Source organism: Rhodococcus sp. NPDC006774, from assembly GCF_040636045.1.
Classification (GTDB): Bacteria; Actinomycetota; Actinomycetes; order Mycobacteriales; family Mycobacteriaceae; genus Rhodococcoides.
Genome location: NZ_JBEYIW010000010.1, coordinates 56,684 through 114,354, shown reverse-complemented (window position 1 = coordinate 114,354; position 57,671 = coordinate 56,684). Strand labels below are relative to the sequence as shown.

Annotated in this window: 50 protein-coding genes and 1 pseudogene (1 of these 51 cut by a window edge); 24 read left to right on the top strand and 27 right to left on the bottom strand. The window is 62.4% G+C overall.

Annotated elements, in window-relative coordinates:
• The first annotated feature begins 54 nt into the window (after positions 1-54).
• The 3 genes and pseudogenes from ABZ677_RS16815 to ABZ677_RS16805 all read left to right on the top strand — a co-directional run bounded on the left by ABZ677_RS16815 (position 55) and on the right by ABZ677_RS16805 (position 1,163).
• Positions 55-288, top strand: coding sequence for a hypothetical protein (locus ABZ677_RS16815; RefSeq protein ID WP_358371239.1), 234 nt, complete (start codon positions 55-57; stop codon positions 286-288).
• A gap of 303 nt (positions 289-591) precedes the next feature.
• Positions 592-881 (top strand): annotated as a pseudogene (locus ABZ677_RS16810) (PH domain-containing protein); the annotation flags it as partial.
• 30 nt (positions 882-911) lie between these two features.
• On the top strand, positions 912-1,163 hold the full coding sequence (locus ABZ677_RS16805) for a DUF2510 domain-containing protein (protein ID WP_358371236.1): 252 nt from the start codon (positions 912-914) through the stop codon (positions 1,161-1,163).
• A 129-nt stretch (positions 1,164-1,292) separates the two neighbouring features.
• On the opposite strand, the gene ABZ677_RS16800 is transcribed toward ABZ677_RS16805, so the two are convergent.
• Positions 1,293-2,846, bottom strand: coding sequence for a hypothetical protein (locus ABZ677_RS16800; RefSeq protein WP_358371233.1), 1,554 nt, complete (start codon positions 2,844-2,846; stop codon positions 1,293-1,295).
• 134 nt (positions 2,847-2,980) lie between these two features.
• On the opposite strand from ABZ677_RS16800, the gene ABZ677_RS16795 reads away from it, so the two are divergent.
• From ABZ677_RS16795 to ABZ677_RS16775, 5 genes are all read left to right on the top strand, one after another.
• On the top strand, positions 2,981-3,826 hold the full coding sequence (locus ABZ677_RS16795) for a DUF4190 domain-containing protein (RefSeq protein WP_358371230.1): 846 nt from the start codon (positions 2,981-2,983) through the stop codon (positions 3,824-3,826).
• A gap of 124 nt (positions 3,827-3,950) precedes the next feature.
• Positions 3,951-6,164 carry a PQQ-binding-like beta-propeller repeat protein gene (locus tag ABZ677_RS16790; RefSeq protein ID WP_358371227.1) on the top strand — a complete coding sequence of 738 codons (2,214 nt, stop codon included), beginning with the start codon at positions 3,951-3,953 and terminating at the stop codon, positions 6,162-6,164.
• 259 nt (positions 6,165-6,423) lie between these two features.
• Positions 6,424-8,931: a hypothetical protein gene (locus tag ABZ677_RS16785; protein WP_358371224.1), complete on the top strand. Its 2,508-nt coding sequence runs from the start codon at positions 6,424-6,426 to the stop codon at positions 8,929-8,931.
• 254 nt (positions 8,932-9,185) lie between these two features.
• Positions 9,186-9,890, top strand: coding sequence for a DUF4190 domain-containing protein (locus tag ABZ677_RS16780; protein WP_358371509.1), 705 nt, complete (start codon positions 9,186-9,188; stop codon positions 9,888-9,890).
• Positions 9,891-9,999: 109 nt separating this feature from the next.
• Complete coding sequence (locus tag ABZ677_RS16775) at positions 10,000-10,716, top strand: RDD family protein (protein ID WP_358371221.1); 717 nt, start codon at positions 10,000-10,002, stop codon at positions 10,714-10,716.
• A gap of 334 nt (positions 10,717-11,050) precedes the next feature.
• Here the strand turns inward: ABZ677_RS16775 and ABZ677_RS16770 are convergent, their stop codons facing one another.
• Positions 11,051-11,470 (bottom strand): hypothetical protein, encoded by a 420-nt coding sequence (locus ABZ677_RS16770; protein WP_358371219.1) that lies wholly within the window; start codon positions 11,468-11,470, stop codon positions 11,051-11,053.
• Here ABZ677_RS16770 and ABZ677_RS16765 point away from each other — a divergent pair.
• The 4 genes from ABZ677_RS16765 to ABZ677_RS16750 all read left to right on the top strand — a co-directional run bounded on the left by ABZ677_RS16765 (position 11,448) and on the right by ABZ677_RS16750 (position 15,988).
• Positions 11,448-12,233 (top strand): SGNH/GDSL hydrolase family protein, encoded by a 786-nt coding sequence (locus ABZ677_RS16765; RefSeq protein ID WP_358371216.1) that lies wholly within the window; start codon positions 11,448-11,450, stop codon positions 12,231-12,233. The genes ABZ677_RS16770 and ABZ677_RS16765 overlap by 23 nt on opposite strands.
• A gap of 35 nt (positions 12,234-12,268) precedes the next feature.
• Positions 12,269-13,516 carry an acyltransferase gene (locus ABZ677_RS16760; protein ID WP_358371213.1) on the top strand — a complete coding sequence of 416 codons (1,248 nt, stop codon included), beginning with the start codon at positions 12,269-12,271 and terminating at the stop codon, positions 13,514-13,516.
• 173 nt (positions 13,517-13,689) lie between these two features.
• The gene (locus ABZ677_RS16755; protein ID WP_358371210.1) at positions 13,690-14,721 is read left to right on the top strand and encodes a YncE family protein; all 1,032 of its coding nucleotides are present in this window, start codon (positions 13,690-13,692) and stop codon (positions 14,719-14,721) included.
• Positions 14,722-14,815: 94 nt separating this feature from the next.
• Entirely contained in the window at positions 14,816-15,988 is a 1,173-nt protein-coding gene (locus ABZ677_RS16750; RefSeq protein WP_358371207.1) for a serine hydrolase domain-containing protein, read from the top strand.
• A gap of 68 nt (positions 15,989-16,056) precedes the next feature.
• On the opposite strand, the gene ABZ677_RS16745 is transcribed toward ABZ677_RS16750, so the two are convergent.
• From ABZ677_RS16745 to ABZ677_RS16720, 6 genes are all read right to left on the bottom strand, one after another.
• Entirely contained in the window at positions 16,057-17,121 is a 1,065-nt protein-coding gene (locus tag ABZ677_RS16745) for a hypothetical protein (RefSeq protein ID WP_358371204.1), read from the bottom strand.
• Between the two features lie 282 nt (positions 17,122-17,403).
• On the bottom strand, positions 17,404-18,924 hold the full coding sequence (locus tag ABZ677_RS16740; protein WP_358371201.1) for a DUF6777 domain-containing protein: 1,521 nt from the start codon (positions 18,922-18,924) through the stop codon (positions 17,404-17,406).
• A 60-nt stretch (positions 18,925-18,984) separates the two neighbouring features.
• On the bottom strand, positions 18,985-19,782 hold the full coding sequence (locus ABZ677_RS16735; RefSeq protein ID WP_358371198.1) for a hypothetical protein: 798 nt from the start codon (positions 19,780-19,782) through the stop codon (positions 18,985-18,987).
• A gap of 237 nt (positions 19,783-20,019) precedes the next feature.
• The gene (locus tag ABZ677_RS16730) at positions 20,020-20,289 is read right to left on the bottom strand and encodes a WXG100 family type VII secretion target (RefSeq protein ID WP_121873540.1); all 270 of its coding nucleotides are present in this window, start codon (positions 20,287-20,289) and stop codon (positions 20,020-20,022) included.
• Between the two features lie 35 nt (positions 20,290-20,324).
• Positions 20,325-24,770: an FtsK/SpoIIIE domain-containing protein gene (locus tag ABZ677_RS16725; RefSeq protein ID WP_358371195.1), complete on the bottom strand. Its 4,446-nt coding sequence runs from the start codon at positions 24,768-24,770 to the stop codon at positions 20,325-20,327.
• 1 nt (position 24,771) lies between these two features.
• Entirely contained in the window at positions 24,772-25,509 is a 738-nt protein-coding gene (locus tag ABZ677_RS16720) for an RDD family protein (protein ID WP_358371193.1), read from the bottom strand.
• A 243-nt stretch (positions 25,510-25,752) separates the two neighbouring features.
• Between ABZ677_RS16720 and ABZ677_RS16715 the strand changes: the two genes are divergently transcribed.
• The 5 genes from ABZ677_RS16715 (at position 25,753) to ABZ677_RS16695 (ending at position 30,865) form a co-directional block, all read left to right on the top strand.
• Positions 25,753-26,241, top strand: coding sequence for a hypothetical protein (locus ABZ677_RS16715; protein ID WP_358371190.1), 489 nt, complete (start codon positions 25,753-25,755; stop codon positions 26,239-26,241).
• A 301-nt stretch (positions 26,242-26,542) separates the two neighbouring features.
• Positions 26,543-26,926, top strand: coding sequence for a serine/threonine protein kinase (locus ABZ677_RS16710; RefSeq protein ID WP_358371187.1), 384 nt, complete (start codon positions 26,543-26,545; stop codon positions 26,924-26,926).
• An 815-nt stretch (positions 26,927-27,741) separates the two neighbouring features.
• Entirely contained in the window at positions 27,742-28,662 is a 921-nt protein-coding gene (locus tag ABZ677_RS16705; RefSeq protein WP_358371184.1) for a hypothetical protein, read from the top strand.
• Positions 28,659-29,102: a hypothetical protein gene (locus ABZ677_RS16700; protein ID WP_358371181.1), complete on the top strand. Its 444-nt coding sequence runs from the start codon at positions 28,659-28,661 to the stop codon at positions 29,100-29,102. The genes ABZ677_RS16705 and ABZ677_RS16700 overlap by 4 nt, the downstream gene beginning before the upstream one ends.
• Positions 29,069-30,865, top strand: a complete 1,797-nt coding sequence (locus tag ABZ677_RS16695) for an alpha/beta hydrolase (protein ID WP_358371178.1) — start codon at positions 29,069-29,071, stop codon at positions 30,863-30,865. Before ABZ677_RS16700 ends, ABZ677_RS16695 begins: the two co-directional genes overlap by 34 nt.
• 49 nt (positions 30,866-30,914) lie before the next feature.
• On the opposite strand, the gene ABZ677_RS16690 is transcribed toward ABZ677_RS16695, so the two are convergent.
• On the bottom strand, positions 30,915-32,105 hold the full coding sequence (locus tag ABZ677_RS16690) for an MFS transporter (protein ID WP_358371175.1): 1,191 nt from the start codon (positions 32,103-32,105) through the stop codon (positions 30,915-30,917).
• A gap of 123 nt (positions 32,106-32,228) precedes the next feature.
• Between ABZ677_RS16690 and ABZ677_RS16685 the strand changes: the two genes are divergently transcribed.
• Together ABZ677_RS16685 and ABZ677_RS16680 are read left to right on the top strand one after the other, a co-directional pair.
• Positions 32,229-32,846 (top strand): TetR/AcrR family transcriptional regulator, encoded by a 618-nt coding sequence (locus tag ABZ677_RS16685; RefSeq protein WP_358371172.1) that lies wholly within the window; start codon positions 32,229-32,231, stop codon positions 32,844-32,846.
• A 106-nt stretch (positions 32,847-32,952) separates the two neighbouring features.
• On the top strand, positions 32,953-33,240 hold the full coding sequence (locus tag ABZ677_RS16680; protein ID WP_358371169.1) for a hypothetical protein: 288 nt from the start codon (positions 32,953-32,955) through the stop codon (positions 33,238-33,240).
• An 8-nt stretch (positions 33,241-33,248) separates the two neighbouring features.
• On the opposite strand, the gene ABZ677_RS16675 is transcribed toward ABZ677_RS16680, so the two are convergent.
• The 9 genes from ABZ677_RS16675 to ABZ677_RS16635 are packed head-to-tail and all read right to left on the bottom strand — an operon-like array spanning position 33,249 to position 42,577.
• Entirely contained in the window at positions 33,249-34,577 is a 1,329-nt protein-coding gene (locus ABZ677_RS16675; RefSeq protein WP_358371166.1) for an aminotransferase class III-fold pyridoxal phosphate-dependent enzyme, read from the bottom strand.
• A 1-nt stretch (position 34,578) separates the two neighbouring features.
• Positions 34,579-35,523 carry a choline kinase family protein gene (locus ABZ677_RS16670; RefSeq protein WP_094741599.1) on the bottom strand — a complete coding sequence of 315 codons (945 nt, stop codon included), beginning with the start codon at positions 35,521-35,523 and terminating at the stop codon, positions 34,579-34,581.
• 7 nt (positions 35,524-35,530) lie between these two features.
• Complete coding sequence (locus tag ABZ677_RS16665) at positions 35,531-36,466, bottom strand: phosphotransferase (RefSeq protein WP_358371163.1); 936 nt, start codon at positions 36,464-36,466, stop codon at positions 35,531-35,533.
• A complete protein-coding gene (locus tag ABZ677_RS16660) occupies positions 36,463-37,872 on the bottom strand; it encodes an amidase (protein WP_358371160.1) in 1,410 nt (469 codons plus the stop codon). The genes ABZ677_RS16665 and ABZ677_RS16660 overlap by 4 nt, the downstream gene beginning before the upstream one ends.
• A 10-nt stretch (positions 37,873-37,882) precedes the next feature.
• Positions 37,883-38,683, bottom strand: a complete 801-nt coding sequence (locus ABZ677_RS16655) for an SDR family NAD(P)-dependent oxidoreductase (protein WP_358371158.1) — start codon at positions 38,681-38,683, stop codon at positions 37,883-37,885.
• A 13-nt stretch (positions 38,684-38,696) separates the two neighbouring features.
• Positions 38,697-39,965, bottom strand: coding sequence for a M20 family metallo-hydrolase (locus ABZ677_RS16650; RefSeq protein WP_358371155.1), 1,269 nt, complete (start codon positions 39,963-39,965; stop codon positions 38,697-38,699).
• Positions 39,965-41,527, bottom strand: coding sequence for a sodium:solute symporter family protein (locus ABZ677_RS16645; RefSeq protein WP_358371153.1), 1,563 nt, complete (start codon positions 41,525-41,527; stop codon positions 39,965-39,967). The genes ABZ677_RS16650 and ABZ677_RS16645 overlap by 1 nt, the downstream gene beginning before the upstream one ends.
• Before the next feature lies 1 nt (position 41,528).
• Positions 41,529-41,807: a hypothetical protein gene (locus tag ABZ677_RS16640; protein ID WP_094619741.1), complete on the bottom strand. Its 279-nt coding sequence runs from the start codon at positions 41,805-41,807 to the stop codon at positions 41,529-41,531.
• A 5-nt stretch (positions 41,808-41,812) separates the two neighbouring features.
• Positions 41,813-42,577, bottom strand: a complete 765-nt coding sequence (locus tag ABZ677_RS16635) for an inositol monophosphatase family protein (protein ID WP_170945960.1) — start codon at positions 42,575-42,577, stop codon at positions 41,813-41,815.
• Positions 42,578-42,822: 245 nt separating this feature from the next.
• On the opposite strand from ABZ677_RS16635, the gene ABZ677_RS16630 reads away from it, so the two are divergent.
• Both ABZ677_RS16630 and ABZ677_RS16625 read left to right on the top strand, forming a co-directional pair.
• Entirely contained in the window at positions 42,823-43,581 is a 759-nt protein-coding gene (locus ABZ677_RS16630) for a GntR family transcriptional regulator (protein ID WP_358371506.1), read from the top strand.
• A gap of 252 nt (positions 43,582-43,833) precedes the next feature.
• On the top strand, positions 43,834-44,553 hold the full coding sequence (locus tag ABZ677_RS16625) for a hypothetical protein (RefSeq protein WP_358371149.1): 720 nt from the start codon (positions 43,834-43,836) through the stop codon (positions 44,551-44,553).
• A gap of 16 nt (positions 44,554-44,569) precedes the next feature.
• On the opposite strand, the gene ABZ677_RS16620 is transcribed toward ABZ677_RS16625, so the two are convergent.
• The 7 genes from ABZ677_RS16620 to ABZ677_RS16590 form a co-directional block, all read right to left on the bottom strand.
• Positions 44,570-46,516, bottom strand: a complete 1,947-nt coding sequence (locus ABZ677_RS16620) for a primary-amine oxidase (protein ID WP_358371146.1) — start codon at positions 46,514-46,516, stop codon at positions 44,570-44,572.
• Positions 46,513-46,890, bottom strand: a complete 378-nt coding sequence (locus tag ABZ677_RS16615; protein WP_358371143.1) for a hypothetical protein — start codon at positions 46,888-46,890, stop codon at positions 46,513-46,515. Before ABZ677_RS16615 ends, ABZ677_RS16620 begins: the two co-directional genes overlap by 4 nt.
• A gap of 100 nt (positions 46,891-46,990) precedes the next feature.
• Positions 46,991-48,616 carry a long-chain fatty acid--CoA ligase gene (locus tag ABZ677_RS16610; protein ID WP_358371140.1) on the bottom strand — a complete coding sequence of 542 codons (1,626 nt, stop codon included), beginning with the start codon at positions 48,614-48,616 and terminating at the stop codon, positions 46,991-46,993.
• 68 nt (positions 48,617-48,684) lie between these two features.
• Positions 48,685-49,764, bottom strand: coding sequence for an alpha/beta hydrolase (locus ABZ677_RS16605; protein ID WP_358371137.1), 1,080 nt, complete (start codon positions 49,762-49,764; stop codon positions 48,685-48,687).
• A 71-nt stretch (positions 49,765-49,835) separates the two neighbouring features.
• Positions 49,836-50,720: a tagatose-bisphosphate aldolase gene (locus ABZ677_RS16600; protein WP_094634861.1), complete on the bottom strand. Its 885-nt coding sequence runs from the start codon at positions 50,718-50,720 to the stop codon at positions 49,836-49,838.
• Between the two features lie 71 nt (positions 50,721-50,791).
• Complete coding sequence (locus ABZ677_RS16595; protein WP_358371134.1) at positions 50,792-52,147, bottom strand: FGGY family carbohydrate kinase; 1,356 nt, start codon at positions 52,145-52,147, stop codon at positions 50,792-50,794.
• 10 nt (positions 52,148-52,157) lie between these two features.
• On the bottom strand, positions 52,158-53,162 hold the full coding sequence (locus tag ABZ677_RS16590) for a LacI family DNA-binding transcriptional regulator (RefSeq protein ID WP_358371131.1): 1,005 nt from the start codon (positions 53,160-53,162) through the stop codon (positions 52,158-52,160).
• Positions 53,163-53,237: 75 nt separating this feature from the next.
• On the opposite strand from ABZ677_RS16590, the gene ABZ677_RS16585 reads away from it, so the two are divergent.
• Positions 53,238-53,819: an AAA family ATPase gene (locus ABZ677_RS16585; RefSeq protein WP_358371128.1), complete on the top strand. Its 582-nt coding sequence runs from the start codon at positions 53,238-53,240 to the stop codon at positions 53,817-53,819.
• Here ABZ677_RS16585 and ABZ677_RS16580 read toward each other — a convergent pair.
• Entirely contained in the window at positions 53,804-54,811 is a 1,008-nt protein-coding gene (locus tag ABZ677_RS16580) for a LacI family DNA-binding transcriptional regulator (RefSeq protein ID WP_358371124.1), read from the bottom strand. The two genes, ABZ677_RS16585 and ABZ677_RS16580, sit on opposite strands and share 16 nt — an antisense overlap.
• Before the next feature lie 31 nt (positions 54,812-54,842).
• Positions 54,843-55,568: an SDR family oxidoreductase gene (locus ABZ677_RS16575; protein ID WP_358371121.1), complete on the bottom strand. Its 726-nt coding sequence runs from the start codon at positions 55,566-55,568 to the stop codon at positions 54,843-54,845.
• A 408-nt stretch (positions 55,569-55,976) separates the two neighbouring features.
• Between ABZ677_RS16575 and ABZ677_RS16570 the strand changes: the two genes are divergently transcribed.
• Together ABZ677_RS16570 and ABZ677_RS16565 are read left to right on the top strand one after the other, a co-directional pair.
• Entirely contained in the window at positions 55,977-56,756 is a 780-nt protein-coding gene (locus ABZ677_RS16570; protein ID WP_037190962.1) for an ATP-binding cassette domain-containing protein, read from the top strand.
• Positions 56,753-57,671, top strand: partial view of an ABC transporter permease gene (locus tag ABZ677_RS16565; protein ID WP_080730678.1) — the 5' portion only. Its footprint extends 179 nt past the window's final position; only the first 919 of its 1,098 coding nucleotides appear in the window; the start codon lies at positions 56,753-56,755; its stop codon lies beyond the right edge, outside the window. The genes ABZ677_RS16570 and ABZ677_RS16565 overlap by 4 nt, the downstream gene beginning before the upstream one ends.

Sequence of the window (57,671 nt, the reverse complement as noted above, 5' to 3'; positions counted from 1 at the left end):
GATCTATCGGGTAACTGGAGCGGGCGCTTCTTCGTGGATGGCGAGACTTACGATGTGAGCGCCGTGATCAGTGAGTCGAATCCGCTGCGCGGCGAAGCGACCTATGAGGGTTGCAGTGTCACGTGGACTGAGAAAGATCGGGACGAATCGACGGTTCGAGTAGCGGAGAAGAGTATCACTCCCGGCACAGAATGCACCGGGGATCTTTTTCTGACCGTCTCCGATAGTTCAGTACGCGGTGCGTTTCCTTCCGACGGTGTCGGAACCTTCGTCCTGTATCGCGACTGACTTAGGAATTCGAGTTATGATCAAAGGTATGAGTCTGCCGTGCTGGACATTTGGAAATCGAGGATGGGGCGGCGCATTGAGGAATGCGTGCGAACCGCAGTGGCGTCACGATTCGTGCTGCTCGTATGGTTGCATTCAAACTATTCGGGCGTTGGCTACGGCGATCATACTTTCAGGTTCTCATGATTCGATGTTGAGTTAGGGGTTTGGTGCTTGTATCTTTTTCGATAATTCAGACGCTGAATTCGTTGTCCAAATTGCTATTTCGGTAGATCGTCAGCCGTCGTACGGCCGGCTATTAGCGGAGGTCAGATTCACGCGGCATATCAGCTGGTTCGGAATGCCTTTCTGTTCACCAACAGCCGGTTGCTGGTGATCGACAAGCGAGGGATCACCAGTAGAGAGGTCGAGTACCGCAGCGTGCTCTACTGTTCGATCACACACTTCGCTATCGAAACCGCTGGAACTTTCGAACTGGACGCCGAGTTGAAGATCTGGATATCGGGCGATGCGAAACTATTCAGAAGCAGTTCACCAAGCAGGTCGACATCTACGAGGTCCAAGCGATTCTTTCGCACTTCGTGGTGTCCTGAATTTCGGCACCAAGAGAGAGAATCACCCCAATGGCAAGCCCCTGGCACATTCTGATCCTCCTGTTCCTTCTGATGATTCCGATAGCGATCATCGGCGCAATCGTCTATGCCGTTCTCGCCTCGAACCGTCGACGTCCTTCGGCCGCAGCCGCGCTTACTCACATAGCCGCACCGGGTTGGTATGTCGACCCCGGAAACCCACGCCAGCTCAGATGGTTCGACGGCGTGCGGTGGACCGATGCAGTCGCCCCGACCGGCCCGGTCCCGCCCACAACGCTCTAACCTGCCGGGCAGAGTCACAGGTGCAACTCAATCAAGTCGATCTCGCAGCAACGACAGTCTTCGATGAGGTAGCGACTCGGGGCCAGGATGGTGTGCGGTGGGTTTATGGCGTTGCCTCAGCATCTCTGGTCACTCGACCAGAAAGCTTTGCTCGGCATGAAGTGATTCCCCATCACGAACATCGACATCCAGGACGTAGGTGTAAGAACCGGGTCCGACGTTGAAACCCCATCCTCCTCCATTGTCGCAACCACCGAGTTTTTGCTCTCGAGTAAGCACTACAGATCCGGATGCGTCGAGGACCTGAGATTTCTCTACGCAATATTGGCCCACGCCTTTGCCGTTGTCGGTCTCCCAGTGCAGGTTCAGGCTCGCATAGAGCGCTCCATCGTCCTTCAATATCGAGCCAACCGCGAAGTGATTAGGCGCAATCTCGGTCCCTGAGTCGGCAGGGCTTCCGTGACCCTTGATGATCAGCGGCACCAGATTGGATGAAGGTGCCACCGGCACCGAATCTCTCGCATCCGGAGTAGTCGACTTCAGGGAAAATATCAGATGATTGTTGCCGATTACTTCATTCCATGCTCCAGCCGCGTTCGCGATCAGGGCATCCGGTAGATCGGTGAAAAGTGAGACGGCAACGCTCATCCGGTGAAGCGCGCGGTTCCTCGCCGAACCGTTGGCCAGCTGTCCGGCCGCCAACCCACACTGTGCAACGTCCGCCAACACGTCGCGGAACTGACGGGCGTCGATCTTGCCGTAGGTGCGCATCACTTCGGCTGTGGATGTGAAGCACTGCCATGCGGTAGTGCTGGTCTCGAACGCAGTGAGGAGGGCATCGCCGTCGACTCCGAGCATGCCGACGCCGGTGAGAATGGTTCCCAGCTGGAGCGCGACAGGGTCCACGTCGACATTCACTGTGGCCTCGGCGGTCCCTTGCGGAAACACGACTCGGCCACCCGTTTGCGGTAGTAGGAGGCCATCCCCGGACCTACTGTGTAGCCACGTGGCGAGAAGCTCATTGCTACCCACCGGGCCGGTGTTGGAATACGTGCCGTTCGGGGCTGAGGAGACGCCGTAGTACTGATCCGAAAAGTTGGCGAACTCGATCCCAACGCCGTCCACATCCGTCAAGCACCCCTGTACGGGTGCATCCGGTGTGGTGGATGCAAGAGAGTAGTCGGCACCATCGATGGTGAGCTCGGTGCTGCAAGAGCTACCGGTAGGGCCGGAACTCATTGTCATATCGGCGATCAACTGATCGAACGCTTTACCTGCGTCGGCAATGACCAGTTGGAAGTCCGTCAGATGGGACGTACTCGCGGATACGATCCGTGTGACCGGATCCCAATCAGCCGAAGCATAATCTGAGGAACTTGGCTCGCCCGCGGTGCTGGATCGAACAAGCGGTCGGACGGTGTCGCTGATCAATTCTGCAAGCTCAGGTCGGTCTGACAGATCAAATGTCAATTCGATGGGGGAAGTCGGTTGCGCCCCGCCGTCGAGTTCGATTGCAACAGCGTCCGTTTCGTCCAGGATAACTTGACTGTCGGAACCTTCGATGGGGTCGCTCGTAGGTGCGATGGTCAGAGATGTCCCCGGCGGAGCAGTTTCGGAGCGTGCGGTCGCTGTGACTCGAATACCGTCGACGTCCAGCGACGCGCTGGCACCGTCCGTCTCCATGCTGGCTACCGCAGAATTTCCTGTTTGCGGTGTACCTGATGGTGCAGTGCCCGCAGTGTCGCCCTCGGAACTGCAGGAAGCCGCCACCAGGCACAGAACCGTCAAGGGTGCGACAAGCAAGCGAAACGACGACATTGTCCATCCGATCTGAGGGGCCGAAGCAAGGCGATTGTTGCACCGATCCGCGATCTGAGAAGTCGACCGATTGGATGACACCCGCTTCGGGGCTGTACCCGAGGTCATCCGAACAGAGGACTGCATTCCGCATACTGGTGCCAGTAGATTTCCGGCATGCGCAATGGACGGCTTTCCCGGTGAGCATTCCGCCGCCCCCACCACCTCCCCCTCCTCCCTCTCTGCCTCCGGCCCCGGGCCATGAGCAGCCGTACTGGAACGGGCAGCAGCCCTACGGATACCAGCAACAACCGCGCACCAATGGTCTGGCGATTGCAGCGTTGGTCGGCGGGCTGATTCTCGCGCCCTTGGGGATTTTGCTGGGGCACATCGCGCTGTCACAGATCAAGCGCTCGGGTGAACAGGGCCGCGGACTTGCCCTGGCCGGCCTGATCATCGGCTACATCTTCACCACGCTGATGGTTCTGTCGATCGTGTGGCTGATGATGATCGCCAATGCCTTCAGCAGTGCAATCGACAATTTCGATTCGGATACCTACTCGTCCGATTACTACGCCACTCAAACTTCTCAGTCGTACTCGACGTACTCCAGCACGGCACCGACGTACGACTCGGCAAGTACGGCCGAGGTTATCGAAAACGCCTCCGTAGGCGATTGCGTCTCGCGGATACTTGGATCATCGAACGGAGACGGGACCAACTCTGTCACGGTCACGGAGGCATCGTGCGGATCGGCCAGTGCTACTCATCGCGTGACGAGCCGAGGATCGAGTGCCTCGGACTGCTCGTACGACTGGGTGAGTACCGATAATCCGATCGTCGTGCTGTGTCTCACCGAGCAATGACCGCGGGCCTGCGAGCCACCACAAGAAGAGTTCGCTCGTGACTCTGCCACCGCCACCGCCACCGCCCCCGCCACCGCCCGTTGGTTCTCAGCACCCAGCAGTCGCAACGCGTAGGCGGGGTTGGGTGATCGCTTCCGTGGCCGTTGTGGTGGTCGGTGCACTTGCTGCAGGCGGCCTGACGGCGGTCAACCTCTTGCGTGACTCCGACGACGGGCCAGTCGCCGGCCAACTGACGAACACGTATCCCACTCAGCCCCAAGAGCGTTGGTCCTTGTCGGTCGATGAAGTACTGCCGGGTGGATCGTTCCTGTGGCCCGACTCTCTGTCGGCTACGTACGGCGTCGCCAACTTCACCGAGATCGGATCGACCTTGGTGACCACAGTGGGCACCGGACCCGGACAACAGACCGAGGTCGTTGCAGTCGACGCGGCTACGGGAGCCGTGAAATGGCATACCCCCGCCGATGGAACCATCACGTGTGCAACAAACGTCATCGACTCCACTCTGCCGTGCGTGGTGAGCAAGCGGGGCGAGCGGGCAGCGGAGGTCCAGTTCTACGATATCGAGACGGGTGACGTCCGGTCCACGGTCGATCGGCCGTCGGCGGAAATGGTCGAAGTGTCCGACGGCTCTGTTTTCACCATCGACAGCTTCCAAGGCGGTTACACGATCGCTCGCGGAACTCAGCGCGACCTCGATGCTCAGTGGTCGACCACTGAGTCGTGGGATACCCAATGTGTCGGGTCGGGCGATGCTCATCACTTCGACGTTTCCGAGGGCATTGTGCACTTTTCGAGCATCCGGACCATCGCTCTCGACGCGGCCGATGGGCGACTGATTTCCGATCCGAATCTCGGAAGCTTCGTCCGGTTGCCCGGCCAGGGCTTCGCCGGGGTTCTGTGTGAAATGCCCATTTCTGACGACGGATACACCACAGCCGTTTCGTCGGGCGATGGCACCGAGATTTTTCGAGCTGAGCGTGAATACCCGGCAGACCCATGGTTGGTCGCCGAGTCCGAAAGTCGTCCGTTCGTGGGATCCGATGGTGCATACAACATCGAGGACGGATCCCCTCTATGGACTGTGGAAGGGGGCGAATACTTCTCGCTCAAGAAGGTTATCGGCGACATCGTGTTGGGAACGGATACGGAGACGTTGTCCGGGTATCGACTCGACACCGGTGAGCAGCTCTGGTCTACGCGAGTGGGAGAGAACCTCCAGTTCGTCGAATCGGATGGTGAGCAAGTCCTGCTCAGCGTCGACGACGGGCTCGTTGCAGTGAACCTGACGGACGGCACAACCAGCTGGTTCTTGGACGGTGACGACGGCTACGCGAGGTGGGGTAAGGCTCACGACGGGCTGGCCTCCATCACCAACGACGCCTTCAGCTATTACCCGCCGACCGGGGGAGCGTCCGGTGTACCCGGCAGGCTCCCGAGCGCCGGAGACAACGGGGATTCCGAGGACCAGTTCGTTACCAAGTGCGGCAGCACTCCCGTTCTCACGCCGATCGAATATCGCACACAGGCCGAGGGTCTCGTTGTGCGCATGGAAATGAAAGCGTCCTGTCCAGGCGGAGACATCGTCTCGACGAACGCGATGAGGGTATCGATCACCGACAGCGGATCCAGTGTCGCATCGGCAGTGTTCGACTTCTCGGATTCGCCCGTCTATCTGCCGAGGACGGACAGAACGAACACCACGAACTCGATCGAGCGCGAATTCCTGTACGAACTCGACAGTTTCTGGCGACTACCGAACAGTCTCGGTTCGTCCTCCAGCCTGACCGACGCAACGGCGTCGGGCTCCCAACTCGTCGAATGCGAGGACGAGGGAACGAGCGACTCCAGCTTGACGACCGGCTCTCCGTCACAGGCTCGGACAAACAGCCCCATCACGGCCGTACGTAGCGCAGCGCCGACCACCGCCGACGTCGAGACCACAAGCCTCGACGCACTCAGGGCACAGGCCAACGCCGATTTGCCCTACGTCCGAGGCGATTTGGCCGACCGATGGGTGGCGCAGATCTCCTCCAAGCGAATTGGACTCGACGCCGCTGACATCAACGGCGCTCAGGTCCGGTGGACGGCCGAAGAGATCTTGCGTCAACACTTGCAGTTGAGACTGATGTATCCGGAAGTACGGCTGCTGTGGAGTGACGAGTGGCGAACATTCGATCTGCGCGGTTGGTGGATCACCGTTGCGGGCCTGACTTTTGCCGATGCGGACGCAGCCAACGGATGGTGCGACTCGAAAAACATCGCCCTCGATCAGTGTTTCGCGAAGATCGTGAGCAACAGCCGAGATTCTTCGGGCACCACAAAGTACCGACGGTGATCGGTGGAGCATCGTCCACCGATCAAATGACTGTTCAATTCCCCATCCCCGTCGGATAATTCAGCCCACTGTCCATATCCCCCGAGGAGCTCGGCGCGTGCCCGGAGAAAACCAATATCAGTACGGTCAACCGACTACCAGCGGTGCGCCTCAACCCCCTACCTTCTACCCGCCACCGCCCGGCTACCCCGGGACACCGCCGCCACAACCTCCGCAGCAGAACCGTGCTCCAGCGCGGTCGGCCTTCACCGATATACCGGTGGGAGACTACATTCGGGACGGCGTGGCCGGCGTCCTGCTCTTCGTCTCGTTCTTTCTGCCGTGGACGCTCGAGTTCGGCATCACACGCGGGGGATCGGGTGGCATCATCGCGCTCGTTGTTCTCCTGACCTTGCTGTCCTTGGCGTCGCTCGGCCTGCCCTACTTCGCGCGCTTGGGAATGCTGGGGCAGAACTGGCAGGTCGGCCAGGTGCGGGTGCTGCGACTCGCTCTGAACGGTCCGCTCATCGCGATGGTGGTGGTATTCCTTCTGTACGACGTGATCCGAGGGATGTTTCGCTTCAGCGAAACCTCGTCGATTTTCACCGGCGACGGGATCGGTTCGGCTGCGTGGTTCGGTGTGGCGGGTGCACTCTTGGCCGCGCAACCTCGTGCAGCAGAGCTACGAATGGACTCACGCGCAGGAAGCCGTTGGTTGGGGTGGATCAAACCGCTACTGATCGTTGCAGCCGGATTGGCAGTCGTATCCGGCCTACTGTCTCTGATCTTCGTTCTGGTATCGGCGAGTCGGTATTCGTCGGACGGTGGCTACGTTCTTCAAAGTTTGGTCGGTGGAGTGACTTCGGCGGGAGTACCGGTCGTGGTGCTGGGTGTGATAGCGGCCGGGGCGGCCAACCGCTTCGAGTCCTGGAGGCTCACGGTTGCAGGCCTCGGCCCTGCCCTGCTCGTCGGTGCGTTCTTTCTCTCGTTCGACGATCTGACCGGAGTAGAGCTGTTTCACAACGCATTCGGAAGTCCCTATTATGCGATCACCTTGCTCGTCGCGGCCAGTGTGATCGCCTACCTGCCGTTCGGGCTACCCGCGGCCACCGACGCCACTCACGCAGGATACGTATGGCTCGATGCAGCCCGGAACGGACTTCGAGTCATATCATTCTGGAGCTTCGGCACCGCATTCTCGCTGCTCGCCTACGTCATCACCCAAGCGGTGTCGGGCTGGAACGACGTCGGCGAATCGATTGCTCTCGCTGTCTTCGCTCTGCTGATCGGTGTACTGGCGGTCGTCGGAGCTCAATCATTGGCATTTCGTTACAACTCGCCGGATCCGCGACCCTCGCGAGAGGTGGTCATCGGAATCTGTCTGGGTCTATTGGCGCTGATGATCGGTCGACTCATTACTCAGTCGATCATGTACGACTCCGACTTTCCCAGCGTCTGGGTCTTCGACCTGGCGATGAGCGCCTCGACGATCATCATCGCCCTGTCGGTTGCCGTCGCACCCGCCGTGCGTGACCTCTACTCCGGGGTGTCCCTCTTCGCGTCGGTCACAGCAGGTCCCTCGCCGGTCGGTGGCTACGGACAGCCTCACTCCCCGCAGGCGCAGTACACGCAGTCCCAGCAGATCGTTGGGCCCGTCGACGCCGCGTCCGACCCGCGCACATCTGCCGCGACACTGTTCGAGATCGCCACGACATCACCGGACCTGCGTCCAGCAGTAGCTGCGAATCCCTCGACCTACGAGGACCTGATCGTGTGGCTCGGAAAGCTCGGTGACCCCGCCGTCGACGCCGCCCTGTCTCGCCGCGCCGCAGGGCAGTTCGGCCTGGCTGAAGGGGTGCCCGGCCATTCCGAGGTCCCCCCGGATGGGACGTCGTCGCCCGACGACTCCGCCGCGGATGCCCGGCCGAGCCTTCAGAAAGCCAGCCGAACCGACAACTCGTCACCGCAACCGTCGACAGCCACCACACAAGAGACCAGCATTGGGGATTCGGTAGCGTCGGATCCGAACACTCCGGCGGTGACCTTGTTCGAGATCGCCACGAACTCTCCGTCACTCCGACCGGCGGTGGCTGCGAACCCGTCGACCTACGCCGACCTGCTGACCTGGCTCGGGCGGTTGGGGGACCCTGCGGTGGATGCTGCTCTGGCGCAACGAGAGTCAGGTCGGTTGGGGCCTGCGCAGAACCGCAGCCAACCGGCTCCACGGGTGACCGAGGCACCCACCGTGGTCGTTTCCAACCCCCCTGCGTCGTCGCGCGAACACGCCGCTACCGACCCTGGTACTCCGGCTGCTGTGCTGTTCGACATTGCCAGTAACTCACCGGAATTGCGCCCACTTGTGGCCGCGAATCCGTCGACATACGACGATCTGCTCCAGTGGCTCGGCAAACTGGGAGACCCCGAGGTCGATGCCGCTCTTACTCGTCGATCGGAAAAGCGTTCCACTGCAGACGAAACGGCTATATCCGGCGTAGCTGCCGAATCTAAGCCCGACGCCCCGAGCACGGTTGTCGCGAATCCCGAAACTGCTCCTACACACTCGGCGTCGCTGCCTGTCGAGACTGCGGAACAGGTTGCTACCGACGAGGACAAGTCGGCAGTCTCGGACCCGATGTGCCCCGCGGCGGTGCTGTTTCGTGTTGCTGAACACCGGCCCGACCTTCGCGTGATCGTTGCCGGGCACCCCAACGCCTATCCAGGATTGTTGACCTGGCTTGGAGAACTCGGTGATTCAGCCGTGAACGACGCTCTGGCTCAACGACGATGACGACCATCGGGCCTCCGCCTCCGCCTCCTCCACCCACTCAGCCGTGGTCCTCGTCGGCGCACACACCGCCCCCGCCTCCTCCACCCCTGGCTCCTCCACCGCAATCGAACGTCCCTGGTGGACCGACAACGAGCTACAACACGTATTTCGGCTACGAGTCCTCTTACCGACCTCCGGCATCCAACTCCGCTAAACGTCAAATTCTTGCCGTTACTGCTCTGGTCGCCGGCATTGTTGCAGGACTGGCGTTGTCGATGCTGGGCTTCTCCGAAAACTGGGCCCAACGGGTGATCGCGTCCGCAGTTGCCGTCGTCGGCTTTCTCGTCTTTGCATGGCTACAGGATGCTGGTGTGGGCAGGCGGGTCGCTGCCACTGTGCTGGCAGTGCTTGCTACTACGTGGCCGCTGTCTGGCGTGACGATGTTGCTGGCCGCTGGATGCGCGCTCGCTGCATGGGTTCTCGTGCGTCGTCGGTCGCTTGTTTCGCTGTTCTTGACCCCCTTTGCGGCTGTGTGCACTATGGCGCTCACCCTTCTTGTGGGCAATCGTGTAGCGGGAGGAGGGGTCTTGGCCAATTCGGTACCAGCCGTACTTTGTCTGACCGTTTTCGCCTGGCTGGCAGTAGGTATCGACAAACTGGTCAAGATGCCCGCGGTGAATGCTGGGCATGTCCCCGTTGCGCTGGTTCGCGAATATGAGGCCGCGCCGAACTATTCGGCTGTGCAGACGTCGTCGGGCACCAATACGACAGCTGTCCTGTCTCTGGTATTCGGGCTCTTCGGTTCCGGGATCATCGCGGTGGTGCTCGGGCATGTCGCGCGCGGTCAGATTCGACGAAGTGGTGAGCGTGGATCCGGAATGGCCACTGCCGGATTGGTTCTCGGCTACATTGCGATCGTGGTCTACGTTGGGCTGACCATTGCCTACGTGGTGTTCATCGGGAGGCTGTACGCAGTCTGAACCTGTCGATGACACGGCTGCAACAGTGATCATCCGAACGGTGGATACCGATCGGGCGAGCATCATGTGAAGCTTCGGGGAACCCATTGCCTGAGCATCGGAATACCGCATGACGAACGAGCAAATCCCGAATCAAGGCGTACCCACCGGTCCGCCGCCGCCACCGCCACCCCCTCCGTCTCCGCCGCAGCAGCAGTGGGGGCACGGTACCTCGTCCTACCCGGTACCTCCCGCGCAGCCGCAGTACGCCTCGGGGCCGCCCGGGCAACATCGTTACACCCACGACGGTGCGCGCCTGGCGGGAACGGGAATGCGGGTTGCAGCCCGACTGCTCGACTTCGTTCTGATCGCCATTGTGTCGTTCATCGGTGGCCTCATCTCATCGACTGCGCTCGCAGGTAGCTTCGACTACGACGCTTACCGGACAACGTCCGGAGTGATCAGCCTGATCATCTCGCTCGGTGCCGTCGCCTATTTCCTCGTCGCTGAATCCGTGTTCGGTACAACTGTGGGAAAGCTGATTCTGGGAATCAAGGTTCGCTCGGTAGCAGGTGGACAGCTCAGTCTCGGGCAAGCATTCAAGCGCAACGCGTTCGTGCTGCCGATGTATCTCGGCGCGGTAATTTCGTCCCTGGTCATGCTCGGCAGCGATCAGGATTTCGCGGGCACGATGTCATCGATGATGTATGGAGGAACAGTAGGAATCCTCGGAAACATCGCGACGGTCGGACTATCGATCGCACTCATCGTTTCGATCAGCAATTCGCCCAACCTGCAAGGATTTCACGACAAATTGGCGGAAGCCGACGTGATCGCCACCCGGTAGTTTGCGCACGCAACCGGCCCCTCGCCTAGTCGAAAGTGAGGGGCCGGCTCGTTGCAGTGTCGAAGTAATGCGGGATCAGTAGCCCGGGCGAGGCTCGAAGCCAGGATCGGGAAGAACCGGGGGAGCCTGCTCGACCTGTGCCGGCTCGGGTCCTTGTTCCACCGGAACTTGTTCCACTGGTGCTGGGGCAGGAGCAGGTTCCGGCGCGGTGAACTCTGCGGCAGGAGACAGGACATCCTCGGGTGTGGGCTCTGTAGTCGGTGATTCCGGCGACGTGCTGGCAACGGTCGTCGTGGGTGTTGCTGTGGTTGTCGTTTCCGGTGCAGTTGTGTCGTCATCTCCGCAGCCGGTGAGTAGCAGCGACAACGATACCGCTGCTATTGCAGAGATGGCTTTCAGGGAATGGGCCATTCGAATGAGTGCTCCTGTCGAAATCGAAACGGTTCGCGTCGAGTCGGTGTGAACGTAACACCCGATCGAAGTGGCGGCGCTGGTGTCCTTCATTCGAATGAATCGATTGTGGAATGGCCGCCACCTGCAAGTATTGTTTTGTCCAGCGTCCAAAGTAACCCTGGACTTCAGTCCGGTGAGCAGAAAGATTCGACGACTTCATGAAACGTTCCATCATCCGGACTGTTCTTTTGTGCTCTCTCTCTATTGCCGGATCTTCGATGCTCCTGACTGCACCTTCAGCAGTAGCTGCTCCGAAGGACGGAGCGACACTGGTCACGATGGGCGATTCTTTCACCGCCACCGCGCCCATCCTCGGAGACCGAGGTGATGGTTGCGTGCGGCCACCGACGTCGTGGCCGGCGCAACTCGCCGACCAGATCGGTCTCGGCGGTACCGATCGGTTCGTCGATGTGTCCTGCAACGGTGGGACAATCGACACCGGCGAGGGCTTCACTCTGGTGCAGCAGGCGCGCAAAGCAGCCGCCGCCGGAGCGTTCGGGCCCGCCACTCGCGCGGTGACAATCCAGGCCGGCTGGAACGACACCTGGGGAAGCTCGCCCGGTCGCGCCTTTCCGTCGGTGGACTGCCTCTTGGACGTGATCCGCGGGTGTGGGCTCGATGCGGCGGACCAGGGCAGACTGCCCGACTACCGGGCGGTGTCCGGCGAGGCGTACGCCGATCGGGTTCGAACCGTCGTGGACTACGTCCGCTACTACGCTCCGAATGCCAAGATCGTGCTCGTCGGATATCCCGAAGTGTTCGTCGGTGACCAAGCAACGGCCTGCATCCAGGTCGGCGCTGCAATTGCAGTGCAGCCCAACGCGGCCGGCTACATCGCATACCTGACGGCGCTGGATGCCGCTCAGCGCGATGCCGCGCGAATCCTGGGAGTCGACTTTTTCGATGCCCTTGCCGCTACGAAGGGGCACGGCAGTTGCACCGGTGATCCGTGGATCGGTGGCATCACTGGAGTGGATTCTCTCTATGTCGGTGCGCCAATTCATCCGACACCGCTCGGCAACTCCGTCGTAGCGTCCGCGCTGCGCGACCGACTCGCGTTCTGAGCGCCTAGATGGTGTCGGGCCTCGATTCGGAGGTAGTGAAGCGGCGTGATCTGCCCTCGCTCACAGGTGCGCGGTGGTGGGCGGCGTTCGCAGTCTTCGTACTTCACGCGCTGGTGTTCCTGCCGGTGTATCCATTTCAGAAGTCTTCGACCTTCGAGACGATTCACAGCTTCGTACCCATGCAGCTCGGTGCTGCCGGAGTGACCTTCTTCTTCGTGCTCTCGGGGTTCGTCATCTATTGGTCGTTTCGGCCCGGTTCGTCTATACGCCAGTTCTACTGGCGGCGGGCGTTGAAGATCTACCCGACGCACATCGTCGCTGCCCTTGTATTCGTGGTCTCCGCCTCGGTCCCTCTGTCCAGAGCGGTGGTGTGGGTCCCTAATCTGCTGTTGGTCCACACGTGGGTGCCGAAGTGGACGATGGTGGGGGGATTGAACGTCCCGTCGTGGTCCCTGTGTGCCGAGATTCTGTTCTATGCCTGCTTCCCGTTGGCGTTGCCACTACTTCGAAGAATCGGAACCGACCGTCTGTATTGGGCTTTCGGTGCTCTCGTGTTGATGATCGCGGCCATTCACGTGTCGTACTTCGTTTTCGTCGACGGTCCACGCGGAATCTCGAACATCTTTGCCCCGAGGCTTCTCCCCGGAGATGTTTCGCCCATGTTCGAGATCCACGCCTCTCCGGCGTGGTTCGCGCAGGACGACATCCCGGTCTCTCCCTCGTACTGGCTGAGCTACACCTTTCCGCTCTCGCGTCTTCCCGAGTTCTTTCTCGGGGTTCTGGCCGCGCGGCTGGTCATCGAGGGCCGCTGGCGCAACATTCGCCTGACACCACCGCTTCTCGCTCTGGCGCTTGCTTTTTCTGCGACGTGGGTCGTTCCGGTCAACTTCAAGATGTCTGCACTTCTCGTGGTTCCTGTCGCCGCCGTAGTCGCCACCTTGGCCGCCAGAGATCTCGACGGTGTTCGTGGGTTGAATTCGACGCGGCCCATGGTGTGGCTGGGCGATATCTCGTATGCGTTCTACATGATCCAATTTCCGGTGATGGTCATCATCACGCGACTGTTCATCGGCGGCAATGCCTTCGACTTCGCGGGATGGTTGTTCTGGGCGTTGGTCAGCCTCGTGGTGTCGATCGCAGCAGCGCAGCTGATCTACAGTGGCGTCGATCAACCGTTGATGCGCAGGTTCGCCCGTCGACGTGCGTCGACGACAACCGAATCGCAGTCTCTCGAATCGAGCGTCCAGGATGCCTCCGGAAGCCCGGCTGGAGTTCGTCGATGACCGACAACCGGCCGCCGATACCGCCGCCTCCGCCTTCCCGGCGCGTACGCAACGCACCGCCGGCCGTGTCCCCGATGCCGCCGCCCACCGGTCCGAGTCGACCGCCTGGAGCACCATCGTCCGGTTCCACCGATCAGCCACCACGGCGGCGATCAGCCGTAGCGATCGTGCTGGTGGTCTTTGCTGCTCTGCTCGTGCTCGGGGCCACAGGAACGGGGGCGTGGTATCTGCTCGGACGCGAGTCCGGTGAGGGCACGACCGCGAGCGAGAGTACAGAGGAGTCGGATTCGTCGAGCCCGACCGGTGCATCGGACTCCGCGCAATCTGTTTCCCGGACATTGACATCGCCCGTCGGGGCGAGCCCATGGGCAGTCGCCCTCGACCCCTCCGCCGCTACCGCCTACGTCACCAACTCGGACAACGGAACCGTATCGGTGGTCGATACGACAACGGGAGTGACGCGGGCGAGTGTCCCTGTCGGTAGCAAGCCCGCAGGCGTGGCATACAGCACGCAGAACGATGCGGTCTACGTGAGTGACGCCAACGGTCGGTCGGTGACCGTGATCGATGCGCAATCCAACGCGATCGAGGCTGTGGTTGCCGTGGGGAACGGCCCATACGCCATTGCCGCGGACGATGCCACCAACGCCGTGTTCGTCTCGAACTTCGACGAGGGCACGGTGTCGGTGATCGACGGTCGAACCAACGCGGTGACGGCGACCGTCAGAGTGGGTGCCAAACCGTATGGCATTGCTTCGGAGCCGAATTCGGGGTCGATCTATGTCACCAATGCCGGGGATCGTTCGGTGTCGGTGATCGACGCGGCACGCCGCACTGTGGTGGCCACCATCCCGGTCGGTGCCGAACCGTGGGGCGTGGCAATCGATCCGGCGATGGAACGGGCATACGTCACCAACCATGCCGACAACACCCTTTCGGTGGTCGATACGGTGTCCAGATCGGTGGTGACAACAGTTCTCGCAGGTGTGTCGCCGGTCGGGGTGGCGGTGGACTCCAACAGCTCCACCGTGTTCGTCGCCGATCACGGTTCAAACACCGTCACAGTTCTTAACGGGCGTTCCAATTCCATCGAGTCAGGCATCGTGGTCGGCACCAATCCGCACGGCATCGCTGTAGATTCCGATGGCGAGATGCTGTTTGTGACCAACTTCAAGGACGCGACACTCTCTGCCATCGGATTCTGACAGGTGATCATGGTGTGCGCCGTGCGCCGTGCGACGAGCAGTCGCCGTCGGCGTTGCAGCGCTGCTGCTTTCGAGTTGCGCACATTCGGTCGATGTGGCCACTTCCGATGTCGGCGGGGGAGTCGATGTGGCGACCTCGGCCTCGGTGTCGCCGCAAGTGCCGCAAACGGACTTGGCGGCGTTGGTCGACCCCGTCGTGCATGCCACCATGGATCAACTTGCCGTACCGGGGGCGGTCGTCCTGGTGCAAGAGAAGAACATGTTGTGGCAGAACGCATACGGAACGCGAACGGTAGGACGAGACGACCCGGTTACTGTCGGTGATCATTTCCGGGTCGGTTCTGTCACGAAGACAATGGTTGGCACGGTGGTCTTGCAACTGGTCGAATCGGGTGCTCTCGCTCTCACCGACCCTGTGTCGAATTTTCGCTCCGACGTGCCCAACGGTGACTCCATCACCATCGAAGACCTTCTCGACATGCAAAGCGGCCTCTACAGTTATACCGAGAACAGCTATTTCAACACTGTCCTCGATGAAAATCCCGGTCGGGTATGGGACCCGGAAGAGTTGCTGGCGATCGGGTTTGCCGGAGCTCCGTATTCACAGCCTCGGCAGGAGTTTCGCTACACGAACACCAATACCGTTCTGCTCGCCACCATCGTCGAGTCGATCCTCGGTGCCGATCTTCGCAATGTTCTGGCCGACCGGATATTCGAGCCTCTCGGACTGGACGACACGAGCTTCCCGGCATCGGACGACGCCGAGTTGCCTGACCCGCACCCGCATGGGTACCTGTTCGGCACGAACGAGTCCGCCCGAATCTCGGTGAAGCTGTCCTCGGCCCAGGTCGACAATGCTCGAAACGGAGTGTTGGTCCCCAACGACGTCACCGACCTCAATCCGTCGTGGATCTGGGCGGCTGGCGGGGCGATCTCGACGGCCGCCGATATCGCGACGTACGGTCGGGCTCTTGTCCGTGGAGAAGGATTGTTGGGCAACGATCTTCAATCTCGACGAATCGGTAGTGTGACGCTCAAGCCCGACAATCCGAGTCCCGGCGACTACGGGCTTGCCTGGCAGGCATACGGTCCGTTGATCGGACATGACGGTGCCATTCCCGGCTTCCAATCCTTCATGGGCCACGATCCAGTGAGCGACACCACGATTGTGGTGCTGTGCAATGTGCGCGACGGCCCCGCCGGCGGTCGGCCGGCCAACGAAATCGCGATGGGTGTCCTGCAACGATTGCACAGCGGCGAAAGATGATCGGGTCGAAGGAAGGTGACCGATCGGCCATCGACCAGAGCTCATCAGATCGAGCGGTGGATCAAAGCTCAGAACCACGGTCCTGAGTACACACCATTCGGCAGGGGATACGCCAGGTCGGTTCCATCGGCGCTGCTGTACTCGTTGGTGAAGGCCCATCGCTGTCCCACAACACGAACTGGCCGGGTGGTGTAATTCTCCGACAGCGTTTTCTTACTCACGATGTCGATCACCGGGTTTCCGTCATTGGTTTTAGCGTATAGATGCCCGCCGATGAGGCTGGTTTGGTTCAGGTCCAGATTGAGGTCGTAGAACTGGTCTTTCGTGACCTCGTAGATCAGGTTCCAGCTGCCTATCTCGTATATCTCGATCGTGTTGGTTCCGCCTTCTGTACTGACGTTGACGAGAAGATAGTCCGAAATCGGATCTACGGCGACACTCGAGGCGAAAAGAAACGGTGCTCGCGCTAGTTGTCCGGAGGCGCTGTCTATCACCACAGTCTGTAGGGGCTCACTGTAGCTTCTGAGTTCGACCGCCAATAGCGGCGCATCCTGTGCGGACTCTGCGGAGCTGCCGATCTGATAGGCCGCCCGACATTTGGTGCGGCCCTCTTGTGCGCTTGGATCCAGCGTCCAGAGCGGTGTCATCGTCGACGCTGTGAATGCGGCAAGTTGCGGGCAGTCCTTGCCTGCGGGTGACTGTTGGTTGATCACGAGGCGATCATCGTGGGCGCTGACTACCGAGCCCTTGATGGACGGCAGCACTGCCTCCGCCCCGGGATCTATTACGGTGACCGTGCAGTCGTTTTCGCACCTTCCGAAACTGTCCGCGCGCGTCGCGAGAACAACCGTTCCGCTGTTGGTACCGAAGAACGTCTCCACGACCAGGGCTTCCAAGTCGATCTGCGGGAGCGCTAGATGAACGGACGGGACGGAGGACGATGGGTCGAATACCTGTAGCGACGTGTGGAATTGCTCGGCAGTCAGGCCGGATGACGGTGTCCGAGTCTGAACCAGGTGGACGATCGTGAGGTCGTTGCTTCCTGTTCCAGCAGTCGTCGTCCAGTGGTCACGCAATTCATCTCCGCCGGGAACTACGGGGGAGGGAACGTCGGCGAGCTTCAAAGTGTCCACAGGCGCATAGGCTGGAGCTCCGCCGTTCAATCCGGTAAGCAGTGCGCCCGATGACTCGAAGGCCTGTCCGGTGTTCCAGTCGAGTGTCTGGGGTACGTCGGCTGTCTCCGTCGTCGGCACGGTTGTGCGTGCTGTCGTGGATGTGCCGGCGGGAGTCGATACGGCCTGAGAGGTTTGCTGTGCCAGCTGCGAACTGACATTGGTTGGTGGGGTATCAGCGGAGCAGGAGGCCATCGACAAACTCGAAGTGACGACTATCAAGGCAATAGTACTGCGGCGCATTTAATTCTGGTCCTCTTCACGGTAGGTGGCACTTACCACGGGCATCGATTCGGTATTGGTGTCGAGGCGGATGGTCCAGAGCCCGTCTTTCGTGGCCTCGAGGACTTTTTGCGCGGTCAGATCCGACGTTGTGATGAGGTGCTTGGTCTTGTTCGAGCATTCGACTATCGACTTCTGCTCTGCTGCTTCACCTTCGGTACCGACGACTGAGCAGCGAACCGCGCCGGCCAGCACGAACTCCGAAATGGTGGTCGACGCCTCGCCTGTGAAGGTGGTCTTCGGCACGGGCGTTGCTGCAGTGGTTGTCGGTGGTGTTGTCGGTGCAGCGGTCGAGCTCGGGACAGCGGGCGAGGAAGGGGACGGCGGTGCCGAGACGACTGCAGGAACTTGCGAAGGCTCTATTGCAGCTGCGTTCTCGAGCGGAGCTGGAGTGGTGGCGCTCGGCTCGCGCAAGCTAGGCGCCGGTCGAGGGGGAGCCGAAGGGCGACTGGTTATCGTGGCTGATGGCGTCGGCTTCTCGAAACCAGGGGCCGGGCTCGTACTCACTGTGGTCGACTCCGTGGGCCCGTCGCTGGTGCTGCTCGAAGCCGGTACGAGTGGCAAATTCATACTCCGCGGATCAGGAAGCGGAGTAGCGGGACGTTGCAGTGTGGAGGTATCGATCGTTCTGCCGACCGATCTCAGCAGTGGCTTCAGCGTGTCCAGATCGACCAAAGTGAATTGATCGACCGTTGAGTTGTTCGGTGTCACAGGGATTGGTTCACCTGCGGCGGGTTGCGTGGCGTAGTCGACGGAAACGACGTTCTGTTCGCGGTAGGACGGCCACCTGTCCCCGGTCGGCTGATAGCCGGACAACGGTTCACTTGCCGGGGGGCCGAGTGGATTTCCGCAATTGCAACGGATACGAGGAACACCAGCGGCGTCGACCATGACGGCGGTACCCGCCTGAAGAACCGACTGGAACGGGGTTGCTCGACCGTCGGAGAAGCTGTAGTTGGTGACTCTCAGATCGGTCGTCAGAGAAACCGGCGTCAAAGTGTCGAGGTAGAACGGAATGGCCTCGGTCGGGATCCCGAACGCGGACGCCCACGCCTCGGACTTTGCACGGTCTTCGGACAGGTAGTTGGCCAACGCAGCAGCGTCGCAGGAAGCGTCGTCGTTGGTTCCGCCGTAGAGGCCCGGCGTGGTTCCCACTACGGTCGACCCGCCGTTGGAATTGGTGGTCAACGATCCGGCGAGCTGCGCGAGCATCTCATCGCTCGACAGGTCGGACAACGGACGGCTGGCCAGAGCGACCGATGGAGTGAACGGTCCAGGACCGATCGACTCGGCCGACTGAAGTGCAATGTCATTGGTCGATGCCGACGACCCTCCAGTGACCAGAACGGTCACGGCAAGGGCGCTCACCACCACCATCGACAACGCCGCAGCGGTAGCGCCCAGAATGGTGCGTGAGGTGTCACGCTTTCCGGCATCAGGATTGGGATCCTGCCAGGTCGAAGAGTCGGGTCCGGTGGTCACGTTGTGCTCCATGTCATTGCAAGTAGTTCAGTCTCGAGGTGTCGGTCGGGAGGCCGGTCGTCAATCTTGTCTCGTCACGGTGCCGTGATACCGCGCCATGCTTTGCCTGATCGTGTCGAATCGCGGGTCGGTCGAGTTGTCGAACTGTCGGCCCACAGACTCGTAACTGGCTTGATCTTCGTGAATTTCTCCTGGATTCCTACCCTCGCCCACGCCGAAAAAGTGTTCCGTGGTGCCACGATTGGGGTCGAGAGCTCCGGCGGCTGCGTCGAACAGCGCGCTGCGAACGATCCGAGCAGGATGGGCCGCGACGGCATCGCTTCGGGGGACCAGGTCGAAGTAGGCCTCGAGTTGAAGTACGTTCACCCCGCGCGAAGCAGGATCTGAATTGGGGACCTTTGGTGATCCGAAGGTCACGACGTCAGTGACGTTGAATTTGCCAGACGCGGCGATGTTTTGAGCGTCGATTCCACCCTGGCTGTATCCGACCAGCATCACTTCGGCACCTGATGGGATCTTCGACATCCGTTCCGTGATGTATGGATCGTTGATACCCAAAATCTTGTAGCCGTTTGCGTATGCGCTCAGGCGATTGCCCGCGTTCCACACGTCGCCTGCACCCCCCGTTCCGTCGAGGTACACGACATATCGCTCGATCCCATCGGAACCGACGACTTTGTCGATTGTCATTCCATCGTTGTTCTTGTCTTCGTCGGATCGGATCCGCGTGTACAAACTGCTGGTGCTGACACGCGGTTCGGAGCAGACCGTCAAACCCGTCGCGACTGTGGTGCCCGTTGCCGCTGCACTCGTCGACTCCTGTTCGGATGCGTTGCGTCGCAACGTATCGGCTGCCACAGTGATGGCTTGGCTCGTCGACCTCAATCGTGCGGTGTCCGTCGTGTTCCACTGCGATCTGAAGCGGTCCGCGTCGGGACCGCGCCATGCATTGGAATTGGAGATTCGGACCGACAAGGAGCGGATGGTCTCCTCCAGGGTGCTGGCGATGTCGGTGAACTGCTTCGCCAGTGTGCGAAGCTCGTGGACGTCTGCCCCGTATTCGGCCACAATCTGCTCCTTGTCGGTATCGAGGTTCTACGAGCTGCTGCTGGTCTGCTGTTGCTGCTGCGCATTGCGACTTGCTGTCTGCGATGCCTGCTGCAGTGCATTGACGACAGCCTTGAGCTGCGCGGTGTGCGTGCCCTGCCATTCGGAGCGGAATCGATCGGCGTCCGGACCCTTCCACTGAACGCCGTTGAGCTGACTTGTCAGTCGCGTCAGCACGCCCTGAATTTCGTTCGCCTTGTTGTTCAGTTCACGCGAAAGCTGCTGAACCTGCTCGACGTCTTGTCCCCAGAATGCCATCGGCTTCTCCATTCGTTCGTTGTTTTTCGTGATAGTCAGTTCGGACGCGCAAGCTGTAGCTTCACCGCCTTACCTTGCGCAATCAGGAATCCTCGGCCAGGTGGTTGTGCGCCACGTTGCCTTGAGCCCAGCGGCGTGCTGAGAAGGCTCTCGCCGTCGATGTCACTGGGACACAACAGGAGTCCTCGACGACCGGACCGGAAGGGGCCGCCGAGCGCGTAGGCACTCTGCCAGGTGGAGATCTCCGACTCGCCGACGATGAGGCCATCCGCAGCGTCGACACACTTGATCATCCGTTCGAGGTCCGGTTGAACCACCGAGTCGGTGAACTCGCTCAACGACTCGACGACAACCAGCATGCGTGGCGCGTCGTGGGATTCGCATCGCTCGATGATCTCGAGCAGCAACGTCGACACCGCCTCCAGCCCGACTGCCGCGGAATCCCACACGTCCTCGGATTCGGTGCCACTGGCACGTGGTGAGAGATAGAACGTCCGGACCTCGGATTCTGCACGCACAACGGACTGCGCCAAGGTCACGAGCGCCGTCGAGCGCCCGCTGAACGGTGGGCCCGCGACCATGAGCAAGCCGCGCGGGTCGAATCCCACCGGCGCGAGATCTGCGTAGCCGATGCCGATCGATGGCTTGCCTCCGACCTCGTTGGGCAGGGAGCGCGAGGCAACGTCATCGGAGAGGCGTTCCACAGCGGCAGTACGGTGGACACCTGCTGCCCGCGACGCATCTGCGAGCTCGGTCAGTACGCGGAACTGGGTCTCGACATTGGGGTCACCGCCGAGCACCGAGATCTGCACTTCCCGATCGTCCACAATCCCTCGTCCGGGCGGCGATACGCGGTCGAGGACGTCCTTCGGCGCACCTAGTAGGAGATAATCGTCCTCGGAGGCCATGCGTAGAACGAGACGACGTTGAATGGTCGAACCGAGCGATGTGGGAACAGCATTGGGACGGTCGGCCGACACGATCAGATGTACCCCGACGGCTCGGCCGTCAGTGGCGATCTGGTTGAGCATCGCGAACCACGGGGACAACGGCGACGATTCGTACGCATCTCGAAACGCGCCGATACCGTCCACCAACAACAGGATGCGCGGCTCGTCCGGCCGCCGCGCGATGCTGCGATAGTCGACGATGCTGGAGGCGTTCACTCGCGAGTAGTCCTCGGAGCGACTGTCGACGAGACCGGTGAGCCGCCGCATCAGACGTCCCAGGAGTTCGTCGTCATCGCCGACTATCGCCCCGACCTCGGGGAGAGTGTCGAGCATCCGCAGTCCGCCCGAGCCGAAGTCGATCCCGTATACCTCGACCGGCCCCTGCTCGCTCGCAGCCAGGACGGCAGCGGTGGCGACGGTACGCAGGACCGTCGACTTGCCCGATCCGCCAGTGCCGAACACAGCGAAGTTTCCGTCTCTGTCCGGATCGAAGCAGACTGGTGGCTGGCTTTGGGTGGCGGGGTCGTCGGCGACGCCCAGTGGGTACCCACCCAGTGAAGCGCTCGGCCGAGTCACCATGTCGTATGCCCGTTTGAGCTCGGGGAGCCACGGCACTCGTGGATTCGGTACCTCCGCCAGCTCGGCGGCACGAGCGATCGAGCGAACAACCCGCATCATGTCGGTGTCCTGCGATCGCGCAGCAACTATCGGAATGGGTGTTTCCCAGGGCTTCCCGTCGCCGAAGTTCATCTCGGTGATGTCGATAGGCGTTTGCGTATCCGAACCGACCGTCCAACCACCGGTGTATGCGGTTTGGAAAGTCGTCAACCGACCCGGCCCGACCTTGGCTGTTGCGCGGCCGGGCAAGCTGGGTGAGAAGTAGGCGGCATCCTTGGACCCGAGCACATCGACCGAATCGTCCTCGTCCGCCATCCGCAGTGCCACGCGAAGATTGGTGTTCGCCCGAAGGTTGTCCTTGATGACACCGGCTGGGCGTTGAGTCGCGAGAATCAGGTGCAGTCCTAGCGAACGTCCTCGTTGAGCGATGTCGACGACACCGTCGACGAACTCGGGTATCTCCTTGGCCAACGCTGCGAACTCGTCGACGATGATCACCAGCGAAGGCGGAGTCTCCGGGTCCTGCGAACGCTCGAGCGAAAGAAGATCCTTCTCACGTTTGCGATTGAGTAGCCTTTCGCGATAACCGATCTCGGCTCGAAGCGAGATCAGCGCTCGCCTGACGAGGTGAGGGGAAAGGTCGGTGACGAGTCCGACCGAGTGGGGTAGGTCGACGCAGTCGGCGAACGCCGTTCCACCCTTGTAATCGACGAACAGAAACGAGACGCGGTCCGGACTGTGCTCTGCGGCCATGCCGAGAATCCAGGCCTGGAGGAACTCGCTCTTGCCAGAACCCGTCGTACCACCGACCAGAGCATGCGGCCCGTGCTCGCGCAGGTCCAGATGGAATGTGTCGACACCGCGCGATCCGACGAGAGCCCGTAACGAATTATCCGACGTCCGTCGAGGAGGGGGCGGCCCGGAACGCTTCAGGATGGAGTTGTTCCGTTCCCAACGTCGAACGAGCTTCGTTGGATCCGAGGTGATCGAGAAATCGTCCAGATCGAGGAAGGAGACCGAGCGTGGCAGGTCGGTCTCGTCTTCGACGGACACTCCGACATCGACGACAGGCGCGAGCAACAGCGCGATCTGGCGGGCGTCCGGCAGGTCGACGGTTTCACTTGCCACGGGGAAGGTGTGCTTTCCGACGCGTACTTCACCCGCCGTCGAACCGGATGTGTTCGTCTCGACGAGCAGGAAGGACCTGCACGCCGCGGGTACGCTCGTCAATTGTGTTGCTACCCAAATGAGGTGGACGTTGACGTCGGGCCCACGCTCGGCGAGTCTGGTCAGCCGTGATCGATCGACGGGAGCGTCGTCCTCGACCACCACCACGACGACGGGAAGGATCGGATCGGCCTTGCCGAGGGTCGGTCTTCCGTCTTGCTCGGTGTCCAATGACTTTCTGGGGCCGGTACGAACCTCCGACGCGTCCAGTCGCTCGCGAACGAGGTCCTCCAGACGAGCCACCAAGGAAGTACCACCTTCGGTGGAATCGGCGAACAGGTCGCCGGCCAGGGGGCTGTAGGTCGGGCCGCTGTGCGGGAGCCATTCGAGCCAGCTCCATGACGCGCGCGTCGCGGACGACGCAACGGCGGCGATCGTGAGTTCGGCCGGCGAGTGCAATCCCACCAGCTGAATGACAAGTCCACGTGCAACCCCGTCCACGACTCCTCTCGGTCCGCACACTCCCAACGATCCGCTGGAACGGAGGTCGGCGACGATCGGTACATCGGTGATCGTGGAGAACTCGTCACGCATCTCTTCGAGCTGCCGCCAGTACTCCGGCAGCGATTCGCCTCGGCTGGGCAGTTCGAGCGCGCTCCGAGACGGCGCATCTCCCAATCCCATTCGGACAGTAAGAAACCCGGAGTGCTCTGGTCGGTGGGTCCAGAGCAGAGTGCCCAGTAGGTGCACGGCTTCGACGGAGTCGGATACCGATGGGGTCTCCCCGAGGCGCACTGCGCGTTCCACGGCCTGGGCAGAATGCATATCGGCCGCGGTATTTCGCAGTCCCGATGCGAATTGTGCGATGGCCTCGCGCTGCTTGCGTTTGTTCTGCAGCGCGGTGTCGATGTACATGCCGATCATGAGCAAGGGGCTCAGAGCAACGAAGACGACGGTGAGGGCATTGCGTGTGAAGGCGAACAGTGCGATACCGAGGATCAGCGGTGCCAACATGGAAATGATCGGAAAACGATTGGGATCGAGCCGTTTCGGTGGCTGCGGCGCCTCGAATGACCGGCCGTCGAAACGCCTTATCACCCTCGGTGATCGATTGAACTCCATCGCTGGGCTGTCTGCGGAGTCGGTCCGTGCACGTACCGTGTGAAAGACCGCGATGGTCGTGTCACCGAGGCCGACGACATCGGACCCGCCGATGTAGGTGCGCTCGATCCAGTTGCCGCCCATGTGAACACCAGCACCGGTCTCGGTACGATCGACGATCTCGATACTCTCTCCGACGAGGATGAGGGCATGTGAACCCAGCACTGTGCTGTCGGTGAGGGAGATGTCGGCTTTCGAAGACGAGCCGATGGTGCTGGCACCCTCGGGTAGAAGGAACTCGCGTCCGGCATCCGGGCCGGACAACACTCGAAGCATCGCTATGGCTCGTCCGCGACGGCTTACCGCATCGCGGCCGTTGTAGGTCCCCACCGTCACCGTCGAGCCGGATCGCACCCCGGATTCGACGAGATTGACCCCAGGGTCCAACTGGCGACCGTCCACTGCGGACTCGAACGCCGACTGCTCGACAGTCAATGTGAGGTCGGGCGTCGAGGGGATCGAACTTTTCGGGTCGCCGTCGGCCAGTGCTCGCGCCATGTCCCCAACGGTCGCGGTGGCGTCGGCGACCATCGACAGGTCGACGGTATGTCCTGACGGCCGTCGCAGAATCAGTCTCAGGTGCATGTCATGAACTCATCGCAACGGTGTCGAACGGTGGCGGCGGAGGAGGAGGAGGAGGAGGTGCGACAGGAGCCGTCGACATGGGCCCGACGGGTACCGGAGAAGCCACGGCGAGCGTTCCGCGGTCGGGTTTGCGGAAGGCGGTCGTCACGACCTGAGGTCCCATCGGATTCAGGCCCTTGACGACGTCGATGACGGCCGTCCGTGCGACACGGTCGTGCCAACCTCTTCGCAGCCCCGAGGAGTCGAAGGCTGTGCTCAGCGCGCACAGCCAGGGAATGGCCAGGAACACCAGGCTTCGAGCCGCAGCGGCAGCGATACCTGCAGGTCGGGTGGTGGCAGAATCGGCGAGACGCAGACCGAGGGCGGCCTTGCCGAAAGAGACACCGCGAACTCCGTTCCATACGACGAGCCAAATCCATGTGCACACAGCGGATATCGATCCGACCACCAATGCAACGGCACCGTTGGCGAGTGCGAGACCGAGCATGGTGAACGCGAAGGGGCCGAGCGCGACAGCGCCGCAATCGATCACCGTGGAGACGACCCGCAGGCCCCTGGATGCGGGAAGTACCCGGGCCCCAGGACTGACCGGATCGACCTGCAACGGCGACGTTGCGGCCTTGGCGAGGGTGGACGGGGCAACCGCTCGGTTGGATACCGCCCCGCCGCACACCGCACAGAACGGTGCGCCGGGGGATAGCCCAGAACCGCACCGCACGCAGACTTCGGAGCTAGTCACCACGAGGCCTCTCGAACGAACAGACACGGCGGACTGCCATGAAATCCGTATCGTACGAAGCTTTCGGCACTTTCACAGTCGCTCGAACGAACGACAGTACAAATCGGGCCGAGGTTCATCCGATTGAGGTACTGCGGATTCCATAGCTGCAGTGAAGTATCTGGTTCGAGAATTGGCGAGCGCCTTACATGAGGCCTTTACTTTGGAGAATGCGTGAAGACACCGACTTGTTTCCGTAGGTCCTTGTTTGCTGGACTGGCCAGTGCAGCAGTGCTGATCGTGTCAGCGCCGCCCGCATCAGCGGAATACACGCCAATCGACTACATCGAACTGAGCACGTGGAGCTACGACGAGATCGCCCCCGACGTGTACGAAGGAAATCTCTTCAAGCCAACCCAGTTCGCGCTGTACATCGAACCGTGGTCACAGGGTAAGGAGCTGATAGGAATCGGCTGCAAGACGACGATCACTGTTCGTGGGTATTTCGGCATCATCGGTGTCAACGAGTCCAGCGGGCGATGCAACACGTCGAACCCGGGAACGACCATAGAGGTGCCTTTCGACGGCAAGTACCAGATCACGGCGACCGTGAGCCGCACTGCTGGAACCTCATTCACCGCGACCAAGGACGTCCTGATCGGACCTGCTTCGTTCATTCCAGCAGCGGTCGATACCGGCTCCGCGGCGATCGGAGGCCCTACCGGGTCATCGACCACCGGTTCGGCGGGATAGACACCACGCACTCGCCACTGCGGGTGGACGCATGGGCGTTCACCCGCTTTTCGGGCGGCTCGATGGCATTCTTGGTCTCGTGAATCAGCAAGGTAGCCGAAAACGCACTATTGTCCTCGTTCTCGTCGCGGCCCTGGCCGCAATTATCCTGGTCGGTGGCTTCGTATTCGCGGTCTTCCGCTTTCTCGGCGACGAAACAAATGGGCTGGCGTCGGCCGCCGATGAAACAGCGACACCGACGGTGCGAGTCAATTCGGCACCTTCGCCAAAAACCCCGAGGGTGGCACCGAGCGTGGAGCAGATGCCGACTGCCCCATCCGCGTCCGTCCCGAGTGTTTCGGCGCAACCGGGCCGCGGTGACCTCGGACTCGGCGTTCCCATCACGGTGCCCTCGTGCGACGGAACCGGGATCGTGGTGATTCAGTCGGCCGTTGATCCGGCGTCGTACACCCAGGAGATCTCGGCCGCTTTGTCCGCGAACCCGGGAGCCTCCTATCTACGCACCGATAGTTCGTGTCCATCGTTACGCCAACGGTCCGACGCGGGCAACGCAATCTATGCGGTCTATCGACCGGCGGGATCGACGACGCAATCCATCTGTGCGGCTGTCGACGCAGCTCCGGTCGGTTCCTACGGAAAGTGGCTGGACCTGACCACGGACCCGACTGCGATCATTTCCTGCTGATCTCCTGGTGAACGACAGCCACGCACGAATTTCTCTTCGAGGGACGCAACTGTCGGTTGTTCGATCGATAGCGCGGCCGCCCTTGACGGTGGCATAGTCGGCCGGTGCTCTCGTCGAAAAGCGCATCTCGTGAGAGTGTGGAGGCTTCATGAACGCAACCGGGCCTTACGGCCAGGGTCCAGGGCAATATCCCTACCGTCCATCCTCGGCACCCAACGTTCCGCCTCCGCCTGGACGCCCCATTCCGCAGCCTCCGCCATACCCGTCGAATAGCGGCTATTCGCCGAATTCGATTCGCGCGCCGTATGGTCCGCCCCCGAAAGCCCCTCGTCCACCTGCTCCAGGTGGTGGTCGAAACGGTGGCTTGATCGCGGCAATTGTCGCCGTGGTGGCACTCCTTCTGGCTGCTCTCGGCGTCGGCGGCTGGTTCTTACTCCAAGGCAACTCCGCCGATGAGTCTGCTCGACCGACGACTACGGCAAATCCGATACCTTCGGCCTCGGTAGAGGTGACACCCAGAGCGACGACACCCTCCCGGTCCACGGCATCTGCTTCTGTTGCGCCGCCGTCGAATGCGCAAATATGCCCAGCGGCGTTCGGGCCGGTAGGCGAATACATGTCGTCAGCAGCGGGGACGACGATCACGTCATGCCCGTTCGCGGAAGCAGTACGAGTGGCCTACGCGGGCGGTGGACAGGCCGGGGCCGCTCGAACGGTCAACGCGACCAGTCCCGTTACCGGTAGGTCATATGCGATGAACTGTTCGCCGGTGGGAGGTCTGATCACGTGCACCGGCGGTGACAACGCGGTCGTGTATGTCTACTAGACATCGATCGTCGTCGACGAGGATGGTCGGCATCATGGCCGCGGTGGTCGTACTGTCGCTCACCGGGTGCACGATTCCAACGAGCACGGTGGAGGGAAATGCGGTCGCGGAACGTGCACCCGACGCCGTTGTCGATTCGACTCCACCCTTGGTTCCCGCGGAACCGCGTATCGACCTACCGCTACCTGCCAGCGGAGCGCAAGTAATACGTGATGAGTTCGCCACTGTCGCAACGGCTCATCCCGGTCGACTCGGACTGGCATACATGCCGGTCGGCGGTGGCCAGGTTCAGGTTCTCGGCGATTGGTCGTCAGGGGTTGCCTGGTCGACAATCAAGGTCCCGCTCGCTTTGGCCGCAATGCGTTCGAGTGGATCGGCCGAGTTGCCCTCTGCGACATCGGCGATTGTCTATTCGGACAATGCCGCAGCGGAGGATCTCTGGACGAGCCTGGGTGACGCGCCGGCCGCGGCGGACGCCGTCGAACAAGTACTGCTCGATGGTGGTGACCCTTCCACCGGCGTGCAGGAGGAACGAATTCGTTCTGGTTACACATCATTCGGGCAGACAGACTGGTCGTTGGCCCACCAGGCGCAGTTCACCTCGAAGCTGCAATGTCTGGACTTCGGAGCTTCGATCGTGGATTTGATGCAACAGATTTCCTCGGACCAGTCGTGGGGACTCGGACGTATCCCCGGCGCGGCTTTCAAAGGTGGATGGGGACCCGGAGAAGACGGAAGCTATTTGGTCCGTCAGTTGGGCATCTTCGGCGTCGCCGACGGATTTACGGCTGTGGCAATCGCTGCCGAACCTGATTCGGGATCGTTCGACGACGGAACTGTCATGCTCGATGCAGTCGCAGAGATGTTGGGCAGCAACACCAATTCTCTGCCCTATGGAGCGTGCGCATGACGGAACTACCACAGCCGCGTCGACGTCGGCGAGGGAAGCTCATCGTTGCTGTCGGCGTCGCGGCACTGGTGCAGATCGCTCTGTTCGTAGCGGTGATCACGGTGATCCTGCACGCCCGCCAAGGCGATGCACCCGAACCGGTCGAGGATTGGGCTACGCAGGCAGACGACGTGGTGGCTGCTGTCGAGTCGATCTCCGATGATCCAGCCGCAATCGTCGCCGAACAAGCGCAGGCCGATCTCGAGGCGGATCCGGCGTCGGTGATCGACCCGGCGACTGCGTTCGACGCTGTGCGAGAGACCTGGGTGCCCGACGGAATCGGGGGCGGAGTGATCCAGGTGACCGTGACCCAAGGGGACGGGACAGCCACAGACTACCTCGCAGTGATGGTGAAGGAGGGTGACGAATGGAAAGTGCTGTCGACCATAGGAATTCGTTGACGGTGCTGCTTCGGGCAACGGCCGTTCTCGCCTGTGTGGTGCTGGTCTCGGTATTCCTGGCACCTGCGTCGGAAGCGCAGCAGCCTGCAACACCGGTGGAATGGGGTTGCGCCGGAGCTGAATTCGCAGAGGTACTGCCGACGGATACGCACCGCAACGGTGCAGCGATAGAGCCGACGCGAGACGGACGCGGGAAATGGGTGCCGGTTCTCTTCGTACACGGGTGGGTCGGTAAGGCGACGCACGACAGCAGCCGTGAAGGTGCGTTTTCGAAGCCCATCGACTTGACCAGGAGCCGCGTGGGTTCTGCGGAAGCACGACGATCTCTGATCGGACAGCTGCAGACAATTCCAGGTGTCGCGTCGTTCACGTTCGACTATCACGATCGGTCTGGGCGGTGGGTCGACGATGAGGGTATCGGCCCAGCTCTTGGGCACGCTATCGACTGCCTTTACGAGTCTTCCGGCGGCGAGAAGGTCATCGTGATCGCGCATTCCATGGGCGGGCTCGCGACGAGATTTGCGCTGGGATCGGACAAGGCTCGAGCATCGAAAGTCAGTTCCGTTGTGACCTATGGGACACCGAATGCCGGGTCCCTTGCGGCGTTGGTCGCCGCAGTCGGTGTCGATGCTGGAACCAAGGCTCTCTCGCTGGGTGGCACCACTGGTGTCGCAACTGCCACGGTGCTTCGGGTCCTTCTTGCCTCGTGCGCAGAATCCAGCACGATCTCCATGAACGACGCGGGCATCTGCGCAACGCCGTACGGAGCCTTCGACGGTGAAGCAGGCAAGGCACTCCGCGTGGGTTCACGCGAATTGGACAGGCTCGCATCGTGGCCGGCCGGTGTAGACGTTCATGCCCTGGCGGGGGATGCTCGGTTCGATATAACGGAGCGGTCCTGGTTCGGCGTTCCAGTCAAGACAGTGCAGGGTGAGCCAGGTGACCTCATCGTCACCACTGGGTCTGCTGTGGAGGGTTCGACCGGATCGGACCGCGTGAAATGCAACTATCAACTGAATGTGAAGCAAGGAACCAGAGACACTGTGGGACTCCTTGCCGAGGTGATTCCACTCGATGAGGTGCCGGACCAACCCTTCGCGTCGTTCGGGGGCGCGTGTTATCACTCGAACTTGATGCGAACGTTGGAGCTGTCGGTGGTGACGACCGCAGTTGTCAATGACGACATCGTTGGGCGAATTCAAGATCTTGCACCGACCCAGATCGTCGAAGAGGTCGCGGTGAACACGGACGGCAATCCCGCAGAGGGCTACCGCATTGTCGGTGATTCCGCTGAAGTCGACTGTTACGCCGCATCTATCGCGGCAATCGATGATGGAATTCACCGTTGCTCACCGACGGCTTCCGGGGCCGATATCTGCTACGAGGTCGGCGGACCGAATCTTCTGTGCGCCGGATCTCCATGGGACCGAGAGCTTCGGCGTGCCCGCTCGGTGGAACCCCTGGCCACAGTCTCTCCTCCGCTCGATGGATCGCCCTGGGGGCTGGAGTTGGCGGACGGGACCATGTGTCGAGTGCGAAACGGGGGAGCGTGGCCAGGTCGAGACGACGGCCTCAACGGTGCCTATAGTTGCGATGGCACGAATTTCGTTCTCTCCGAGCAAGATGTGCCGGTTGTCGACACTTCTCGGCGTGTGTGGACCGTTCGAATGGGTGGTCTGGGTGAATCGAACGAGTGGTTTCCCGAGCCGACGGTAACGGCGGTAGTGAAGGCATGGTTCGCGGCAACAGGGAATGGGTCGTGAATGCGATCTCGCAGACCGGCGACTCGGCCATCATCGCGATGTGGCCAGCTCAATCAGCCACTCGGGGCATGTGGCGACTGACGAAGAGCAACACCACCGCACCGGCGGCGAGCATCGCTCCGATGGCAGGCAGGACCGAGACGCTGCTGCCACCGGACAACGCTATCGATCCGATCCAAGCACCCGCCGCGTTCGCGAGTTGGAACCCGGCGATGTTGACGGTGGCCGCGAGGTGGGGTGCTTCACTGGCCGCGCCGATCAATTTCGAGGCCAGTGGCGGGATGATCGAAAAGCCCGCCGCACCGAGGACGAACATCCACACGAAGGCGAACCACGCTGTGCCACCGAAGAGGAACAGGACGACGAGCGCGCCCGCGAGTGCCATCAACGCTGTGTAGAGCGTCGTGTCCAGGGCCTTGTCCGCGAAGTAGCCGCCGAGCTGGTTGCCGACGACGGAGCCGACGCCGAAGACGAACAGCACGATGGTGACGGTGGACGCGGAGATTCCGGCGTGATCGGTGAGATACGGCGAGATGTAGGTGAACACCACGAACAGGGCGGCCTGGCTCAGCGCGGTGAGGCCGATGGCCCACAACACCGGACCTCGGGTGAACACACTCAGTTCCGAAGTGACACTGCCGATCTGATGTGACGGTGATGCGCGTCGGGTCGAGGCGATCAGAGCGGCGGTGACGAACAGTTGGAAGAGCGCGACGATGGCGAACGACCAGCGCCAGCCGAGTTGCGAGCCGATCAGGGTTCCCAGCGGAACTCCGAGGACGGTCGCGAGGTTGAGGCCGAGCGTCACGCGCGCGATCACTCGGCCCTGAAACTCCGGCTCCACCAACGACGTTGCCAACACCAGGCACAGCGCGAAGAACGTGGCGTGGGGGAGCGCAGTGATGACGCGGAATATCACCAGGGTCGCAAAATTCGGGGCCAATGCGGTTCCGATGTTGCCGACGAGGAACAAGGCCATCATTGCGGAGATGAGCGGTGTTCGGGGAACCCGGGTGGTGGCGATGGTGAGCAGCGGACCGCCGATGACGACCGTGACGGCATAGATCGTGATCAGCAGGCCCGCAGTCGAATTCCCGACGCCGACCTCGGAGGAAATGTCCGGAAGGACTCCGGCGACGAGGTATTCGACGGTTCCCACCCCGAACACTGCGAGGAGCATCCAGACAATGGCGGCGTTCGCGTTGACCGCGTGCGATGTGTTGCGTGTCTCGGTGACCATTCTCTACCCCTTCGTTCCATCGAGAACTGAACCTTCAGTCGAAGGCTAAGCGATTCGTTTAATGATCGCTACAGGAGTACGATGAATCACAGTTGCGAGAACGGATCGAGATGTGGAGGGCCGATGGCCGGAGTGCGAGGACAAGGGCGCAAGTTCGACGTCGACTCAGCGCTGGATCAGGCGATGTTCGCCTTCTGGGAACACGGATACGAGGGCACCTCGGTCTCGATGCTCACCAGTGCGATGGGCATCAATCCGCCCAGTCTCTACAGCGCATTCGGTGGCAAGGAAGGGTTGTTCTTCGCCACGATCGAGCGATATCTCGCCACTCGAGGCGACTTCATGGAGCGTGCGTTCGCCGAGGAGTCCGACGCGGCCAAGCTGATCTCGAGACTGCTGTACGACGCGGCCTTGCACTACACGGACGAGTCCTGTCCGGGCGGCTGTCTGATCATCAGCTCGGCCGTCGGCGTCACCGACGCCAATCGAAGCATCGCAGGTCGGTTGCGGGACATGCGCAATGCCAACGTGTCCCTGCTTGCGGAACGCATTTCCGAGAACATCGCCGACGGCATCCTGCCTCCGTCATGGGAGCCCGTCGACGTCGCGGAATTCATCGGCGTGATCATTCAGGGCATGTCCCAGCGCGCCCGGGACGGCGCAACGCGGCGTCAACTCGAACAGGTGGCAGAGATGACGCTTGCTTCGTTGGGGCCGGTTCCCAATTCAACAGCGCGATGACGGCGGGTAACGCAACTCGGTTCTCGTGCGACTTCACAGGTGAAGGGATCGAGTCGGTGGCCTGACGACGGCCGGCGACGACTGTGCCACCGACGAAAGGTCTCCGATGACCCACTCCACCCGACGCATTGCTGTTCTGACCGGACTCCTGGCGCTACCGCTCGCAGCCGGAGCCACGATAGGAGTCGGGACAGCCAGTGCCGACGAATGGCACTACGGCCCCGTCTATCGCGCGGAGCAATCCGGCGAAGGCGCACAGTACTTCTGCAACAAGGCGTTGTCGCTCGAGCAGGCGTCGCAGTCCTACATCCTGGTGCCCTGCACCAACGTTGCGGACACCGATGTCTGGTATCGAATTGTGGTGAACCCCTACAACTGGGGCTGGAGCGGATAGCGGAACCGTCAGGCTACGACTGTTGCGAGCTGCTCGAGGAACAGGTCGACGTCCGCCGCCTCGATGGTCAAGGGCGGTCTGATTTTCAGGGTGCTTCCGTACAGACCGGTGGCCGAGATCAGCACCCCGCGTTTCTTCATCGCGTTGACCACACGCAGTGCCTCGGCCGGATCCGGTTGACCTGCAGGGCCGATGAATTCGACTCCGACGAACAACCCCGCACCCCGGACGTCCCCGATGGAAGCGACGCAATCAGCTACCGTGCGCAGGCCTGCCAGCATTCGCGCACCCATCGCGGCCGAATTGGCGACCAAGTCCTCGTCTCGGATCACGTCCAGCACCGCTTGCGCCGCAGCGATGGTCACCGGATTACCACCGAAGGTGTTGAAATAGCGCAGGTCTCGTCCGAACTGCTCGGCCAGTGAACTCTGCATCACCAGTCCGGCAATGGGCATGCCGTTGCCCATCGGTTTGCCCATCGTCACGATGTCGGGCAGCAACCCGTGCCGCTCGAAGCCCCACATCGATGCGCCCAGCCGGCCGAAACCTGGCTGCACCTCGTCGGCGATCAACATCCCACCCGCGGCGTGAACGACATCGGCCGCAGGCTTCAGGAACGGTGTCGGCTCCGGCAAGATCCCGTCGGATGCGAAAATCGAGTCGATCAGCAGAGCCGCGATACCGATACCGGCCGCGGCCAGGTCGTCGATCTGCGTCTGCACCTGTTCGGCGAACCACGTTCCCAGATCGCCCTCGACCCGGTACGCATCCGGTGCCGGAACCGTCCGCAACCACGGAGCGTCTCGAACGGACGTCGGACCCATCGACGGCGAACATGCCGCCACATCCACAGTCCCACCGTGATAGGCACTGTCGGTGACGATGATGCCCTGGCAGCCGGTCGCGTGCCGTGCGATCCGGAGAGCGAGGTCGTTGGCCTCGGACCCGGTGCACGTGAACATCGCGGTGTCCAACCGGTCGGGGAAGGTGCCGACCAGGTCCTCGGCGTAGCCGATCACCGCATCGTGCAGGTACCGCGTGTGCGTGTTGATCAACGACATCTGCCGAGTGACGGCTTCGACCACCCTGGGATGGCAATGCCCCACGCTGGCAACGTTGTTGTACATGTCGAGGTATCGCGTGCCATCGGCGTCGTAGACGTACACACTCTCGCCTCGTACCAACTCGAGCGGGGTCTCGTACATCAGGTGATAGGCGGGCCCGAGTACGCGCCTTCGGCGCTCGACCAGATCGAGCGTGCGAGTGCTGAGACCCACGGCCGAGGACGCATCGAAACCGTTGACGCTCAGGGCTCCGACGCGATCGAGTGTGGTCACCTCACAACCCCTGCAGCCAGAACGCCCAACGCGGATCCGCCATCTTCATCCTCGCGCGGGCAAGCTTCCAGGTTCCGTACTTGTGGTAGTCGAAATCCCATGCGGTGCTGAGCTTGTGGTTCATGCAACCCCACAGTCCCCATTTGACGTCGGCGAGTGCGCTACACACTTGCACGCGGGAGATCATCGACCATTCGGCTTTGCCGTAGAACTCCTCGATCAATTCCATCGTCTGCTGCTCGCCGTAGAACATCTCGGTGATCATCACGGCCAGCTCGTAGGCGCGGTCGTTGTTCGACGCGAACTCGTAGTCCACCAACTTCATCGGCAGGCCGTCGCCGATCAGGATGTTGCCCGGCATCGGGTCGTTGTGACACGCAACCAGATCCAGACCGGACGCCAGCATCGCGTTCTTCGCCTGGCCGTATTCCGCGAGGATCACCTCGGCGTCGCGCGGCAACCGCACGCCGAGTTCGGCAACCTGATCGAGGTGTTCGTCGATCATGTCGAAAATAGTCTTCGTGATGCTGAGCTTGCTTCCCGAGTGCAGCACGCGATACAGATCGATCATGCCGAGGGGAATCTCGGGTCGCTTGAGGTCACCGTTGGTGCACGCACGATAGCCTTCGAGGAACTCGATCACCTCCACGCCGGTCACCGGATCGAACAGCACTACCTCGGGTCCGATGTCCAAAGCGCCTGCGCGACGGGCCGCTTCGTTGGCCAGCGACCGGTCGATGAACGAATCCGTTCCGGCACCGGGGAGTTTCATGAAGTAGCGCTTGGGCTTCCCTTCGACGGTGATGCGCCAATTGCTGTTCATCAACCCTCCGGGTACCGGGGCATAGGTGATGTTCAGTCCCTCCCACTCCGCAACGGCGGCGAGGGCTTTCTCCACCTGCCGTTCGGGTTCGGTGTGGGCGGATCCCAGTGCGATCTCGTTCATGGCCACCTCAGATATTCCGTACTCGGTCGTCGAAATGCGGGTCGCGCAGCCCAGCGCGCGCCCTCAGGAACTGCCAGTCGGAGAACTTCGAGTACTCGTGGGTACCCGGCCTCATCGCGTCCGCATACGAGCCGATGAGGGCCCACCGCAGGGAGTCGGCGATGCCGTAGATGCGGGCTCGATCGAACAGCGCACTGTCGAACGATCCCCACATCATCTCGAACACCTCACGTGCGTCGGTGTCGAACGGGCGGATCTCCGCGAGCAACGCACCGATGTCCTGCAACGGATCCATCAGTGCCGCAACGTCCCAGTCGACGAGCCGCATGCTGCCGTCGTCGAGCACTAGGACGTTGGAGACATTGCCGTCTCCGTGGCATGGCACCGCGTCGACGCCGGCGCTGTCGATCCGCGCTTCGGCGGGCCCGAGAGTGCGCAGCATCCAGTCGAAGTCGGCCGGCAATGCGCCGCCGACCCGTTCGACCAAGCCCCGCACACGCGCCAGATCCTCGAACACCGATGCACGTCTGGTGATTCCGCTGAGCCGGTGAACGGAAGCCCGCAGCGCCACGAGCTTCTCGACGTTCGCATCCTCGTCGAACAGATCGAGCGTTGCAGTCGAACACCGTCCGGTGAAGTCCTCCATCACCAAGACGCCGGACGCTGCGTCGGAGAAGAAGACAGTGGGGCCGATGCCCGCGTCACCGGCCGCGGTCGCAGCCGCGAACGTTGCTGCGATATCGATGTAGTCGCGGGCATGCGGTTCCATCACCTTCACGTACGCGGCCGAGCCCGCACCGGAGTCCGCAATCTCGGCCCGCGCCGAATAACGCTCGGAGTCAGCGCCCCACCAGCTGGGGCTCGCCATGGTGGTTCCGGGTTCCAGCGTCAATTCGCCCGAGGCCCAGATACCCAACTCGCTCAATGTCTGTCGCACGGTCATCCCAGTGCTCCGATCTTGTCAGCGGCCACAGCCGTCGGCCAGTTCATCTCGATCTCACGCGCACCCTCGAGCCACTTCGTCAGCCGTAGCACCGCCTGATCTGCGAACCGCGGTCCGACGACCTGGATCCCGACGGGCATGTGTGCGCTGAAGCCGAAGCAGAGTGCGGAGGCAGGCTGTGCGGTCTGGTTGAACCACGCGGTGAAACTGCAGTGGCCCAATGGTTGTGCCGGGTCGAGCCCGACCTCTTCGGCTCCGAAGCCCACTGTGGGAATGACCGGGGAGATGACGAAGTCGAACTCGGCCGTCTGCGCCCGAATCATCTCCTGCGATCGCATGACCGCATCGGTGTCGCGCGAGAACTGAGCCGCCGAATACTCTTCCGCCGCCGAGGCCCAGTCGGCGACCGCGGGCAGTACCTGCGATCGACGATCCTCGGGAATGGCCTCCCACTCCGTGCGCGCGCGAACCTGGAACAGGCGATCCAACGCCGGGTACGGATCTGCGCCGAAGATCGGCGGCATCTCGGTGACCACGGCACCCGCTGCACTGAGTTGCGTTGCTGCAGAACGAACCATGGCCTGTACGTCGTCGGAAACGGTGGGACCGTAGCCCATGTCGAGCATGACGCCGATGCGAAGTCCGGCAGGTGCCAGTCCCTCGCGTATGTCGGTTGTGTCCTCGTAGGGCAGGCTCCAGGTATCGCGAGGGTCCGGCCCGGAGATGACGCGGTAGAGATCGATGAGATCGTCGACGGTGCGTGCCATCGGACCGGCCGATCGCATGGTCGACGGAGCGGTATGCGGTATGCGGCCCTGCGTCGGCTTCAATGCGACGAGCCCGCAGTGTCCGGCGGGCAACCGCACCGACCCGGCGATATCGGAACCGACAGAGCCGAAACCGATGCCCGACGCCAACGACGCACCCGCGCCGGCACTGGACCCGCCGGTGTTACGGGACAGGTCCCAGGGATTGCGGGTGATTCCGTACAGCGAGCTGACGCCCGCTGCCATCATCCCCATGTCGGGCATGGTCGTCTTCCCGACGATGACTGCACCGGCTTCCTTCAGCCGGGCAGCCGGTGGTGCGTCGACGGTGGACATCGGCAGGTCTGCATTCGCGGCCACGCCATGCCGCCACGGCATCCCGATCGCATGGACGCTGTCCTTGATGGTCACCGGAATGCCGTCCATGTCGCCTCGCGCACGGCCGGAAGCGAGGCGGTCGGTGGCGGCCTGAGCTGCCGCACGGGCACCGGACTCGTCCAGGTACGCAATCGCATTGATCACGGGGTCGGTGGCTGCGAGGTGCTCCAGCGTGGCATCGAGCAACTGCACGGGAGTGAGCTCGCCGGTGCCGAATGCCTCGCGAATCTCGGCGACGGTTCTGGTCAACAGGGGATTCATCGCGTGCCTTTCATGCCGATACCGCGGTTGCCACCGGTATCACTGGAACCACGGGAGTGCCGACGAGCCAGCCACCGTCCACGGCCACGATCTCTCCGCAGATGTGGTCCGAGAGCGACGAGGCCAGGAACAACACGGTATCGGCGATGTGCTGCGGATCTGCCCACTTGCCTTTGGGGGTCTGCGCCTCCAGAGCACCGCGGATGGACGCGTCGTAGATCGCGGTCATGTCGGTCTCGACGAAGCCGGGCGCAACGCCGTTGACGTTGATTCCCATCGGTGCATAGTCGATGCCGACCTGCCGAGTGAAGTTGACCATCGCTCCCTTTGCCGCGCAGTACCCGGCAAATCCTGGATTGGCCCGCAGTCCGCTGATCGACGCGACGTTGACGACCTTGCCGCCCCGCCCGGCGTCGACCATGTGCCGTATAGCCGCTCGGGTGCAGAAGAACGTTCCGTCCACGTTCACTGCGAACAGTGACCGCCACGCGTCGTCGGTCGTGTCGAGGACCGTTCCGGCACTCAGTATTCCGGCGTTGTTGACGAGTATGTCGATGCCCGATCGGCCTGCGACGTCCGCGAAGACCGCGTCGACCTGCTCGGAATCGGAGATGTCCAGCAAGACGGACTCGGCGGTGCCTCCCGCAGCGCAGATCAGGTTCGATGTCGATGCGCCGTCGGTGCGTAGTGCATCGCTGCGGTCGACGATCACCACGTGCGCGCCTGCCGCCGCCAAGGTGGTCGCTACTGCTCGTCCGATGCCGCGGGACCCGCCGGTGACCAGTGCAGTCTTGCCGCTCAAATCGATCATCTGGCTCTGCTTTCTATGCTCGAGTGCGGCTGGTGCCGGCGAGTTCGGAAGATCGGCCGACTCCTATATCGCCGCGCACCATGCGCGCGACCGTCTCGGCCAGCATCTTCACGCCGTCGAGCAGGTCGGTGTCGTGGGTCAGTTCTTTCTCGCTGTGCGAGATTCCGTCGACGCTGGGGACGAACAGCATCACCGTCGGAACGATGTCCTTGAGATTCACCGAGTCGTGGCCGGCCATGGTGAGCATCCGTCGACACGACAATCCGAGGGACCCAGCGGCTTCCTCGGCGAGTTCGACGCCCTCGGTCTGGTAACTCGTGGACGGCCGCAGTGCCGAGGTGTCGATGCTGACCCGCACCTCCCCGTCGGCGTTCACGGAATCGATTGCCGCAAGCATCTTCTCGTGGGCTTGCTCGAGAATCTCAGGATCGGAGGACCGGATGTCGATGGCCATGGTGACCTTCGACGGCACGACGATGGGGGAGTTGGGTTCGACATCGAACTCGCCGACCGAGGCCAGCAGCGCCTCCTGGGGGAACTGCGTGGTGAGATCGCGGGCAGCGAGCACGATGCGCGATGCGCCGACCAACGCGTCGTGACGCAGAGCCATATGAGTTGCGCCGGTGTGCGACTGCTCGCCGTGCACGGTGATCGAGTACTTCCGTGCGGCCCAGTTGGCGGTGACGATGCCGATCGTAGTGCCGGTGTTCTCGAGGATGGGACCTTGTTCGATGTGGATCTCGGCGTACGAGGCGGCCTCGGGCGCGTTGTCGTTGCCGTGAAATCCGATATCGGACAGGGCATCCCGCACGCTGACGCCACTGCGGTCGGTGACCTTCAGGATGTCGTCGGCATCGAACTTGCCGATGAAGACCCCGCTTCCCATCAGGCTGGGCGAGAAACGGGAACCTTCCTCGTTGAACCAGTTCACCACCGCAAGATTGAATTGCGGAGTCACCGAACCACGTTCGATACATTCGGCTACCTCGTGAGCGGCGTGTGCCGCGGCGAGGACACCGTAGGCCCCGTCGTACTTTCCGGCCGTCGGCTGACTGTCGAGATGCGATCCGACGAGGACGTACGGTGCACCGGGAACGAATTCGACGGTGCCGTACATGTTTCCCACCGCGTCGACGGTGGTGGTGAAGCCGTGCCGGTCGAACCAGTCGGCGAGGAACCGCCTGGTTCGACCGTCGTCAGCGGTTGCTGCCTCTCGGTGCACACCACCGGCGGCGGTGGCGCCGAACTGCGACATCGCGGCGAAGTCGTCGAGGAAAGGCACTAGATCTTCTCCGGGGCGGGGTTGGCGGCCAGTTCTTCGATCTGGTTCTCGAAGGACAGGTCGACCGGTGCGGTGCGAGTAGGACGCTTGCCGACCTCGAACATCTCGTCGACGCGGGCCTTCTCCTCGGCCGTGGTTCCGGTGGCCTTGGAGACGATGAGGAAGACGGCCAGGTTGACGGCCATACCCACGACGCCACCGGTGAGGCTGCCGAGTCCGGCGATGTCGTCCGGGTAGATCGCGGTGAGGACGAGTGCGACGGTGAATCCGGAGATCATGCCTGCGACTGCGCCCTTACCGTTACCGCCTCGCCAGAACACACCGAGGAACAGCGGGATGGCAAGCTGCACAACGCCTTGATACGAGATCTGTGCGAGCAGTTGCAGGCGGGTCATGTTGAACGTGGCGTAGGCGACGATTGCTGCCGCTGCCATGAACGCGAGCATGCTCGTCTTGGCCACCTTCGTGAGCTGACTGTCGGTGAGCTTGCGCTTGTCGGAGTTGACGATGTCGTTGGCAATCTGCAGTCCGCAGACCTGCACGCTGCCGTCGATGTGGCCCATGGATGCGGCGAAGACCATGGTGGCCGCGAGGCCCAGAAGCCACGTTCCGCCGTAACTCTCGGCGATGGTGAACCAGCCGGTCTGCGGTGAATCGGCGACGGCGGGCATGACCGTGCCGGCGATACCGACGAGCATGAGAAGGGAGTAGAAGACTCCGGAGATCAGCACTGTGCGGATGGTGCCGGACTTGACGGCCCGGACACTCGACGCGGTGTAGATCCGTTGGAAGCTCGTCGGCCAGCACAGTGATCCGACTACGCCGGTGAAGATGAGGGCGAAGAGGTAGAACGGGCCGTACGAGTCGCCGTCTCCGGGAACGCGGAGGTATTCGTCGGCGACATCGCCGAGTGTGGCGAAGCTGATCGGGCCGCCCGCGACACCGGAGAGCAGAATCAGGCACAGTGCCGCAGAGAAGACGTAGGCGACCAGACCTTGGAACATGTCGGTCATGATCAGGCCGCGCATGCCCATCTTGACGGTCCAGTACTGGCGGATGACGATGACGGCCAGGCCGACGAACAGGCAGGTGGTGACGGACCATGCTCCGGCACTGGCGATCTGGAACACCTCGCCGAGTGCCTGCATGCCGAGCACGACCCACGGGAAGAGCGAGACGATGCCGATGACGCTGGCGACGATCTTGGTGCCGCGCGAGTTGAAGCGCAGGCCGAGCAGATCGGGCTGCGATCGCAGGTTGTACTTCGCTCCCCAGCGCCAGGCACGGGTGGCCATGAAGTACATCATGGCGACACCGAGGCTGGAGTACGCGAGGCCGTACAGTCCGAATACGCCTGCGCCGCTGGCAAGTCCGAAGAATGCGATGAACACCGAGCCCGGCCACCACGAGTTGACGTAGCTCATCGCGACGTACCAGGGGCCGTAGCTGCGGCCGCCCACCGAGTACTCGTCGAAGGTGGGGGAGGTCTTCTGTTGGGTGGTGTAGAGGATGAAGATGACGACGGCGTAGAAGACGCCGAGCATTCCCAGCATGATCAACATGTCATTCTCCAGTCAGCGGTGCGGTAGCGGGGAGGAGATCCTCGTCGAGTTCGCCGCGGATGTCCTCGACGATGTAGAGACCCCAGAGAGTCAGCCCGAGAACGACTCCGTCGATCAGCCAGTACATGATGGCGAACGGAATGCCGAGGATCTCGTAGCGAATGCCACTGCCCCACATGTACAGCGGCGGGAACAGTGCGAAGAGCAGGGCGAGAGCGTAGATGCTGCCGAAGAACGTCATGATGTTCTTTCGGCTCAGGCCGCGAATGTACTCTTTCATGTGCGTCATCCTTGGTTGACTATTTTGAGAACCGAGTCGTGCAATGCGCCGTTGGTCGCAATGCCGTTGCCGCTGTTGTAGTCTCGCGCTCCATCGAGCGAGGTGAAGGTGCCGCCGGCTTCTTCGATGATCACCGGCATGGGTGCGAGGTCGTAGATCTGGGTGGTGTAATCGACCACCGCGTCGGCCTGGCCGCTCGCGACCATCATGTAGCCGTAGGCATCGCCCCAGGTACGCAACACTGCGCCTGCGGCATGCAGGTCGACGATGGTGTCCGAGTGCCAGTCTTCGAGCCAGGTTGCCATGACGTAGGCCCCGTCGAGATCGGTCCTGTCCGAAACATGCACCCGTTCTCCGTTTTTCCAGCATCCCTTGCCGCGCTCGGCGTGCATCAGGATGTCGGCGCTGGGGAGATTGATGACGCCGAAGACGACATCGTCGTCTTCCTCGAGTGCAATCAGGTTGGCGTACAGCGGAACTCCGTGCACGAACGACTTGGTGCCGTCGATCGGGTCGACGATCCAGCGGTAGTCGGACGTGCCGCTGGTTTCGCCGTATTCCTCCCCGAGGAAGCCGTCGGCGGGAAAGTGCTCGGCCACGGCGGCCCGAATGTGGGTTTCGATGTCTCGATCCGCTTGCGTAACAGGGGAACCGTCCTGTTTCTGCTCGACGGTGAGGGCTGAGGTGTCGAACCAGCGACGAGCGATCTCGCCCGCCGAGCGGGCGAGCTCCACGCCGAGAGCGGCGCGTGCCGACCTGGAATCCTCCACGGTGTTGCACCCTTCGGTAGATGTTGCGTTCTCGGGTAGGTGCAACGATGGGCGTAGACCATTTCTGGTTTTCTCGTCGATACGTGAACGTCGTGTAACGCGTGACCTGGTTGCGGGTCATAGGACACCCGCCGTGTTAATCGTGCGTTAATGCCCAGGTCGAGGGGTGTTGCGCGGGCCTGATTGAAGATTGAATGGGCTTCTGCAGTTGTGACGAAGGAAATCGAGGTGTTTCGGTGCTGTTGATGGAGCAGACGCACGCGGCGCTTCTTCGGTTGGTGGCCGAGCTCGAATCGCGGTCCGTTGCCCGGTTGCCTCCCGAACGCGAACTGGCCGAGCGACTCGGCACGTCACGGACGACGCTGCGCAAAGCGCTGGATCTCCTCGAACGCGACGATGTCATCCGACGGACGAAGGGGAGAGCCGGCGGTGCGTTCCTGACCTCGGTGACGCCAGGTTCGTCGTCGCCGGAAAGTGCGCAGTCCCTCTGTCAGAGCCGGCGACTGCTGCGGAGCCTCAACACCGTCAAGGGCGTCCCGCAGATGCTGCACGAACAGGGATTTCGAGACGGCACCAAGGTGATCTCAGCGCGTATCGCCGAGCCGAGCCCGGAGGCGGCACAGGTGTTGGGAGACGGACCGGTGGTATCGCTGCTGCGGCTGCGCTTCGCCGACGGCGACACGCTGTCGCTGGAGCAGATGTACCTCAGCGACAGCATCTGTGGCCGAGTTCTGGAGACCCCGTTGGACTCGGTGTACGAGGCTCTGCGTACCCGGCTCGGCGTATCGGTCTGTATGGCAGACGAATCCATCGAATTGGCGACGATCAGTGCGCCCGCGGGCTCGCTGCTCCGGCAACCCGAGGGAACGCCCATCCTGAAGCTCGAACGCATCGGATACGACCAGTCCGAACGGCCCGTCGAGTATTCGGTGGACCTGTTCCGAGCCGACCGAACGCGATTGAGTGTGCGCACCTCGTCGCTGGTGAGTGCATCGGTCACGTAGATCGGATTCGAGGCATGTGATGTGCCGCGCCCAATTCGTGCGAGCAAGTTGGTCGGTACTGCAAGCGCGTTGTCGCACCACGCTGCGGCGGAAGCGACTGCTTTGCTGTGGTGTCGAACGGGGCAATCACGACGAGCCGACAGTGAGTGCCCACAGTGCACTGGAAAGTTGGATTCGAGGAGTGACGCAACGCAAGTCAATTGAATTCGGTACTAGATCGGGATGTCAGTAGCTATCGTTAGCATCTTGGCCATGCTTGCAAATGTAGTCGGAATTGGGACCCTGTTCTTCACCGCAATCGCGACAATCGCCGCGGTGGAGAAATACTCGTGGCAAGGAATCGTCAGAAGGCGAGTTGCTGAATACTTGGAGCGTAGTCGCGACCTACCTTGCCCGCGTCAGCGTGAGATATACGTCAAGAAGGTCACCCGGGAGGTGTGGTTCGCGGAGTCGTTGACGCGGTTCAAATCACGTCGCAGCTTCGGGACAGCCATGGCGGTTATGCTCGTCGTCTCTGCAGTGTTGCTGGTCGCCACGTTCCCTGCAATGGCCAGTTCAGGAAACTTCGCGATCATCGGGCCGCTCGTGTTGGCATTCTCAGTTGCGGGAGTCAACTATCTTCACGTGTTGCATTGTTTGTCGGTGGCTAGTGTCAACCGGCATGTCTACACGGCACTTCAGGGCCGTGGCGCGGTTCCGGTTCTCGTAGCACCGTCATTCTGGACCTGGGTTCGTTCTTTAAGAAGTTTGGTCGCTACCTTCTCTACGGTGACAGGTCTGGAGGTGCTGTCCGTCGCTGCCGAGATTCAGCAGGCAAACGGCCGTCGGGCCCTGCCGGAGTTTGACGATCTGGACGGCGCGCAGCAGTATGCACATCTTCTCGACGATGCCTCTTTGGCAGAGGCGATCGCAGCCTTGCACGAAGCACGTCGGCTGGGCGGATCTGCGATCGTCGGACCCCGGCCGACATGACTTTCTGCGTTTGGGTTCAGGTGCAGCAGTGCCCAGTGGATTTCGGCGTCTCCGGTGCCAGATCCAGCATCGGATTGCCGTCGAAGAATCCGGTGGGCTTGAGGTGCAAACTCACATGGCTGACCGGCATGACCGGCCAATCCTCGGGGCGCACCACATGGTGTGCAGCGATCGTGGGCCAGATGACCAGGTCGGCGTTCTCGAGGGAACGGTCACCGCTCGTGTACTTCACCAGCCCGTCGGGTCCCGGATTCTGGGCCACGTACTCACCGGCCGCATAGCGCTCCCGTTCTGCGTACGGCGTCGCCCACAGATGCTTGGTGGCGAACCCGCCTCGGCGAGCCTGCTGCGAACCGGGCTGTGCCAGAGGCAAAGCGACCGCACCGGACGGCTCGATCTTGTACCCGATGTGCCCACCGAGCTTGTTCTTCTTGTCCGCGTTGGCAATCAACCAGGAGCGGGCCCGGAGTGGATCGGCGAGGCGTTGTGCCTCCGACTCGGTGGCGAGGTGCCGCTTGGTCTGACGCCACGCGTTGCCGTGGGGATTGTCCGGCCCGACGGGTACGGCCTCGGCTTCGAGTTCGTACAAGTTGTTGCGTTCGCCGTCGACCTTCATGTCCAAACGAACACTGAAGAAGTGCTGGTGATGAGGCCCGTAGAGACCGGGAGCGACGAGGGTGCCGAACTCGGGGATCGTGCCCGGCTCGATCGCACCGGTGGAGATGATGCCGGTCAGCTTGATCTCGAACTCGATGGACCCGTCGAGATACAGATGCCAATAGAATCCGTAGTCGTAGTTGCCCACGGTGGCGAAGAACGACACGACGAGACGACGGTTGCGTCGGACCTGGCCCACGTTGTCGCGAAAGTCGGTGTGCTTCCAACCGATGCTGTAGTCCTCCTCGTGCATGCAGATCGCATTCGGAAGTTCGATCGGCTGACCGTCCTGATCGTTGACGTACGCGTCGAAGTAGTGAATTTCACCGAGGCAATCACAGCCCAGCTGAAGCGAATTGGCGAGAACGCCCAAACCGTACTCGCCCTCGTCGAACACGTTCTTGTTCCACTGGCTGTCACCGGGATCGCCGTACGGTACGTACATTTCCGACAGCGACGCCCGATGGATGATCGGCCGCAGAGTTCCGCGATCGACGTAACCGACATCGTGCAGCACCAACCCCTCACGGGGTGTGAAGCCGACGCGCAAGCGCCAGTTGGCCCACTCGACGTAGTGGCCGTCCACCGTGAACGACGGACCGTCGGGTTGGGTTATGTCGATCTTCTTCATCGGTGCGCGTTGGTGGGAGAACTCCGGGACATTCCCGGGGCGTTCGTAGAATCCGGGTAGGTAGTTGCCGGGAGTCTGTGGGATGGGAACCACTCCGGTGTCTGCGACGTCGACCACCTCCATCGTGTCCATATCGACTGTGACGACCAGATTCTCGACGGGCCGCGCATATCCGTTCTCCTGCGCTTCGCTCCGCACGAACGTCAGCGGGCGGGCGAGGCGTCGACCACCGGGGTTGTCACCCTCCATGGTGTGGCCGCTGGCCCACTTGTCCACCATCGCGAGCGAGAAGTCGGTGACGCCGCGTGCAATCATCGCCTCCTGCCAGCGCGGGTCGGCCTTGATGACGTCCTCGCAGCGAAGGAACTCCTCCAACGTGATGGGTGGTTGGGCATCGGCGATCTCGGTGTAGCTGAGCAAGGCGTCATGGTTGAGCGAGACCACTGCCTCGAAGGTGGCATGGGCGTCACGATCACGCAGGACGACGAATGCTCGACGGTCCGTATCCGACTGCTGCAGAGCGGCTTTGGTCGGCTCCAGCAGCTCGATGTAGACGAAGCGTGCAGCGGAGGTCAGACTCTGCTCGCGAACGACTATCGCCGACGTCCTCGAAATCTCCTGCGGGGTCAGCGGTTCGAGGGGGTGAACTACAACGGGCGCAAAGGTATCGGTCATCGGGGCTCCTGCAGTGGGTAGTGGAGAAGTTCTGGCGGAACGCGGCGCGTGCGAACGAAAACCACGACGGCGGCGAGCGTGAGTTCGACGACCGCGACGATCGAGGCCGCCGACACCTCGCTGACACTGTCGGTCACGACGGCCTGATGATGTCCCGTCGGACCGGATGCATGCGCAAGCAGCATCACCGCGCTCGCCGCCGCCATGACAACCCACGGGCGATTGTTCGTCGACCGCCACAGATCGGCAGCACACAGCAGGCACACCACAGCCATGGCGGCGACCACAACACCGATCGCGCTGCCGATCCCCATCCTCAGGTGGAGAACGGCCGAGGTCACCGCAAGTGCCGCTGCACAACGGTTGATCAACACTGTCCGGGGCTCCCTGTCGTCGCGGTCGGTTACGACGTTAGGGGTAGACCATTACTGGTATTCGTAGGTCGTGTGAGGGACGTGTAACTCGCCGACCGGATCAGACCAATTCGATGACGTTCAATGCCCCGTCGGCATGCGAGCTACGCAGTCGCTTCTTGTCGTATTTGCCGACGCTGGTTTTCGGGACCTCGTCGATGAAGGTCCAGCGCTCCGGCAGCTGCCAATGCGCCACGCGGCTGTCGAGGAACTCCTTCAGTTCTTCGGCTGTCACCGATGCACCCTCGCGGACGACAACGGCCACCAGGGGCCGCTCGTCCCACTTCGGATCGGGCACACCGATCACCGCGGCCTCACGAACGGCCGGGTGTCCCATCACCTGATTCTCGAGTTCCACCGACGAGATCCACTCGCCCCCGGACTTGATGATGTCCTTGGAGCGATCGGTCAGTCGTAGGTAGCCGCCCTCGGAGATGGTGCCCACGTCACCCGTCCGCAGCCAACCGTCGTCGAACTTGTCGTCTGCATCGGCGCGGTAGTAGCTGCCGGTGATCCACGGGCCACGCACCTCGAGTTCGCCGACGGTCTTGCCGTCCCACGGCAACACCTCACCGGCATCGCCGACGAGTCGTGCTCGCACACCGGCGACGAATCGTCCTTGCGTACAACGCAAATCGAACTCGTCCTCAGCCGACAGCCCGGCATCGGGCTTGCCGGACGTGCCGAGAGGCGAGGTCTCGGTCATGCCCCATGCCTGCGAGATGTGCACCCCGTACTTCTCGTGGAACGCCCGCATCAAACTCGGTGGACACGCGGCACCGCCGACCACCACGTCACGCAGACTCGACAGATCGGCCGGGTGCTCGTCCAGGTGAGCGAGCAGGGCCTGCCAGATGGTCGGAACGGCCGCCGCGGCCGTCGGACGCAGTGTCGACATCATCTCCGCCAACGGAGCCGGCTGCAGAAACCTGTCGGGCATGATCAGCGACGCACCGACCATCAGCGCTGCATAGGGCAATCCCCACGACATCGCGTGGAACATCGGCACGATGGCCAAGACCTTGTCGGACTGCGCAATTGCCATCGCATCTGTCATGCAGGCCTGCATCGAATGCAGGTAGATGGAGCGATGTGAATACACGACCCCCTTGGGGTCGCCGGTGGTGCCCGAGGTGTAACACATTGCGGCAGCTGATCGTTCGTCGAGCTCGGGCCAGTCGAACTCCTCCGGCTTGCCTGCGAGCAGGTCCTCGTAGCCCAGCACCTCGATACCGTCGGGTGCAGTGACCTGCGCCGGGTCGACGCCGACGACGACGAGATGCCGCACGGTCTCGAACGTCGGCAGCAGGGGTGTCAGGAGGGGGAGCAGACTCGCGTCGGCGATGATCACCTGATCCTCGGCATGATTGACGATGTAGGTGAGCTGCTCGGGGAAGAGCCGAATGTTCAGCGTGTGCAGCACCGCGCCCATCGCAGGAATCGCCATGTAGGCCTCCATGTGCGGGGCGTTGTTCCACATGAACGTTCCGACGCGCTGATCGTCGTCGATGCCGATCGACCGCAGACCGTGTGCCAGTTGCGCTGCCCGCCTACCCAATTCCCCGAAGGTCACCGTGGTCGGACCGGTGTCCGTCCAGGTGGTGATCTCGGCCGAGGAGTGAATGGACGTCCCGAATCGAACCAGCTGGCCGATGGACAGTGGGGTGTCCTGCATGGTGCTCTTCATCGATCTCGCTCCTGAAGTCTCGGCATGCACGTCGTTGTGCTGCGCGTCACACCATGCACGATACGGACTTACTCGGACGCGTGGTCTCGGGTACCTCGGATTCGGGCGTCGACCTCGCGAACCATGTCCTGATAGATCTCCGACGCGGGATCGACGACCGCGAAGTGGCCCCCGGGTCCTTCGATCGAGACGACCGAATCCGAGCCAGCCGACGCGGCGGCGTAGTACGCCCGACTGATTTCGAGCAGGTTGGGATCGTCCGACACCGCGCACACCACCAACTGCGGAACGCCGAGCGGAAGCCTCGAGATCGGAGACGATGCCTCGTACGTCTCCTGCGCACCGGCGAATCGCGCACCGATCGCATTCGACACCGCACCCTCGCCGAGCCAGCGCTCATCGCCGACCCGCAGATCGAGCACGCCGGCCAGGCCGACCGCGAGGGCAGGGGCGACCGGCGTTCCAACGGAATCGCCCGCGGCTCGCAGTGCGAGTTGACCGCCCGCCGAATGGCCGAACAGAGCTACCCGGGACAGATCCAGATCGCCGGGTGCCGTCTCCAACGCTGCGATCGCGGACGCGACATCGCAGGTCATCACATCCCACCCGTGTTCGTCGGGGCGACGATATTCGACGTTCCACGTGGCGTAGCCCCGCGCGGTCAGATCGACGGCCATCGCGTCCATCAGGTCGAATTCCCACCGCGACCGCCAATATCCACCGTGGATCAGCACGGCAACAGGAAACGGACCGTCGCTCTCGGGTAACCGCTGCTCGACGCGTTGCTCGGGGTGATCCCCGTACGACAGGATCGTGCCGGGGTGGAAGCGGTGGAAGTACACGCTGTCGATCGCGAATCGCAGACCGTCGAGTCCGCGGCCGCGAATGTGAGTACGGATGCCCGGTGATCTGTCCGGTGTGCACTGGCCCAGATCGACCCGAACGACACCGCCGTACGACGCCGTGTCGATCGGGATCCCGTCACCGGGAACGACGATCGTCTCGTCGGAACCGGTTGCGGTGTCGACGATTCCGCCCGTAAGTCCTCGGGCCGACAGCGCCCTGGCGACCAATTCCTGCGCCGTCGCGAGGTCGGCGAACACGCCGGGAGCGGCGACGATGTCGAGGTGCGTCGAGGGGTGCGTCATGGGTTCACGCTACTCAGAACGGCGTCGACCGAGCCCGAGACGGGGTGTCCGGGCTCGGTCGAAGGACGATGTCAGTTGTCGACGGCCTCGTTCAGTTCGCGCAGACGGGGGAGAGCGCGGTTGGTGAGCAGGTCCTCGCGGGTCTCGGCGGAGACGGCCATGCTGTCCTTCCACAGTGAGCGGCCGGCCATCGCGCCGCGCGCGCCGTTGGCGACCGCGATGCGTACCTGCTCGATGAACGTCTCGTGGTCGACGCCCGCCGACAGCACTGCCCACGGAACACCCTGTGCCGCTTCGGTAACGGCTGCACATGCCTCGGCGGAACCGGGGTAGGGGAGCTTGAGCACCTTGGCGCCGCATTCGACCGAGATGCGGGTGGAGTCGGCGATGATCTTGCCGAAGCCGGCCTTGTAGTCCTCGTCCGATTCGCCCTCGAGCTTGTAGGTCAGGATTTCGACGATGAGCAACAGCCCCTCGGCGGAGCATGCCTTCACGAGGTCGCGGATCTCCTCGGCGACACGGGAATCGACGCCCTGCTGTTCGGGGCGCATGTAGAACAGCATCTTGGCGACATCGCCGCCCAGATCGCGGACGACTCGCGGGGTGACGCCGTCGACGAAGCGGGTGTAGCGCAAGCCGTCGGTCTCCTCGAAGCCCGAGGCATCCATGCCGACCACCAACGCGGTGTTGCGCGAGAGCACGCCCTCGTCGACGATCTTCGGCAGTGCGACCTCCGGGTCCAGCAGGATCGCCGGCGCGTGATTGCCGAGGTAGCGAACCAGATCGGCCTTGGCGTCGGCGAGCTGCTCGACAGTGATCGAGCCGGGTCCGTCGGTGGCATCCGTCATGACTGCCTTCATGCCGTTGCGTTGATCTCCGGCGACGATGAGCATGTTGCCGTCGGCGGTGGAGATGGCGGCCATTCCGCGACGTTCGAGGGTGGTGAGTTCGTTCATTGTTTTTCTCCTGGTGTGGGTTGGGGCTGCGAGTAAGTGAGACAACGTTGTCTCGCTGCAGAAATGTGGGCTCAGATTTCTATGAGCGTCAGTAGGCGCGCAGCGAACAGTGCTGCGCCGTAGGCGGTGTCCTGGGCGCGAGTCGAGACCGAGACTTCGGGGAGCACCTGCGCGCGGGCATCCCGAACGCTGGCCATTCCCGCCCAGCCGCCCGTGAGCAGCGTGGTCCGAGCGGGGGCAACCTCGGCGTCGAGGGCAGCGATGAGGCGGGCGATCTCGTCGTTGCCGTGCAACAGGATCGAACGGAACAGCTCCGCCGCGTTCACCCCGTCCGTACGGACGGCGATGGACAGCACGCCGTCGTCGTTGCGGGCCCCGGCGATCTCTATCCCACCGTCGGTAACCGGTCCGCCTGCAGGCAATGCGCACACTCGCTGATCGAGCAGGTCACGCCCGGCGCGGTCGGTGATGTCGCACAACTGCAACGCCCGTCGCATCAACAGTCCGGTCTTGACCCCGGCGACGAGTACGTGTTGGCCAGGAACCACATGCCGCACCGAATTGATCAGATGATCGGCCAGACGGCTTCGAGCCGCGGGAGTCAGGGGAGCGTCGAGCACTCGCAGCAGAACCTCGGCGGTGCCCATCGACACGTGATACCGGTCGTTGGGGATTGCCCCACCCGATACGGCGGAGACGAGGTGGTCGTGACCGGCCACGGTCAGCCGTGCCCCCACGATGGCGTCGGGAAGGGCGGGTCCGGTTGCGGCTCCCAGATCGGTGCCGGCGTCGACGAGGGGCGGGAGGAACTCGGCCCCGACGCCCAAGTGCGTCAACATCTCCGTCCACGGCTCGCCGGTGTCCTGATCGAGCAGTCCCGTCCTGGAACTCAACGAGTAGTCGGCCACCGCACGACCGCCGAGGGACAGCACGACGAACTCGGGCAGATTGAACCATCGCAGTCCGGTCAGATTCAGTCCGTTGTCGCGGAGGTGCGCGATCTTGACGACCGAGACCTGCACGCCGACGGGGAGTCCGGTCGTGCCGGCGAACCGGTCACGGAGATCCTGGGGCAGTGAGTCGACCTGCTGCTGCCCTCGGGGATCGAACCACGCGAATGCCGGGGCTCGGACAACGTTGTCTTCATCGAGAAGAAAGCCCGTCTCACCCATTCCGGACACGGCGATCGCATCGATGCGCGACGCGGGATCGCCGGTCACCTCCGGCAGTCGACGCGCGACGGCGTCGAGCAGATTCGCGATGGTCGCGAGCAGGTCCTCGGCCTCGAGGTCGGTGGTTCCGCCCGGGCCGTGATGCCACGGCGTCGGACTCTGCTCGATGAGCAGTTCGGTTCCGGCCTCGTCGATCACGAGCACCTTGATGCCGGTGCTACCGAGGTCGAGTCCCGCAACGAGTCTGGGATTCACGGGGATGTTCTCATTTCTGTGCAGGTAAGGGGAGTGCATGTGAGAGTCGTTCGACCAGGGTGGTCGGCGCAATCTGTTGCTCGACTTCGAGATAGGGATCGTCGAAGCGCTGTACCAGGCGATCGAACGCGAGGGTGCCGATCCGGTATGGATCCTGGTCGATGCAGGTCACCGAGGGGCTGACGGCATCGGCGAGCGAGAAGTTGCCGAACGAGACCATGGCAACGTCGGTGCGATCGATCTCGTGCAGCACCGATACCACGGCCGTCGCATGCCGCGCGTTGGCGACGAAGAAGGCGGTCGGCGGATTGCGCAGAGCCAGAAGCTTCTTCACCACCGGCCGTACCGAGTCCGCGGCATGGGACACCGGGGGAGCGAGAGCGGCCTCGGGCTTCTGGCCGAGGTTCGCGAGAACATCGAAGTACGCCTCACGGCGCAACTGTGCGGTCTGCAGTCGATCGTCGAAGCCGAGCAACGCAATTCGGGTGTGGCCGCCCTCGACCAGCTTCTCGACGGCCCGCTTGGCAGCACCGTAATCGTCGACGATGACCGAATCGAATCCCGCGATCGAGCGGTCGATGGTCACCGTGGGAAGTGTTCGGCGACGCGGCACGAGGAAATCGCTGTGGTCGCCGACCGGCGCCAGGATGATGCCGCGGACGTGTTGACCGGCCAGCAACGCCAGCTGATCACGTTCGCGCTGGGCGTCGAACCCGGTGCTGCCGACGATGACGGCCAGTCCGTGTTCGAGAGCGCGATCCTCGACGGCACTGACCAAGGATGCGAAGAACACGTCGTCGATGGAATCGACGATGATCCCGATCGTGTTGCCGGATCCCGATTTCAGCGAACGTGCAGCGGAATTGGGGACGTAGTTGAGCGTCTGCACCGCGGCCTCGACGCGTTCGCGCAGCTCGGGCAACACCGTGTCCACGCCGTTGACGACACGGGAGACGGTCTTGAAGCTGACGCCTGCCAATGCGGCGACGTCTTTGATGCTTGCGCGCTCGGTCACGTGAACTCTCGATCGGAGGAATTGTATTCGCTGTAGCAACGGTGCGAGACAACGTTGTCTTGTATGATTCACGTCATGCCTCATGCCTGTCAAGACGTTTCCGCGATCGATCGGGATCAACTGCCGGTTCTGCTCGTCGCGGGTGCTGCAGGAAGTGGAAAGACCACCCTCGGACGCGAGCTGGCGCGCCGCTTCGGCACGGCATTGCTCGACCTCGACACACTCACCAATCCACTACTCGATCAACTGGATTCGCTGTTGGACGGCCCACACTGGAACAGTGCGGGGCCGCACGCAGAACGCATTCGTGCCGGCCGGTACGCAGTACTGCTCGCTGCTGCGAGGGACCTCGTGGAGATCGGTCAGCGCCCCGTTCTGGTCGCGCCTTTCACCCGCGAATTGACCGCGGGCACGGAGTGGGAACGACTGGTCTCGCAGGTGGCTCCCGCAGCAACGATGGTCGTCCACGTCGACGGCTCGCCGGAGCTGCTGGCGCGTCGACGGGCGGCCCGCGGGGCAGAGCGCGACGCTCATCGGCCGACGGATCCCCCGGTGGAGAAGCCGCGTGTTCCGCATCTGCGGATCGATGCCGAATTGTCGACACCACTGCAGGTCGATCTGGTTGCGCATGCGCTCCAGGATCAGTCGCAGCGGTGATCGCTTCCGGGCGTGCAGGATCGGCGTTCGATGAGCTCGACGCCGAGGATGTTGCGGCGCTTGAAGCGTTTGCCGGGATTCTCGATTCGGCCCAGTAGTCGCTCGATGGCCAATCGGCCGAGCCGAGCAGGATTCTGGTCGATCACCGTCACCGGCGGCCACACTGCATCCGCCAGCGGAAAGTCGCCGAATCCGACGAACGCCAGATGCAGCAATTGCATCTGCTGCAGAACGGGCACACATGCCATGGCCACGCGGGCATTGGACAGAAACAGCGCAGTCGGTGGATCGTCGAGTGCTGTCAGTGCGGTCAGGGCGCTGCGAGCATCGTCGCGGCCCATGACGCCGAGCGCAACGAGAGAATCGTCGAACTCGATTCCTCGGGCCTGCAACGACTCTCGATACCCCTCGAGTCGATTCCGGCTGGTCGGAATATTGGCAGTGTCGCCGATGACCGCGATCCGAGTGTGTCCCAGTCGAAGCAGATGATCGGTGGCCAACACCGCCCCGCCGTGATCGTCGTCGACGAAGCTGTCGGCCTTGAGGCCGTCGGGTCCCCGATCGACGAAGACCGTCGGCGTCTTGTCGATCCAGCGCTCCAGATAGCCGTGATCGGAACCGGTCGGCGCAATGATCAAGCCGCTCAACTGTCTACGCAGCAACGACTCGACCAGAGCCTGCTCCTGGCCACCATCGTGCCCCAGACTCGTGACCAGCACGGCCATGTCGTCCTCGCGGGCGCGTTCCTCGATGGCTCGGGCGATGGAGGAGAAGAACGGATCGTCGATATCGGGTACGGCCACACCGATTGCCGCCGCTTGACCGTTGCGAAACGATGTCGCCATCGTGTTCGGAACGTAGTTCAGTGAATTGAGGGCATCGGTGACGCGAGCGCGCGTGTCGGGGTCGACGTGCGGATCGTTGTTGTACACCCGTGAGACGGTCTTGGCGCTGACTCCGGCCAGTGCCGCGACATCCTGCATGGTGGTCATGATCTACCCCCGTCTGCTCGTCGTCTGCTCGTCATCGACTCGTGTAGCCGCCGTCCACCGGCAGCGACACCCCGGTCACCATGGAAGCATCATCGCTCAACAGGAAGGCAATCGGCGCGGCAATCTCGTCCTCGGTGGCCCAGCGACCCAGCGGCATCTGTGCCAGGAACGGCTGCTCGATCTCCGGACGGCCCCAGTAGAACGCGGACATCTCCGTCATCACGACGGTCGGATTGACTCCGTTGACCCGGATTCCGTGGCGACCGAGTTCGAGGGCCGAGACCCGAGTGATGTTGTCCAGGGCAGCTTTCGAGGAGCCGTACGAGATGTGACCCGTCAGGGCGACGAGACTGGCCTGGCTCGACACGTTCACGATTGCCCCCGCACCGGCGGCGATCATCGCGGGGGCGGTGTACTTGATGACGAGGAGAGCGCCGCGCGCGTTGATGGCGATGACCTTGTCGAAGATGGAGATGTCGGTGTCCTGTGGCGTGGCGATCTCGCCGCCGAAGCCGGCGCAGTTCACCACTCCGTAGAGCTCGAGCCCCTCGACGGCCTCGCGCACGCTGTCCTCGGAGGTCAGGTCGAACGCCAGAGGCTGCGCGCCGGTCTCGTCGGCGAGCTTGTCCAGTGCGTCCACCGACTGACCGGCTGCGACGACGTCCGCGCCGTCGGCCACCAGCCTTCTCACCGTGGCCGAGCCGATACCGCCGCTGGCACCGGTCACCAAGATCTTTCGGCCGTCGAACTTCGCCATGTGCGTCAACCTTCACTGTTTCCGAATCGGTCATGTCATCGATGTCATTTGCCGCAGGTGCGTGCTGGATGTCATCGGTGTCATGGACGGTACCTCAGCACCGTTCCATCAGGTCGAAAATGGAGCAGATCGCAAATATTCCCAGTTCAGAGACGGTACCGCTCGGTCCGATAGCGGGTCGACGGTGCGGCTCCGTCCATGTGCAGGAGTTGTGCCATGTCACCGGTGACATGAATTTTCCCGAAACACGTGACAATGCGGGTTGCGTGGGTCACACTCGTTTACACAACGAGCCCCGCAGGGAGCTCGACCTGCCTCGCAGACCACGATCACCGACCGTGCTGCACGGGCACCGGTGGGGGTATCCATCCCGCATCCGACGGTTTTCGATTCGACCAAGGAGTATCCATGGCCAGCGTTGCACCTGTTGCGACACCGATCCTCGAGGCGAGGGGATTGTCGAGGAGCTTCGGAAACGTGCGCGCCCTCGACGACGCCGATTTCGACATCTACCCCGGCGAGGTCGTCGCCCTCATCGGCGACAACGGTGCAGGCAAGTCGACGTTGGTCAAGGCGCTCTCGGGCAGTCTCGCGGTCGACACCGGCGAGATCCTGTTCGACGGCACCGCGGTCGATCTCGACAGTCCCACCGTGGCAGCCGAACTGGGCATCGAGACGGTGTTCCAGGATCTCGCTCTCGCGCCGCACCTGAACGCGCAGCAGAACATGTTCCTCGGTCGGGAACTTCCCGCGAAAGGGCTGCTCGGCCGTCTCGGTTTTCTCGACGTCTCCACGATGCGCAAGCAGTCGCAGGACGCGTTGAACGAACTCGGAGCGACCGTGCGTAGCCTCACCGTTCCCGTCGGAGCCATGTCGGGTGGCCAGCAGCAGGCCATTGCGATCGCTCGCGCGGTCGCCTGGGCCAAAGGCGTTGTGTTCCTGGACGAACCGACCGCGGCGCTGGGGGTGGTGCAGACCCGAAACGTTCTCGACACCATTCGCCGCGTGGCGGACAGGGGAGTGGCGGTGGTGTTCATCAGTCACTCGATGCCGCACGTGATCGAGGTCGCCGACCGCGTTCAGGTACTGCGGATGGGCAAGCGCGTCGCCACTCTCGACGCCAAGAACACGACCATGGAAGAACTCGTCGGCGCGATGACCGGCGCAACCACCGGAGCCACACGATGACCAACCAGACCATCAGCCCCTCCCTCGAGCCGATGCCGCCCGGCGACAAGCCGTCTCGGCACTCCTTCGATCTCGTCGAAGCGCTCGGTAAGTTGGCCCGGGTTCAGGTGTTTCAGATCGTGCTGGTCTTGGCTGCGATCTGCCTCGTGTTCTCGATCATGGCTCCCGGCAGCTTCCCCGAGTGGGGCAACATCCGCCAGATCATCCAGAACGTATCCATCCTGGCCGTTCTCGGGATCGGCATGACGTTCGTCATCGTCACCAGTGGCATCGATCTCTCGGTCGGCTCCGTTCTCGTTTTCTCCGGAGTCGTCTCGGCCAAGACCATGGCCGCGATCGGCGGCGACGGATGGGGAGTTGCCGCTGTCGGAATCGTGGTGGCACTGGGGTGTGGACTCTGCTGGGGATTGCTCAACGGTTTCCTGATCGGTAAGGCCAACGTGCCTCCGCTGATCGTGACTCTCGGGACCTTGGGCGGAGCTCTCGGGCTCTCGCAGGTCATCACCGGGGGCGTCGACATCCGCGACGTCCCACCGGTCCTGGTCGATACCATCGGCTACGGAAACTTCCCGGCCACCACCATTCCCCTGATTTCGAGCATCGCGTTGGTGCTCGTGGTGATCTTCGGAATCGTGCTGCATCGCACCAAGTTCGGCCTCTACACCTTTGCCGTCGGCTCCAAGGAGCAGTCTGCTCGACGCGTCGGCATCAAGGTGGACATGCACCTGGTCAAGGTCTACGCACTCTCCGGCACCCTCGCCGGACTGGCGGGCATCCTGTCTCTGTCGCAGTACGGCACCACCGCCATCGCCGGCCAGTCGCAGACCAACCTCAATGTCATTGCGGCAGTGGTCATCGGTGGAACGAGCCTCTTCGGCGGCATCGGAACCATGTTCGGCACCGTCGTCGGACTGT

What these genes read in the sequence shown, in the direction of transcription:
- ABZ677_RS16800 (WP_358371233.1), bottom strand. Translation starts at nt 2,846, where the DNA reads ATGGAGACGGACGGTGCCAGCGCGTCGCTGGACGTCGACGGTATTCGA.
- ABZ677_RS16705 (WP_358371184.1), top strand. Translation starts at nt 27,742, where the DNA reads ATGTCTACTAGACATCGATCGTCGTCGACGAGGATGGTCGGCATCATG.
- ABZ677_RS16575 (WP_358371121.1), bottom strand. Translation starts at nt 55,568, where the DNA reads ATGGCGAAGTTCGACGGCCGAAAGATCTTGGTGACCGGTGCCAGCGGC.
- ABZ677_RS16780 (WP_358371509.1), top strand. Translation starts at nt 9,186, where the DNA reads ATGCTGGGCTTCTCCGAAAACTGGGCCCAACGGGTGATCGCGTCCGCA.
- ABZ677_RS16805 (WP_358371236.1), top strand. Translation starts at nt 912, where the DNA reads ATGGCAAGCCCCTGGCACATTCTGATCCTCCTGTTCCTTCTGATGATT.
- ABZ677_RS16625 (WP_358371149.1), top strand. Translation starts at nt 43,834, where the DNA reads ATGCTTGCAAATGTAGTCGGAATTGGGACCCTGTTCTTCACCGCAATC.
- ABZ677_RS16730 (WP_121873540.1), bottom strand. Translation starts at nt 20,289, where the DNA reads ATGGCATTCTGGGGACAAGACGTCGAGCAGGTTCAGCAGCTTTCGCGT.
- ABZ677_RS16600 (WP_094634861.1), bottom strand. Translation starts at nt 50,720, where the DNA reads ATGAACGAACTCACCACCCTCGAACGTCGCGGAATGGCCGCCATCTCC.
- ABZ677_RS16620 (WP_358371146.1), bottom strand. Translation starts at nt 46,516, where the DNA reads ATGACCGATACCTTTGCGCCCGTTGTAGTTCACCCCCTCGAACCGCTG.
- ABZ677_RS16775 (WP_358371221.1), top strand. Translation starts at nt 10,000, where the DNA reads ATGACGAACGAGCAAATCCCGAATCAAGGCGTACCCACCGGTCCGCCG.
- ABZ677_RS16680 (WP_358371169.1), top strand. Translation starts at nt 32,953, where the DNA reads ATGACCCACTCCACCCGACGCATTGCTGTTCTGACCGGACTCCTGGCG.
- ABZ677_RS16665 (WP_358371163.1), bottom strand. Translation starts at nt 36,466, where the DNA reads ATGACCGTGCGACAGACATTGAGCGAGTTGGGTATCTGGGCCTCGGGC.
- ABZ677_RS16585 (WP_358371128.1), top strand. Translation starts at nt 53,238, where the DNA reads ATGCCTCATGCCTGTCAAGACGTTTCCGCGATCGATCGGGATCAACTG.
- ABZ677_RS16690 (WP_358371175.1), bottom strand. Translation starts at nt 32,105, where the DNA reads ATGGTCACCGAGACACGCAACACATCGCACGCGGTCAACGCGAACGCC.
- ABZ677_RS16700 (WP_358371181.1), top strand. Translation starts at nt 28,659, where the DNA reads ATGACGGAACTACCACAGCCGCGTCGACGTCGGCGAGGGAAGCTCATC.
- ABZ677_RS16670 (WP_094741599.1), bottom strand. Translation starts at nt 35,523, where the DNA reads ATGAACGAGATCGCACTGGGATCCGCCCACACCGAACCCGAACGGCAG.
- ABZ677_RS16655 (WP_358371158.1), bottom strand. Translation starts at nt 38,683, where the DNA reads ATGATCGATTTGAGCGGCAAGACTGCACTGGTCACCGGCGGGTCCCGC.
- ABZ677_RS16660 (WP_358371160.1), bottom strand. Translation starts at nt 37,872, where the DNA reads ATGAATCCCCTGTTGACCAGAACCGTCGCCGAGATTCGCGAGGCATTC.
- ABZ677_RS16645 (WP_358371153.1), bottom strand. Translation starts at nt 41,527, where the DNA reads ATGTTGATCATGCTGGGAATGCTCGGCGTCTTCTACGCCGTCGTCATC.
- ABZ677_RS16640 (WP_094619741.1), bottom strand. Translation starts at nt 41,807, where the DNA reads ATGAAAGAGTACATTCGCGGCCTGAGCCGAAAGAACATCATGACGTTC.
- ABZ677_RS16695 (WP_358371178.1), top strand. Translation starts at nt 29,069, where the DNA reads ATGGAAAGTGCTGTCGACCATAGGAATTCGTTGACGGTGCTGCTTCGG.
- ABZ677_RS16710 (WP_358371187.1), top strand. Translation starts at nt 26,543, where the DNA reads ATGCCGACTGCCCCATCCGCGTCCGTCCCGAGTGTTTCGGCGCAACCG.
- ABZ677_RS16630 (WP_358371506.1), top strand. Translation starts at nt 42,823, where the DNA reads ATGGAGCAGACGCACGCGGCGCTTCTTCGGTTGGTGGCCGAGCTCGAA.
- ABZ677_RS16570 (WP_037190962.1), top strand. Translation starts at nt 55,977, where the DNA reads ATGGCCAGCGTTGCACCTGTTGCGACACCGATCCTCGAGGCGAGGGGA.
- ABZ677_RS16765 (WP_358371216.1), top strand. Translation starts at nt 11,448, where the DNA reads ATGGGCGATTCTTTCACCGCCACCGCGCCCATCCTCGGAGACCGAGGT.
- ABZ677_RS16725 (WP_358371195.1), bottom strand. Translation starts at nt 24,770, where the DNA reads ATGCACCTGAGACTGATTCTGCGACGGCCGTCAGGACATACCGTCGAC.
- ABZ677_RS16685 (WP_358371172.1), top strand. Translation starts at nt 32,229, where the DNA reads ATGGCCGGAGTGCGAGGACAAGGGCGCAAGTTCGACGTCGACTCAGCG.
- ABZ677_RS16580 (WP_358371124.1), bottom strand. Translation starts at nt 54,811, where the DNA reads ATGACCACCATGCAGGATGTCGCGGCACTGGCCGGAGTCAGCGCCAAG.
- ABZ677_RS16605 (WP_358371137.1), bottom strand. Translation starts at nt 49,764, where the DNA reads ATGACGCACCCCTCGACGCACCTCGACATCGTCGCCGCTCCCGGCGTG.
- ABZ677_RS16610 (WP_358371140.1), bottom strand. Translation starts at nt 48,616, where the DNA reads ATGAAGAGCACCATGCAGGACACCCCACTGTCCATCGGCCAGCTGGTT.